Annotated in this window: 64 protein-coding genes, 3 rRNA genes and 3 pseudogenes (2 of these 70 only partly in view); 25 read left to right on the top strand and 45 right to left on the bottom strand. The window is 50.1% G+C overall.

Annotated elements, in window-relative coordinates; translation table 11 throughout:
• The 10 genes from KWG61_RS05555 to KWG61_RS05515 form a co-directional block, all read left to right on the top strand.
• On the top strand, window positions 1–72 hold the final stretch of the coding sequence (locus KWG61_RS05555; protein WP_242745202.1) for a hypothetical protein. Its footprint begins 561 nt before the window's first position; only the last 72 of its 633 coding nucleotides appear in the window; its start codon lies off the left edge, out of view; its stop codon occupies window positions 70–72.
• The gene (locus tag KWG61_RS05550) at window positions 5–2,065 is read left to right on the top strand and encodes a hypothetical protein (protein ID WP_242745201.1); all 2,061 of its coding nucleotides are present in this window, start codon (window positions 5–7) and stop codon (window positions 2,063–2,065) included. Before KWG61_RS05555 ends, KWG61_RS05550 begins: the two co-directional genes overlap by 68 nt.
• Complete coding sequence (locus tag KWG61_RS05545) at window positions 2,005–2,460, top strand: hypothetical protein (RefSeq protein ID WP_242745200.1); 456 nt, start codon at window positions 2,005–2,007, stop codon at window positions 2,458–2,460. The genes KWG61_RS05550 and KWG61_RS05545 overlap by 61 nt, the downstream gene beginning before the upstream one ends.
• Complete coding sequence (locus tag KWG61_RS05540) at window positions 2,457–2,759, top strand: hypothetical protein (protein ID WP_242745199.1); 303 nt, start codon at window positions 2,457–2,459, stop codon at window positions 2,757–2,759. The genes KWG61_RS05545 and KWG61_RS05540 overlap by 4 nt, the downstream gene beginning before the upstream one ends.
• A gap of 62 nt (window positions 2,760–2,821) precedes the next feature.
• The gene (locus tag KWG61_RS05535; RefSeq protein ID WP_242745198.1) at window positions 2,822–3,082 is read left to right on the top strand and encodes a hypothetical protein; all 261 of its coding nucleotides are present in this window, start codon (window positions 2,822–2,824) and stop codon (window positions 3,080–3,082) included.
• Window positions 3,070–3,276 carry a hypothetical protein gene (locus KWG61_RS05530; RefSeq protein WP_242745197.1) on the top strand — a complete coding sequence of 69 codons (207 nt, stop codon included), beginning with the start codon at window positions 3,070–3,072 and terminating at the stop codon, window positions 3,274–3,276. The genes KWG61_RS05535 and KWG61_RS05530 overlap by 13 nt, the downstream gene beginning before the upstream one ends.
• A 247-nt stretch (window positions 3,277–3,523) precedes the next feature.
• Window positions 3,524–3,910 (top strand): IS66 family insertion sequence element accessory protein TnpB, encoded by a 387-nt coding sequence (tnpB, locus tag KWG61_RS05525; RefSeq protein ID WP_230268547.1) that lies wholly within the window; start codon window positions 3,524–3,526, stop codon window positions 3,908–3,910.
• 92 nt (window positions 3,911–4,002) lie between these two features.
• Window positions 4,003–4,446 (top strand): hypothetical protein, encoded by a 444-nt coding sequence (locus KWG61_RS05520; protein WP_242743428.1) that lies wholly within the window; start codon window positions 4,003–4,005, stop codon window positions 4,444–4,446.
• Window positions 4,447–4,484: 38 nt separating this feature from the next.
• A complete protein-coding gene (locus KWG61_RS16030) occupies window positions 4,485–4,814 on the top strand; it encodes a transposase (protein ID WP_256460690.1) in 330 nt (109 codons plus the stop codon).
• Window positions 4,815–4,831: 17 nt separating this feature from the next.
• Entirely contained in the window at window positions 4,832–5,842 is a 1,011-nt protein-coding gene (locus tag KWG61_RS05515; RefSeq protein ID WP_242743364.1) for a transposase, read from the top strand.
• A 228-nt stretch (window positions 5,843–6,070) separates the two neighbouring features.
• Here the strand turns inward: KWG61_RS05515 and KWG61_RS05510 are convergent, their stop codons facing one another.
• The 15 genes from KWG61_RS05510 to KWG61_RS17130 form a co-directional block, all read right to left on the bottom strand.
• On the bottom strand, window positions 6,071–6,874 hold the full coding sequence (locus tag KWG61_RS05510; protein ID WP_242745196.1) for an LPXTG cell wall anchor domain-containing protein: 804 nt from the start codon (window positions 6,872–6,874) through the stop codon (window positions 6,071–6,073).
• Window positions 6,875–6,882: 8 nt separating this feature from the next.
• Window positions 6,883–7,710, bottom strand: coding sequence for a hypothetical protein (locus KWG61_RS05505; RefSeq protein WP_242745195.1), 828 nt, complete (start codon window positions 7,708–7,710; stop codon window positions 6,883–6,885).
• 167 nt (window positions 7,711–7,877) lie between these two features.
• The gene (locus KWG61_RS05500; protein WP_242745194.1) at window positions 7,878–10,118 is read right to left on the bottom strand and encodes a hypothetical protein; all 2,241 of its coding nucleotides are present in this window, start codon (window positions 10,116–10,118) and stop codon (window positions 7,878–7,880) included.
• Window positions 10,115–10,561: a hypothetical protein gene (locus KWG61_RS05495; protein WP_242745193.1), complete on the bottom strand. Its 447-nt coding sequence runs from the start codon at window positions 10,559–10,561 to the stop codon at window positions 10,115–10,117. Before KWG61_RS05495 ends, KWG61_RS05500 begins: the two co-directional genes overlap by 4 nt.
• A 53-nt stretch (window positions 10,562–10,614) precedes the next feature.
• A complete protein-coding gene (locus KWG61_RS05490) occupies window positions 10,615–11,547 on the bottom strand; it encodes a hypothetical protein (protein ID WP_242745192.1) in 933 nt (310 codons plus the stop codon).
• 354 nt (window positions 11,548–11,901) lie between these two features.
• Window positions 11,902–12,585: a hypothetical protein gene (locus KWG61_RS05485; protein WP_242745191.1), complete on the bottom strand. Its 684-nt coding sequence runs from the start codon at window positions 12,583–12,585 to the stop codon at window positions 11,902–11,904.
• Between the two features lie 18 nt (window positions 12,586–12,603).
• Window positions 12,604–13,452 (bottom strand): class C sortase, encoded by an 849-nt coding sequence (locus KWG61_RS05480; RefSeq protein WP_230267677.1) that lies wholly within the window; start codon window positions 13,450–13,452, stop codon window positions 12,604–12,606.
• Window positions 13,453–13,551: 99 nt separating this feature from the next.
• Window positions 13,552–14,460, bottom strand: coding sequence for a SpaA isopeptide-forming pilin-related protein (locus KWG61_RS05475; RefSeq protein ID WP_242745571.1), 909 nt, complete (start codon window positions 14,458–14,460; stop codon window positions 13,552–13,554).
• Window positions 14,457–15,119, bottom strand: a complete 663-nt coding sequence (locus KWG61_RS05470; RefSeq protein WP_242745190.1) for a hypothetical protein — start codon at window positions 15,117–15,119, stop codon at window positions 14,457–14,459. The genes KWG61_RS05475 and KWG61_RS05470 overlap by 4 nt, the downstream gene beginning before the upstream one ends.
• Before the next feature lie 324 nt (window positions 15,120–15,443).
• Window positions 15,444–16,046: a signal peptidase I gene (lepB, locus tag KWG61_RS05465; RefSeq protein ID WP_230267675.1), complete on the bottom strand. Its 603-nt coding sequence runs from the start codon at window positions 16,044–16,046 to the stop codon at window positions 15,444–15,446.
• A complete protein-coding gene (locus tag KWG61_RS05460) occupies window positions 16,012–16,296 on the bottom strand; it encodes a hypothetical protein (RefSeq protein WP_230267674.1) in 285 nt (94 codons plus the stop codon). The genes lepB and KWG61_RS05460 overlap by 35 nt, the downstream gene beginning before the upstream one ends.
• Window positions 16,297–17,090: 794 nt before the next feature.
• A complete protein-coding gene (locus KWG61_RS05455) occupies window positions 17,091–17,735 on the bottom strand; it encodes a class I SAM-dependent RNA methyltransferase (protein WP_242745569.1) in 645 nt (214 codons plus the stop codon).
• An 11-nt stretch (window positions 17,736–17,746) separates the two neighbouring features.
• Entirely contained in the window at window positions 17,747–18,499 is a 753-nt protein-coding gene (locus tag KWG61_RS05450) for a hypothetical protein (protein ID WP_242745189.1), read from the bottom strand.
• Window positions 18,500–18,838: 339 nt separating this feature from the next.
• Complete coding sequence (locus tag KWG61_RS05445) at window positions 18,839–19,132, bottom strand: methyltransferase domain-containing protein (protein WP_242745188.1); 294 nt, start codon at window positions 19,130–19,132, stop codon at window positions 18,839–18,841.
• Window positions 19,048–19,365 (bottom strand): putative RNA methyltransferase, encoded by a 318-nt coding sequence (locus tag KWG61_RS17130; protein WP_367614265.1) that lies wholly within the window; start codon window positions 19,363–19,365, stop codon window positions 19,048–19,050. Before KWG61_RS17130 ends, KWG61_RS05445 begins: the two co-directional genes overlap by 85 nt.
• Here KWG61_RS17130 and KWG61_RS05440 point away from each other — a divergent pair.
• Window positions 19,333–19,656, top strand: a complete 324-nt coding sequence (locus KWG61_RS05440) for a hypothetical protein (protein WP_242745187.1) — start codon at window positions 19,333–19,335, stop codon at window positions 19,654–19,656. The two genes, KWG61_RS17130 and KWG61_RS05440, sit on opposite strands and share 33 nt — an antisense overlap.
• Here KWG61_RS05440 and thiI read toward each other — a convergent pair.
• From thiI to KWG61_RS05420, 5 genes and pseudogenes are all read right to left on the bottom strand, one after another.
• A complete protein-coding gene (thiI, locus tag KWG61_RS05435) occupies window positions 19,653–20,681 on the bottom strand; it encodes a tRNA uracil 4-sulfurtransferase ThiI (RefSeq protein WP_242745186.1) in 1,029 nt (342 codons plus the stop codon). The genes KWG61_RS05440 and thiI overlap by 4 nt on opposite strands.
• A complete protein-coding gene (locus KWG61_RS05430; protein ID WP_242745185.1) occupies window positions 20,608–20,850 on the bottom strand; it encodes a hypothetical protein in 243 nt (80 codons plus the stop codon). The genes thiI and KWG61_RS05430 overlap by 74 nt, the downstream gene beginning before the upstream one ends.
• The gene (locus KWG61_RS16025; RefSeq protein ID WP_256460837.1) at window positions 20,834–21,142 is read right to left on the bottom strand and encodes an aminotransferase class V-fold PLP-dependent enzyme; all 309 of its coding nucleotides are present in this window, start codon (window positions 21,140–21,142) and stop codon (window positions 20,834–20,836) included. The genes KWG61_RS05430 and KWG61_RS16025 overlap by 17 nt, the downstream gene beginning before the upstream one ends.
• Entirely contained in the window at window positions 21,070–21,894 is an 825-nt protein-coding gene (locus KWG61_RS05425) for a cysteine desulfurase family protein (protein WP_256460836.1), read from the bottom strand. The genes KWG61_RS16025 and KWG61_RS05425 overlap by 73 nt, the downstream gene beginning before the upstream one ends.
• Before the next feature lie 61 nt (window positions 21,895–21,955).
• Window positions 21,956–23,598 (bottom strand): annotated as a pseudogene (locus tag KWG61_RS05420) (septation ring formation regulator EzrA).
• A gap of 607 nt (window positions 23,599–24,205) precedes the next feature.
• Between KWG61_RS05420 and rpsD the strand changes: the two are divergent.
• Window positions 24,206–24,819 (top strand): annotated as a pseudogene (rpsD, locus tag KWG61_RS05415) (30S ribosomal protein S4).
• A 365-nt stretch (window positions 24,820–25,184) separates the two neighbouring features.
• On the opposite strand, the gene KWG61_RS05410 reads toward rpsD, so the two are convergent.
• From KWG61_RS05410 to KWG61_RS05335, 16 genes and pseudogenes are all read right to left on the bottom strand, one after another.
• Window positions 25,185–25,937 (bottom strand): hypothetical protein, encoded by a 753-nt coding sequence (locus KWG61_RS05410; RefSeq protein WP_230267667.1) that lies wholly within the window; start codon window positions 25,935–25,937, stop codon window positions 25,185–25,187.
• Window positions 25,938–25,964: 27 nt separating this feature from the next.
• Window positions 25,965–26,492: a hypothetical protein gene (locus KWG61_RS05405; protein ID WP_242745184.1), complete on the bottom strand. Its 528-nt coding sequence runs from the start codon at window positions 26,490–26,492 to the stop codon at window positions 25,965–25,967.
• 319 nt (window positions 26,493–26,811) lie between these two features.
• The gene (locus KWG61_RS05400; RefSeq protein WP_242745183.1) at window positions 26,812–27,090 is read right to left on the bottom strand and encodes a single-stranded DNA-binding protein; all 279 of its coding nucleotides are present in this window, start codon (window positions 27,088–27,090) and stop codon (window positions 26,812–26,814) included.
• A gap of 267 nt (window positions 27,091–27,357) precedes the next feature.
• Window positions 27,358–28,614 (bottom strand): pitrilysin family protein, encoded by a 1,257-nt coding sequence (locus KWG61_RS05395; protein ID WP_242745182.1) that lies wholly within the window; start codon window positions 28,612–28,614, stop codon window positions 27,358–27,360.
• Window positions 28,615–28,647: 33 nt separating this feature from the next.
• On the bottom strand, window positions 28,648–29,250 hold the full coding sequence (locus KWG61_RS05390) for a M16 family metallopeptidase (protein WP_367614264.1): 603 nt from the start codon (window positions 29,248–29,250) through the stop codon (window positions 28,648–28,650).
• Between the two features lie 337 nt (window positions 29,251–29,587).
• On the bottom strand, window positions 29,588–29,875 hold the full coding sequence (locus tag KWG61_RS05380; RefSeq protein WP_242745179.1) for a hypothetical protein: 288 nt from the start codon (window positions 29,873–29,875) through the stop codon (window positions 29,588–29,590).
• Between the two features lie 704 nt (window positions 29,876–30,579).
• Window positions 30,580–31,881 carry an NlpC/P60 family protein gene (locus tag KWG61_RS05375; RefSeq protein ID WP_230267662.1) on the bottom strand — a complete coding sequence of 434 codons (1,302 nt, stop codon included), beginning with the start codon at window positions 31,879–31,881 and terminating at the stop codon, window positions 30,580–30,582.
• Window positions 31,882–33,105: 1,224 nt separating this feature from the next.
• Window positions 33,106–33,636 (bottom strand): tRNA (cytidine(34)-2'-O)-methyltransferase, encoded by a 531-nt coding sequence (locus KWG61_RS05370; protein WP_230267661.1) that lies wholly within the window; start codon window positions 33,634–33,636, stop codon window positions 33,106–33,108.
• The gene (locus KWG61_RS17125) at window positions 33,629–33,862 is read right to left on the bottom strand and encodes a non-canonical purine NTP pyrophosphatase (protein WP_367614337.1); all 234 of its coding nucleotides are present in this window, start codon (window positions 33,860–33,862) and stop codon (window positions 33,629–33,631) included. Before KWG61_RS17125 ends, KWG61_RS05370 begins: the two co-directional genes overlap by 8 nt.
• Entirely contained in the window at window positions 33,823–34,233 is a 411-nt protein-coding gene (locus tag KWG61_RS05365; RefSeq protein WP_367614263.1) for a non-canonical purine NTP pyrophosphatase, read from the bottom strand. The genes KWG61_RS17125 and KWG61_RS05365 overlap by 40 nt, the downstream gene beginning before the upstream one ends.
• Before the next feature lie 504 nt (window positions 34,234–34,737).
• Window positions 34,738–34,917, bottom strand: a complete 180-nt coding sequence (locus tag KWG61_RS05360; protein WP_242745178.1) for a hypothetical protein — start codon at window positions 34,915–34,917, stop codon at window positions 34,738–34,740.
• Between the two features lie 87 nt (window positions 34,918–35,004).
• Complete coding sequence (locus KWG61_RS05355; protein WP_230267658.1) at window positions 35,005–35,967, bottom strand: hypothetical protein; 963 nt, start codon at window positions 35,965–35,967, stop codon at window positions 35,005–35,007.
• A pseudogene (gene thrS, locus KWG61_RS05350) lies at window positions 35,946–37,694 on the bottom strand (threonine--tRNA ligase). Before thrS ends, KWG61_RS05355 begins: the two are co-directional and overlap by 22 nt.
• A gap of 539 nt (window positions 37,695–38,233) precedes the next feature.
• Complete coding sequence (locus tag KWG61_RS05345; protein ID WP_230267656.1) at window positions 38,234–38,509, bottom strand: hypothetical protein; 276 nt, start codon at window positions 38,507–38,509, stop codon at window positions 38,234–38,236.
• 147 nt (window positions 38,510–38,656) lie between these two features.
• Window positions 38,657–39,205 (bottom strand): hypothetical protein, encoded by a 549-nt coding sequence (locus KWG61_RS05340; protein WP_242745177.1) that lies wholly within the window; start codon window positions 39,203–39,205, stop codon window positions 38,657–38,659.
• A 5-nt stretch (window positions 39,206–39,210) separates the two neighbouring features.
• Window positions 39,211–39,465 (bottom strand): hypothetical protein, encoded by a 255-nt coding sequence (locus KWG61_RS05335; RefSeq protein ID WP_242745176.1) that lies wholly within the window; start codon window positions 39,463–39,465, stop codon window positions 39,211–39,213.
• A 256-nt stretch (window positions 39,466–39,721) separates the two neighbouring features.
• Between KWG61_RS05335 and KWG61_RS16020 the strand changes: the two genes are divergently transcribed.
• From KWG61_RS16020 to KWG61_RS05300, 8 genes are read left to right on the top strand one after another with little or no spacing between them, the layout of a single operon-like run.
• Window positions 39,722–39,961, top strand: coding sequence for a Tex-like N-terminal domain-containing protein (locus tag KWG61_RS16020; protein ID WP_256460795.1), 240 nt, complete (start codon window positions 39,722–39,724; stop codon window positions 39,959–39,961).
• Window positions 39,879–40,238: a Tex-like N-terminal domain-containing protein gene (locus tag KWG61_RS05330; protein WP_256460794.1), complete on the top strand. Its 360-nt coding sequence runs from the start codon at window positions 39,879–39,881 to the stop codon at window positions 40,236–40,238. Before KWG61_RS16020 ends, KWG61_RS05330 begins: the two co-directional genes overlap by 83 nt.
• Window positions 40,222–40,458, top strand: a complete 237-nt coding sequence (locus KWG61_RS05325) for a hypothetical protein (RefSeq protein ID WP_242745175.1) — start codon at window positions 40,222–40,224, stop codon at window positions 40,456–40,458. Before KWG61_RS05330 ends, KWG61_RS05325 begins: the two co-directional genes overlap by 17 nt.
• Window positions 40,455–40,604 carry a hypothetical protein gene (locus KWG61_RS05320; RefSeq protein WP_242745174.1) on the top strand — a complete coding sequence of 50 codons (150 nt, stop codon included), beginning with the start codon at window positions 40,455–40,457 and terminating at the stop codon, window positions 40,602–40,604. The genes KWG61_RS05325 and KWG61_RS05320 overlap by 4 nt, the downstream gene beginning before the upstream one ends.
• A complete protein-coding gene (locus KWG61_RS05315) occupies window positions 40,589–41,368 on the top strand; it encodes a helix-hairpin-helix domain-containing protein (RefSeq protein ID WP_242745173.1) in 780 nt (259 codons plus the stop codon). Before KWG61_RS05320 ends, KWG61_RS05315 begins: the two co-directional genes overlap by 16 nt.
• Window positions 41,344–41,403, top strand: coding sequence for a hypothetical protein (locus tag KWG61_RS05310; protein ID WP_242745567.1), 60 nt, complete (start codon window positions 41,344–41,346; stop codon window positions 41,401–41,403). Before KWG61_RS05315 ends, KWG61_RS05310 begins: the two co-directional genes overlap by 25 nt.
• A gap of 5 nt (window positions 41,404–41,408) precedes the next feature.
• Entirely contained in the window at window positions 41,409–41,564 is a 156-nt protein-coding gene (locus tag KWG61_RS05305) for a hypothetical protein (RefSeq protein ID WP_242745172.1), read from the top strand.
• Between the two features lie 11 nt (window positions 41,565–41,575).
• Entirely contained in the window at window positions 41,576–41,881 is a 306-nt protein-coding gene (locus KWG61_RS05300) for a S1 RNA-binding domain-containing protein (protein WP_242745171.1), read from the top strand.
• A gap of 150 nt (window positions 41,882–42,031) precedes the next feature.
• On the opposite strand, the gene KWG61_RS05295 is transcribed toward KWG61_RS05300, so the two are convergent.
• The 5 genes from KWG61_RS05295 to KWG61_RS05275 form a co-directional block, all read right to left on the bottom strand.
• Window positions 42,032–42,217, bottom strand: coding sequence for a hypothetical protein (locus KWG61_RS05295; protein WP_242745170.1), 186 nt, complete (start codon window positions 42,215–42,217; stop codon window positions 42,032–42,034).
• Window positions 42,205–43,272 carry a hypothetical protein gene (locus KWG61_RS05290; RefSeq protein ID WP_242745169.1) on the bottom strand — a complete coding sequence of 356 codons (1,068 nt, stop codon included), beginning with the start codon at window positions 43,270–43,272 and terminating at the stop codon, window positions 42,205–42,207. The genes KWG61_RS05295 and KWG61_RS05290 overlap by 13 nt, the downstream gene beginning before the upstream one ends.
• 126 nt (window positions 43,273–43,398) lie before the next feature.
• Window positions 43,399–43,821, bottom strand: coding sequence for a nuclear transport factor 2 family protein (locus KWG61_RS05285; RefSeq protein WP_230267652.1), 423 nt, complete (start codon window positions 43,819–43,821; stop codon window positions 43,399–43,401).
• A gap of 94 nt (window positions 43,822–43,915) precedes the next feature.
• A complete protein-coding gene (locus KWG61_RS05280) occupies window positions 43,916–45,805 on the bottom strand; it encodes a heavy metal translocating P-type ATPase (protein ID WP_230267651.1) in 1,890 nt (629 codons plus the stop codon).
• Window positions 45,806–45,807: 2 nt separating this feature from the next.
• On the bottom strand, window positions 45,808–46,023 hold the full coding sequence (locus tag KWG61_RS05275; protein ID WP_230267650.1) for a cation transporter: 216 nt from the start codon (window positions 46,021–46,023) through the stop codon (window positions 45,808–45,810).
• A gap of 219 nt (window positions 46,024–46,242) precedes the next feature.
• Here KWG61_RS05275 and KWG61_RS05270 point away from each other — a divergent pair, with 219 nt between their 5' ends.
• Window positions 46,243–46,617: a helix-turn-helix transcriptional regulator gene (locus tag KWG61_RS05270; protein ID WP_230267649.1), complete on the top strand. Its 375-nt coding sequence runs from the start codon at window positions 46,243–46,245 to the stop codon at window positions 46,615–46,617.
• A gap of 109 nt (window positions 46,618–46,726) precedes the next feature.
• On the opposite strand, the gene rrf is transcribed toward KWG61_RS05270, so the two are convergent.
• The 3 genes from rrf to KWG61_RS05255 all read right to left on the bottom strand — a co-directional run bounded on the left by rrf (window position 46,727) and on the right by KWG61_RS05255 (window position 51,607).
• Window positions 46,727–46,834: ribosomal RNA gene (gene rrf / locus KWG61_RS05265) — 5S ribosomal RNA — on the bottom strand.
• A gap of 110 nt (window positions 46,835–46,944) precedes the next feature.
• Window positions 46,945–49,812 (bottom strand): 23S ribosomal RNA (locus tag KWG61_RS05260).
• A gap of 269 nt (window positions 49,813–50,081) precedes the next feature.
• Window positions 50,082–51,607 (bottom strand): 16S ribosomal RNA (locus KWG61_RS05255).
• The 16S, 23S and 5S rRNA genes sit together here, the layout of an rRNA operon.
• Window positions 51,608–52,705: 1,098 nt before the next feature.
• Between KWG61_RS05255 and KWG61_RS05250 the strand changes: the two genes are divergently transcribed.
• From KWG61_RS05250 to KWG61_RS05235, 4 genes are read left to right on the top strand one after another with little or no spacing between them, the layout of a single operon-like run.
• Window positions 52,706–53,149, top strand: a complete 444-nt coding sequence (locus KWG61_RS05250) for a hypothetical protein (RefSeq protein WP_242745168.1) — start codon at window positions 52,706–52,708, stop codon at window positions 53,147–53,149.
• Window positions 53,098–54,108 carry a glycoside hydrolase family 2 protein gene (locus tag KWG61_RS05245; protein ID WP_242745167.1) on the top strand — a complete coding sequence of 337 codons (1,011 nt, stop codon included), beginning with the start codon at window positions 53,098–53,100 and terminating at the stop codon, window positions 54,106–54,108. The genes KWG61_RS05250 and KWG61_RS05245 overlap by 52 nt, the downstream gene beginning before the upstream one ends.
• Entirely contained in the window at window positions 54,054–54,734 is a 681-nt protein-coding gene (locus KWG61_RS05240; protein ID WP_242745166.1) for a hypothetical protein, read from the top strand. Before KWG61_RS05245 ends, KWG61_RS05240 begins: the two co-directional genes overlap by 55 nt.
• Complete coding sequence (locus tag KWG61_RS05235) at window positions 54,731–54,973, top strand: hypothetical protein (RefSeq protein ID WP_230268466.1); 243 nt, start codon at window positions 54,731–54,733, stop codon at window positions 54,971–54,973. The genes KWG61_RS05240 and KWG61_RS05235 overlap by 4 nt, the downstream gene beginning before the upstream one ends.
• A gap of 262 nt (window positions 54,974–55,235) precedes the next feature.
• On the opposite strand, the gene KWG61_RS05230 is transcribed toward KWG61_RS05235, so the two are convergent.
• Window positions 55,236–55,872, bottom strand: partial view of an MATE family efflux transporter gene (locus KWG61_RS05230; RefSeq protein ID WP_242745165.1) — the 3' portion only. The gene runs 530 nt beyond the window's last position; 637 of the gene's 1,167 nt are visible here — the last part of the coding sequence; its start codon lies off the right edge, out of view; it ends in the stop codon at window positions 55,236–55,238.

Below are 55,872 nucleotides of genomic sequence, written 5' to 3'. Positions count from 1 at the left end.
AGCAGTGTGCTGGAAGGGTACAACGCGCTTATCGATACGGCTGCCTATCGTCAGGTGGAACAGGTTTTTTGATCTTGGCAAGCAGACGACAGAGCCGGGACAAGGCGCCGAAAACAGAGAAACCATTCTGGCAGATGCCGGCGAAGCCCTGCTGGATCTGCTCGTTTTCGCTCTTCAAAAAGCACTGAACGATGACGAAGACTTTCTGCCTCTTTTCGAAGCGTTCGTGGATGGCGATCCAGACCGGATTCCGGCCCTGCTTCGAGAGAACGCGGAACACTATGAGGAACTGATGGCCAATCCGTTCCGCCATCTGGAATGGAGCTATGTAGAATGGCTCTACAATCAGATTCTTACGGCCCTTTCTCCCGGCTACGTACAGAATTACGCTGAATCCGCCGGTTCGCTGGATCTTTCCTTCGATCCGGACCATCCCGAGACGGAAGCGCTTCGCCTGCGCTGCGTACAGAACGTTCTCCATTTTATGATCCGCTATAATCCGCCGCTCACGGAGGAAATCAGCGCTCTGGTCATGCAGCCGGTGTTTCAGCTGTATCCGGAAGAAGTCGTCTATTCCCTCGAAAATCTGCTGCTGATTTTTGCACCGCTTGGAGAAACGGCTCTGCTCTCCGATGAAGATACGCAATACCTTGACCAGCTGAAAAATGAACCTGGCTATTCCGACTTTCTGACGAATCTCTGTGCGCGCCTGATTTCATCCCTTGAGGACTGCGCTTCGTACGACAGACTGGACCTGCCGGTTCTGTACTATGCCGTCTGTGCCCTGTATAAAGTCTGTCCACCGGATCAGCGTGAGCGGGTCATGGAGCTGTGCAAGGATATTTTCCGTAAAACCTCTTCGGTTCTCGTTCCAGAGCGTCACCCGAATCAGACGCTGCTTCATGCCTTTTACAACTTTGCTCTGATGATCGGATACGCTCTGGAAATGGCAGATGACCTGCAGGAGTTCGCCGATCTGCGCACGGGCATTTCCAAAATTATGCTTTCCTTAGCGGAGAACGAACAGATTCTGTCGCTGGAAGGCATGGACTGCCTGTGCCTGTTTCTCGTGAACAATTCGTGGAAGCCTTCGCAAATTCCCCATGTGGTCTTCACCATTTTTCACACGCTCAATCTGTATCCGACGCTCCATACGGCACTGGCTTTGCATACGGTGGAAACCCTTCTCGATGAGTACACTCTGAATACGCGGGATACGGATTTCGATCCCGTCTTCCGTCTGTATCTCGCGCTTCGTGAATCGTTTACTTATATGGATAACGAAAGTATCTTCGCTTACTTTGACTCCTATTTACACGATGCGCAGCGAGCGACGGAAGAAGGCGCACCGCTTGTGGCCAGCGAACTTTACGATCTGCTGATCGCCTTTATTGACGACTACAACAAGGAGCTCTTTGAACAGCAGCATCCCGACAAAGCCAGTGAATACAATCCAGCCATCGGTCTGGAAATGAAGCGAATCGAGCTTCTCAGCTCCGCTGCCTTCAATTTCCAGCAGGTTTCGCCAGTCGAAGTACCGCGGCTGATTTTGAATATCCTCGCGATTTTAAACCAGTGGAACCCGCAGACTGAACAGGAACTCGGTTTTGCCACGGAAGCCTGCTGCTCTGTATCCCGACTGCTGGGCAGCTGCGCTGCCTATCCGGCATGTTTATACATGGCAAAGCAGGCGTGTGAGCGGGCCAAAGACCATATCCAAAAATTTGGTCTGTCGAGCACGATGCAGAAAATCCGGGAAGAAGCCTGGTATCTCCGTCTCACCGATGCCATTCTCTGCAAAGACAAAACCGCCGCAAAGCAGGCCAGTGAAACGCTGATGGAGCTTCTGGAGGAGGAATCGTCCACCCGACTGGATCCGGATTCCGTGATTTTCCAGCTCCCGGAAGTCCAGAGAGGGCTGCTGTTTAACGCATCCCCTCCTCGATGTACGCCGAGTACCTGTCGATCATTTCCCTTCTGGATCATGCGTATCATGGGGACAATATGTATCCCGATAATGCGGCTTCCCTCGCAAAAGCCTTTATTACAACGCTCAACGGCTTAATCGAGGCCGAAGATTATGACGGGATTGAAGATATTTGTGATGCAACGACAAGTATGAACACATTCTCTGACAGTGACGCGTATATGAGCATGGTGACACTCGCTGCTCGATCCGCTTTTGCGGCCGCACTTAAGGAGGACAGTCCGCTTCGAATGTCCGAAATGATCGGCCGGGAACTCAGCCGTCTCGCGGCTTTTGAAGAGAATTCGGATGTGGTTTCCGAGAATCCGGGTCTGTTTCGCGAAGCCCTGTTTTCTATCGCGGCGCTCCGGTATACCACAGCAAAGGGTTCGTATGCTGCCCCTGTTCCTGAGGCTTATGCGGCCTGCAATAACGAATTGATGATTGCCCAGCTGCTGTGGGGCTCCGCTACAGAAGTTCTCGCAATTTTTTGAGAATCTGGACGGTATCGGATCCAGACTGGACGAACCTGCAGGAAAAGGTGCTGCTCGATGAGGAACTCGCCCCGTATGCGGAAGATATTCTTGAACTTTCCTATCGAATCGGCAGCCTGCTCCCGGGACTGTCCGTCATAACCCGATCCGATTCGGATTCGATAAGACAGGCTCTGCAGCTTGCCGCTCTGGTCGAACAGAGATGTTCCGTTTCGCTTCTCCGCATGCGTGTCTGTCTTCAGCTGAGTATTGCTCTCCAGGAAGCGGCGGCAAAAGGGACAAAACGGCTGAATACTTAAATGTCGAATACTTAAATAAGGTACTCCGTACCCTGGCTTCCACAGTCGGCGAATGGCCGGAAATGAAAAAGGATCCGGAGCTCGAGACGATGGTCAGCACGGTTCTGATCTATATTCAGGCAGGCTATCTGGCAAATCGAATCAGCAAACCGCTTCCTGCTTTGCTTGAGGAAATTAAACCGTACATGAACTCTTCTTATCCAGAGGCTGCCCGACTGGCAAAGAAAACAGGCCTGCTTCTCCGTATTCTGATGATCAGTTCCAGTGATTCCCGTCTTTCCCTGAACCAGATTCAACAGCATCTGAAAAAGTGGATAAACTGATCAAGGATCTGAAAACGCTCGACCCTTATGAGGACCAGATTCTGTTTCTGGATCTGTTTGTCTACGCGTGTCTGTTTACCACAAAACGGCTCCGGATTTCTTATGGAAAGCTCAAAAATCCAGCCGACAGCATCATCCGACAGATGGAAGAGGATCTTCTCACCCTGCGTCCTATCGAAACGCCTGGCATCTGACACCGGTTTCGGTCTGGATTCTGCGCATTCCAGACCCAGAAGAACCATAACCTTGAAAGCTAAGGCTTTACGGCCTTCACCGGCACTTGAGCCTCCCATCGAAAATCCGTCTGCTTTGTCTGCTCTTCTGCTGGCAAAGCAGACTTTTCTGTTGGGCCGCTCGAAACAAACGTAAGCGTCAAATAAAAGACGGGTATTTTCTCGACCGCCTCCTTGGGATAATTCCTTTATTCAAGGAGGCTTTTTCATGGAATCAATCATCCCTGCAATCGATCTCGGTATCGATTTCTCCAAAGTTAAAAACATCTATCTGGCTCAGATGCCTGCTGACCTTCGCAAAGGAATTGACGGTTACGTCTCCCTGGTTCAAGGACCTCTCGCTCTGGATCCGCTGGATGGATCCCTCTTTCTCTTCGTTAATCGACAGAAGAACAAGATCAAAGGTATCCTTCGTGACGGAAATGGATTCTGGCTTGTTTATAAGCGACTCTCCAGATCTTCCCTTCAGTGGCCTGTCAGCACTGACCAGTCCGACTTCATGCGAATTGACTGTTCGCAGCTGGCTTCTCTGCTTTCCGGTCTGTCGATTGTTCCCCAGCCGGCATTTCTGCCACGAACTTATAAGTATGTTTAAACCAATTTAAAAGGATGATTTTCTTGAAGGAATATCAAGATAAATCATCCCATTTACTTTATCTATCGCTCTAAATATGTTAAAATTAATACATGAATGTGCCGAACCCTTACCAGACAATCCGCAACGAGCTCCTCGAAGATCTTCATCATCAGATCAGCACCATGACGGAAGAAGAGAAAGACAAATTTATTGAGGATATGTACCTGGATCTCTATTTCGCTAAAGAAATCAATAAAGCCGTGAAAAGCGGCCGCTTTGGTCCTTCTACGGAAAAGATGGTTCCCTTGAAACTGGATTACTCTGAAAACGAGGACGGCGGCCCAGATATCAATATTCTGAATAAACAGCTGGCTCAGCTTGATCTGAAAGCCGATGTTTGTTTTAACCGGGCTGCGAAATATCAGGAAGAGGGAGACCGCTATCGTAAAGAAGCTGAAGATTTAAAGCTCAGTTCTGTTGAAGGAAGCAAGAAAAACCTTCCACCAAGTGCAGAAAGCAGGAAGCGGTCAAAGAAACCACTACCTTCAGTGTAGAAGGGGAAAAGCGCATTTGCCCAGTTTGCGGCTGTGAGATGAAAACTGTTGGAATGAAACGTCACTATAGGATTCATCGGATTCCCGCTCGCTATAGGCTGGAAGAAGTGCTGCGTGAGACAGTCGCGTGCCCAAACAAGTGTACGGATGAAAACGGGAAAGCCATCATCCGCACCGCCGAACCTGACGAGCCTGCACTGATCGACAAGAGTGTCGCAACTTCCTCTATGGTCGCGGGAATTGCCTACGATAAGTTCGTAATGGGAACCCCGGCCTATCGTCAGGAAAAGCACCTGAGTCTCACGGGACTGCCGATCAGCCGTCAGACCATGGGCAACATCCTGGAAAAACTTACGATCTTTATCTGAAGCCCCTCGTAAAACAAATGATTGAGGATCTCCCAAACTGTAACGTCGTCCATATGGATGAGACGGTTTTAAAGTGCACGGAGGTTAAAGATCGAAAACAGTCTTCTATGGTTGTCGCCGTCAGCGGAATCTATGAAGAGAACCAGATGGCTGTCTATAAGTTTTTCCCTTACAAGAAACAGGAGTTCGTAATCGCCCTCCTTGGCGGTTCTTTTCGTCATGCCCTTATGACAGACGGGCTTTATGCATATGCCAACTACTATGGCCCCTGCAGAAAGCTCAACTGTATGGCCCATGCGAGAAGAAAGATCTTCGAAGCCATCAAAGTCCGGTCAGACTTCGCGCAGTATCAGGCAGACGTCCTGAAGTGGGAAAAGACCACACTGGAGAACGACGAAGAGGCCGCAGAAGCGGCAGCCCAGCTGGACGAAACAGAGAGACCCGAACCAAGTCCGGGTCTCCAGATTCTGCTCACAGCCCTGTCTCTGTTCGGGAAGCTCTACCACATCGAATCCCACGTTGCTTCTTACTCGCACGAGGCGAGAACCGAAGTTCGGCAGGAACTTTCAAAGCCCTGCTTTGAAAGACTCACAAGAGTCATGATGGAGATTCAGAGTGGATTCGAGGAAAGAAGCACCGCCTACAGAGCAGCCAAGTACTTCATGGATCGAGCGAACTCGTTGGGAAGGTACCTGGAAGACGGTGATTATCCGATCGACAATAATGTGGCAGAAAGAGCCGTAAAGCCATTCGTGATCAATCGCAAAAACTTCCAGACTACGAAGAGTATCAAAGGTGCGGAAGTCGTCGCAGCGTTTATGACTTTGTTTCGATCGGCTGAAATGAACGACTTAAATCCAGAGCGCTACATGGAGTACGTTCTGGATGAACTCAAATGGTTCAAAGACGATGAAATCGCGGTAGATGTATTGAAGTCACTTCTGCCGTATTCAAAGGATTTACCTGAATATCTTCGAATTGGATACCGTGGACCGGATCCGAAGTATGAAGAAAACGATGAAGAATAAAAAATACGCCAAGCGGGATCTCGAAAGGGATCCCGTTTAGCGTATCTAATATTCAGTCTCGCGTATACCCGTCGATTGTTTGACACTTACAAACAAACGGAGAATTTTCAAACTGTTCACCGACTCCGTATAAAAATCGCCCCGGATCGAAGGATATTGCCGATCCGGGGCGATTGATTTTGAATACGGTGTTTCTTAAGTCTGCTTTTGGATTTGTGATTTGGAATTTTAATCCTTGCGGCGAAGAAGCAGCACAAGACAGGCTGCACTCAGAACCAGTGCACTTCCGCCTGCATAGAAGATAGACGTACCAACACCGCCAGTCTCTGGAAGTTCGTAAATCGGATGGTTCTGCACTTCAAAGATCACATTGCGATCCGTCTCGGACGCATTGGAATACGTGACCCCATTGCCGTTTGCCGGATAGATGACTTCGAAAAGCTGGTCGTTTGCCGAAGAAGTCCAGTATTTAGGGCAGGGCTTGCCATCTTCGCCGAGCTCATACACGTAATACGGATCGTTCCGGATTTCCAGATTGTCGATCACCGCATCCGCTGTCTTTTCCGTCGAGTCGGAAGCATCCTGCGGTGTGACCGTAATGGTCACTTTCTTAAGCGGCTGCTGTGATGCATCGTTCGGATCGGATTCTCGGTCATAAACGCCAAAGGTATAGTTTCCTGGCAGAAGACCGGCTTCAGAGAACGATTTGCGAATCGTGATTGAGAAGACAGGTTTCTTGTTTGTGAAAGTCAGATAAAGAATCTTATCCGGACTCAGTTCGGAAATGTTCACCCTCCCTTCTCTCGGGCGCTCGTTTTCCGCCGGGAAATGCTGTAAATCCTTATAAATATAGAAGTATTGAGGATCTTCGATCGAATTCGGATCGTATCCGGCCGGTACGCTCGTTTCTTCCACTTTGTACCAGATATTCGGCTCCAGTTTATTTCCATGCGCTTCGTTTGCGATAATCTGCCCGTTCGAATCCGTAGTGGCAGTGAAAGAATAACTGTTATTTTCATTCGCTTTAAACACCCCATTCGTCACCGTTCCCGCAGTGAATGAAAACGTTGCTCCGGCAAGGCCCTGCGTGGCATTGTTGGCGTCGACTTTTTCAGGGTTACTTTCGGGGTGATGTTCACGCTCGATGAAGTACCGCCAATCGTATTGGTGGCCCACTTGGTAAACGTAGAAGATGGTGCGTCTTTTCCATAGCCCAGCCACGTGCAGCTGTTACTGATGGAGAATGAATTTTCTCCAGGCGGAACCTGAAGAGAAGCGGAATACGTAATGTGAATTCGTTTCTGATCCGGAAGGTTACGAATGATGACAGTTCCTTCTTCTTTACGGAATTCAACCGTAAAGTCGGTATACGCTGCTCCATCTGCTGTGACCTGAATCGTATCTGGAATGATTTCAATGACATCCGGATCATACGTATCCTGCAGATCGATGGTATCTGCACTCTCAATCAGATCCAGTCGATTTTCATTGAGATCAATCGAGTATTCAATCGTCGATTTCCCGGAAAGTGCAGTTGTATCGTCGACCAGCGTTGCGGAATCTTTCGAAATTGGATTGGACAGTTTCGTATTTTTCGTCTCTTCGTCGACTCCAATTCGGTTCTGGTCATGATACAGGTCAACATGGTTCACCACGGAAATTCGAGAATCCGATGCGATCGCTTCATCCCAGTCCACATTCAGCTTGGAAATCAAATGGATGGTGAAAGCCTGGCGAGGACTAACGTTGCTGACAATAATCGTTACCTTCTGCCCTTCAACGGTAATGCTGTCGATGGTCGGCTGATTTTCGCCAGTATTCGCCAGGAAGGCTCCTACGAAACTTGCATTATCAGAAATCGTATCCACAATTTTGAACGTTCCAGAGTAAGGGGTATTCGAATTTGTATCACCGCCCTGTCTGTTTACAAGAAGGGTCCAGTCATCGTAAATTTCATGATTCGACAGTTCGCCGTCCGCAATCTTTTCATCCAGAATCGGCTTGAGATTTGTATTGAATAGAGAAAGAACACTGTTCAGATTTGAATCATCCAGCTTTTAAACTCGCCGTTCTGATACGCGAACCGGCTTCCGGCACTTTTATGGATGCTGTAGTACGAACGGAAACCATATTGCGCATCCGCCAGCTTTTTCGTTTCATTTCCCTGAATGGCTGAAAAACCATTTCCAGTGGATATATTGGCCTGATTGCGTTTCCAGATCAGATCCTGCTCCCCTCCGTTGAACGAATTTTCATCAGGCGTGGACTGGAGCAGAATATACAGCTTCTGCTTATCTCCATTTTCATCGATTAAAGAATAGTTCTCTTTAAACCGGATGTTTACGGTTCGATTATCGGAAGCATACGTCACTGTATACAGATCTTCATCAATCCGGCTTGTCTGGCTGTTAAAGGCAGTTAAAAAATCCTGATACGTATAAGAAGGCAAGCTGCCTGCTGGATAGCTCGTCGAGGTATGACTGACATCTCCCTCGATATTCTGGGTGCCGTCAAACGCGAATTCAAGGGTTCCTCTGTACAGACCAATCACGGATTCTCCTGGTACGTAATGGGTGAAGTACTCGCCCGACAAATTCGTCTGATTGGTAAGGGTATCCGAAAGGGTTGATTCTTTGCTGATCGTCGATCCGCTGACCTCAACCAGCCAGATTTGTCGACCGGCTTTCCATGTACCATTGGCCTCATGATCTTCCTGCGTGCTGAGATAAGAGACGCCGCGTTTTACCGCGCTCAGTTCTTCACTTGTAACGATCAGATGGGAAACGTGAATGTGCTGCTCCACAGGGACTACACTGTCTCCAATGCCTACGCCGACGGAACCATTCAGTTCGTTTGTAAGCATCAGGTTATCCGCACCGTCTTTCGCGCGAACATAGTAAATCAGTTCGTAGCTGAGTGCGTGTTCCGGTGTGTGTGCCCCTTTTATCTCATCCACTGAAGCCTTGTATTTGGAAAGATCAAACTGAAAACTCTGCTGGTCGTCCGGCAGTTTGAACCAGATCGTCCCCATCGCTTCTTTTCCAGGATCCTGTCGGCCGTCATAAACTTTCAGAGCTGCATAGCCTGTAAAGCTGAACTGATCGGAAATGGTTCCGCTGACGGAAAGCTCGTCGGTCAGAGCAGCCGATCCTACATTTGCCTTTCCATCTTCGTTGATTTTGATGGAGTACTGTACGGAGTGGATGGGAACTGTGAATTCAGTGACATTCGTCTTCTGACCCGCTGCATCGTAAACATCGCCGGTCATGGTCATCGGCGTGTTTTCTGTCAGCATTTCGCCCTTGGCTTTGGTTACAATCTCAGATTTCTGAATGTTCTGAGAAACGGTTCCCGAATGCGGTCCTGAGCTGCTGTACGTGTCGCCTGTATACGCCAGGTTGGTATACGTCATCTGTTCCTTATTCTCTGTGGCCATTTTCACCATCAGTTCCCGGTCAATCCGGATTTGGCATTTAATGTAGTAACGCTGGCCCCTCGACATGGTTTCAGGTGCTGGGATCCGGTATTCGCGAATTGTTCCATTATCCTGGTCTGTAAAAGTTACTTCATTTATAGGAATAGAGGTGTAATTCTGGTCATCGGATGAAGACTGGCAGTCCACCATGGAGACATAGGACAAGTAGCCAGGCTGCACCACATGGTCCACCTGAAAGTTCATGTAGTCGGTGACAACGCCGACAGGCCAGTCATCCATGTTGTATTCGCCGGCAATGACGCTGAGTTTGTAGGTCAGGTAGAGGTTCCCGTCGTCATCCGTCCTTGTTTCCTGTCCAAGATTGGATTTCCCAACGGTAAGCGTGCTTTGAAGCCGGTCATCTTCCCAGTCATAGCCTCTGCCATCGCTCGTACCAAATCGAATGCGTGAATCGTTTCGAATGTCCTGTACACCATGATTTAGCGCGTTTTTCGAATATTTGGCGGTATAAGTCAGTCTGTACTGCGTATTGGGCTGCAGCGTTCCTAGATAAAACCCTGCACGCGGCGCCGGTGCGCCTTCTACCGTATGCGTTACAGTTTCTTTTGGATTCGTTACGGGGTGATACGTAAGTTCAAGCGGGTCACTGGAGCCATTCCGGCTCAGAACGCAGCTGTACTGATCCTGTGGAATCTCCGTCGCGGTTCCATCCCTTGCAACGGAGAAAAACTGAATATTTTCATAAGGGGTAAAACCTTCTTTAAATTTCTGGCTCCATGAGCTGTAGTTGGGCCACCAGTCATCGACGATTGCATCGGGAGCAATCTGATCATCCGTCACAAAGCTGATCTGATAATGAATGATTGTGTTGCCCTCTTCGTCATAGGAATAGTTCTCGTGATTGCCGCCTTCTGGATTTTTGCTTTTTTGAAATCGTGGACGGTCACATCGTTGTAGCTGGACAAGGTATCAAACTTAAAGGTGTAGTTTTTATCTCCAATCTGGTATTCCTGATTCGGGTTTTCCCAGATTTCTTCTCGATTGGCTAAAAGCGAATATTCGAATTGACCTGTTTTAATATCATTTTCTTCCAGTTCCAGATAGTTGCTGTAATCGATATGGAGATGATCTTCTGTTGGACAGGCATGAAGTCTTCCCAGTTCGATTGTCTTCGTTGATCCATCTTCTCTTTCGAAGGTGTGCATGAGAGGCGTTCCCTCTGCTGCCATATTGGAATGGAGGAAAGCAGGAATCGAATAATAGAATGAATGATTGTTGTCCACGATGGTTGTGTATTTCAGATTTTCATAATTCACGACCATTTTGAACTCGACGTTCATCTTGTACGTAATGTCATTTTCCGTGTTATCGTCATCCGGCTCAATTTCTGTCCATTCGGTCGGGGTGTTTCCTGAATTCTGAGGATAGCGATAATAAATCTTCGCTGCAGTCGGATGTTCGTTATATCCCTCGTCGCCGAGATTTCCTTCCGGATTCGATTCTGGAAATTTGGCTGCAGGACAGGACTCTGCTGTTTCGTCAGCCTGCGGTGAAATTTGAGCAGGTGTGTAAGAGAGGACCTGATTTGCGGCAGCCGGATTTGCGTTCTCCGCTTTTTTGACGCTGCGCTTTCTTCCGTGGAAGCATCTGTTGAAGCTGCTTCAGCGGGATCGGCATCTAAAAGAACACGAACCGTTCCATAGACATGTTCATTGGCTACCGATTTGGAAACGATCTCTCCCTCATCGGCTTCCACAACATCCAGCGCTTCTTCATTTCCTTTAATGACAACCGCGCCTTTCAGTTTTCCCTCATCTTCGACAAAGGCGAGATCGCCTTCCGATGCCTGGTCAGCCGAACGCAGCAGGCCGCCCTCAAGAAGAGGATCCATCCAATCCTTGACGGACTGACTGGCAAAGCTGCTCATATCTGCTCCGGCATAGCTGTAGACAAAACGAAGGAAGCTTTCCTGAAGGTTTGTCGTATACGGATTTCCTTCCCAGGCTCCATATCGGGAATATGGTGCTTCACTGCCGTCTTCAAGAACCTGAAAGTTAGATGAACTTACATGTGAGCCAACTTGCGAAAGAGCGATTGCTGCCGCTTTGCCAGAAGAAGACGGCTCAGCCATTACATCCGCAAAAGCCGCTGTCCAGACGGATTCATCTTCCACATCCGCCTCGAGGTTGGCTTCGCATTGTCGTGTATGTTCGTGTTCAATCCGGGTGCAGTTCTCCTCGCAGGTATCGCTGTGTACATGTTTTTCCATACCGCAGTAGTACTGAGGTCTTGCCAGGGCTGTTGCAGGCAGAATCAGCGTATAGGCAGTCGCAAAAAGAGTCAGTATGGAAAGGACTCGGATTAAAATCGGATGTTTTTTCTGAAAGAATCTTTTCATTCCAGACATACGCTTCCTCCATTTCTTAATTGCTTCAAAACCGTGAATCGGATTTCCCTGCAGAAAGCCTGACGGCGTGGAAAACCCGCTCGTCGGCTGAAGGATCTCCGGTTCATTTTTATGCGTAGTTCTTATTTCGCGTTTATTTCGATGTTTCTTTTCGCTTCAGGAAATACAGACCGATCAGCAGAAGACCGGAAAGAATAAACAGGCTTTCAAAAAGCGTCATTCCGGTCTGCGCTCCTGTTGGCGGCGTTTTTTCGGTCTGGGTGCGCTGTTTGAGCTGCTGATGGAATTGCTGGTCGATTTACTGGATGAATGCGATGAATCGTCTGAGTTTGAAGAGCTCATGCTCGATGAAGTTGAACTCGAAGAAGATTCGGAAGAAGACGAATCCGAGGACGATGTAGAACTGTCAATCTCAATATCCGTATTCATTTTCGGCAGGGCGATTACATCGTAGGTATAGGTCTGTTCTTCTTCATCGAAATTTGGAACCGAAATTAAAAACGAACGGATGGGCTTGTAGCCAGGAGACGCTTCGTTCTGCATTACGAGATACAGACCTAACGGACACTCGCCAAAGCTGGCGATGCCGTTACGATCCACAGTCTGTGTGGTTCCCTCGATCTTGTGTTTCTTTACGAAATCTTCCAGATATTCAATGACCGCTTCTCTTTGCGGGTTGGAAAGATCCGCATTCGTTTCGGCAAACGTTTCATTCAGTTGAAATTTTGGATTGGTTTCTTCGTCGAGAACGATATCCGCCACCGGAATGATCGTCATGGAACCGCCGGAGATTGGCGTTCCATCGGCTTTGTGAATCGTCATCTGCAGAGAACCTGTTCGACTCAGATCAATTTCTTCTGCGGCTCGAACTGTCATCGGCACCATCAGCATGAGAGTCAAAACAATTCCAAACAGTTTTTAAATCGAGTCATCGGCTTCTCCTTTCTTCGACTTTGGCTTTCTTGTCTTTATAAGCATCACGATGAGCAGGACCCCGAGAATAATGGCGCCGATCCAGAGGGCGACGATTTTCTCGTCGATCATTCCCGCTTCCTGATCCAGTGACCACTCCTCAACGTTTTCCGTACGCAGACCCGTGATTAAAATGCGGTGCGTGTTGATTCCATACGGAGTGCAGGTAACCAGAGTGACCTGGTCTTTCGTCGGATCGATCGTCAGCTGATCGAGTTCAGCCGGCAAAACGATTCGAATCGAGTCCACCGCGTACGTCAGTTTTTCGCCTAGAACGTTTAAAACGAAAAGGTCTCCTTCTTCCAGCTGATCCAGATCTGTGAACAGCTTTGCGGAAGGAAGGCCTCTATGCCCTGTAATGACCGCATGCGTTCCCGTTCCGCCAACCGGAAGAGACGAACCTTCCAGATGACCGGCTCCTGCAGCCAGGACGTCTTCGGAAGTTCCGTGGTAAATCGGAAGATTCACCTTGATTCGCGGGATCGAAATCGAACCCATGACCGTTGAATCCCCGATTTTTAACAGTTCGCCGTACTGCGCATGCTGTTCTGGGGTTGGATGATAGCGGTCTGCTCTTGTTAAAAGATCCGTATTATAGGCATTGGCCTGTTCGCGCATGGCTTTCAAATCTTCTTCATCTGTTTCCACAACCGCCTGCTCATAATGGGCAATGGAATGCGATCCAAGCGTGGTGTTCCACCAGTTTGAAAAACTTGGATAGGCCAGAAGACCAAGCCCGGCGATGAGAATGACAAGAATCAGAATTGTTCTTAGATGTTTCCTTAAAAACTTCAAACCCGTCTCCTCCTCTTTTCTGGAGAGTCTGGAAAACCTGGAAAATCACTCTTCCAGGCTTTCCAGACTCAGGAAGTCAGACTCCCTGAATCCTGTGGGTTATTGAAGATTAGTCTTCTTCTTTTTTGCTTTCTTGCCTGCAGCCAGTGCGATTACTGCGCCAGCAGCAAGAATTCCGCCAGCTGCATAGAACAGAGTCGTACCCATGCCGCCGGTTTCAGGCAGGTTGGAGATTTTGGAGTCAACTACCGTAGCACCTTCGTGGTTCTCGCCTGATAAAGTTACTGTCGCTGCAGCTCCGCCGTCATCTTCTTTATGGCTGGCTGTGATTGTAATCGTCGTATCAGCAGCCAGCTTATAACCTTCCGGAGCTTTCGTTTCGACAAGGGTGTATGTTCCTGCATCCAGACCAGTCAGTACGAACGTTCCATCTTCACCAGATGTGAGCTTCGTTGTGTCGTCCTGCGCTGTCGACCAGCCGCTAAAAATGCCGTTAGTGAATGCAGCAAACCGATCGCCTTTCTTAAGAACGAACTCGGCTCCCTGAAGGGTGTTTCCCATGTTATCTGTCTTCGTGTTGGTCAGTTTATACGTGAAGACATATACATAGTCCTCTTTGGTCTGTCCTGTTCCTTCCCCATTCGGATTGTTGGAGTACTCCAGATAAACCTTGTTGTTGTTATAGAGCCCAGAAACGCCACTTTCAGCAACCATAGCGTGCGCATTCAGTTTGGCATTGTAGGTAACAACAACGCTGATTGCGTCATTCTCCTGAATTTCCGCAGGCAAATGAGCTTTCAGGTTATCGATAGTTACTGTCAGATTCTGGCCATCCTTTGCAGTAGTTGTTGGTACTTCAATTGCAGTAGTATTGTCGCCAACGAACATCTCTGCAGTCAGATTGCCTTCACTGACATAGTCAATTCCAGCACTCAGCGTGTCATGGAATACCAGCTTATAAGAATCGTAGTTTTTGATGTCCGCATACTGTGCAACTGTAGCAGTCAGTCTGAACTGGAAGGTGTCGCCAATTTCATGGTCAGCCGTTTCCCCCAGCCTGCTGTATTGCTCTCATCATGATTGTCGTTGTCGCTAACTTCTTTATCGACGGTTGGTTTCGCGTTTTTCGGTGTAATTACTACATCAGTATTGGCGACCTGGAGAATGCTCAAACCAATAACGTCATCGGCAGATGAATCAACCGCTGTTGTATCTTTGATCAGATAGTAGCCAGGTGTGAGGTCAGTTGTGTTGGATGTAATTGCTTTTCCATTCTCGGTCAGAATTGGATGCAGTAATTTAGCAAGTGCCAGGCTTTGTTCTGCATTAAGACCATCAATTGCGTTAGCCACAGCCGCAGCATTCGGGTTGTCTCCGAGTGCTGTAATTTTGTCTGCCGAAAGCGGGCTATCGTCTCCTTTTAATGCAGCAATAATTGCAGCTTGCTCTGTTGTATCAGCGCTGGTTCCCCACTCGATGTCCACAAGTTTGTCGCCTTCCAGCTTACCGGTAAAAATCTGATAAGCCGTAAAAGCATGTCCCTCTGCAAAATTGGAGACAGTTACTGTCGTTGCTGAGATCGGCATCGCATTCATCATCGGCGCTGCAGTTCCGAGCATTGTCGAAAGGGCAATCGCGGATGAAATTAAAAATTTTCTGGATTTCATTGTTTTTCCTTTCTGTTGTCTTTTTCTCTTTTGGGCTGTTCGAATTCAACTCCTGACGATTCAGATCTCCTGCAGTAAAGGAAGGTAAACGTCCGGGATAAATCAAGGAATGATGTTGGATCGAATTGATTCAGCCTTTCCTGTTTTGATACGGGTAAAACCTTCTTTTGTCTGCGTATCCCTTCTTTCTGGCTTGCTTAAGCCATTTTGTATGAATAAGGCGACTCTGCCTTCCCTGGCAAGAGACCTTTACTGCCTATACGAATTGATGTGAATCGGATCCATATTCGGAAGGACAATGAATCCGGATTATGGAAGAAACAGTTAACTGTCGCCGGCTGGTCCTGGGTTGGGCCAGAGGCGGAAGACGAGCCGTCCAACAATATCTTCAGAAGCGATAGGGCCGATTTCTGCGTTTCGGGAGTCCTTGGAAATGCTTCGATGATCGCCGAGAACGAACCAGCGTCCTTCGGGAACTTGATAAGGAAATTCGATATCGGGATCTCCGTACGCTTTGTCTGTCAGATAGGGTTCATCGATTTCTTCTCCATTCACAAAAACGGTTCCGTCTTCGTGAATGTCGATCCAGTCGCCTGGACCGGCCATGACGCGTTTTACGAGAATTTTGTTGTTGTAGTAGAAGGCGATGACATCGCCCGTTTCGAATTTGCTGTTTTTGATGGCGGCAACGATATCGCCTTCTTCCAGAGAAGGCGCCATGCTTGGTCCGTAAATTTCCAGAACGGGCATCCATAACATGGAAATCAGAACGGCCACCGCTGCCGCGACCAGGATGGTCTGAAGAATGCCGCGAACCGATTTCCAGTAGCGTTTTCGATAGCGGACGCGATCGATTTCGCTTCGGATCTCGGATACGGAAGGCATGTCTGGATCAGAGGGCTTCTTCGGTGCATTCTTCTGATTCATGATCGGAATAATTCTCCTTCAGACTTTCGAGATAGAGAGCAGCTGCCTGATCGGCTGCTTCAAATACGCCGGCCAGTTTCAAGGCCGCATGTGCCAGCGATTCGCTGTTTTCCAGATGGATCTGTCGCTGCGCAAGCTGAGCTTTCAGTTCTTCGTTTTCCTTGCGAAGCTTCTGATTTTCTTCCCGGGAGGCGAGCAGCAGTTCGAGAAGTTCAATGCGGGATTTGCGGCGCAGAGAGTTTTTATTCATAAACGCCTGTCCTTTCCACGAGATGAATCGGGCATCATCGATTTGAATTTTTCTTAAGGATTGTAAAATCTCTTATCTTCGTTCTTTTTCAAGTTCGTAAAGTTATACGAAAGCGGGGCGCTCGGGCTGCCGTACAAAACCCGGACTCTCTTCCTGAGGATTAGATGGTTTATGATGATCTTCGTGCGTTCCTGGTTTTACCCGAGACGGGAAAGCAAGGAATTCGATGTGCTGGGAAAGAAAGAGATGAGCGGGTCATTCGAAAAACGAAATACTAATGAAATTGAGGTGCAGGATTTTTGAGCGAGAGCAGGCTTCTTTGCTCAGCAGACCAGTTGGCGTTTCTGGTCATATGGCTTGCCTGGGCAAGCGAGTCAGCCCCTCAATGTATTTAGAATAGTGTCAGCTTTCGTGGCTTGCGATGTACTTTTTCTTAACGGTTTTGTCTAAATTAATCAGTATTCAATTTATGATGCTTTTATTCTGACAGTTTATATATATTTGAATTATTTCAATCGTTTGCACTTTTTACTTTCTGGTATTAATTTATCCAATTTGAATTTATTTATATTTCAACTACGGTAATTATTTTTAGCGAGAGCCTTGGTGAAATCCGACGGATTTATTTGCGTTTCTATACCTTATTTTTATTTATTTCTATCCTTTGATCTTTCGCCGAAAATGGCCTGTCCGCTCCTTTGGGCAGCTTTTTTCCTGCGCGGATTTGCGCTGTCCTCTGTCTTCAGGCCCCTCGGATCGGGTGCCTTTCGTGCCGTTAAGAAAGCCGATCTGCGCTAAAGAAAATCCTCATGCATCTGGAAATCATCCAGAGGCATGAGGATTTTGTTCTGTGAATCTATCCCTCCTGTTCGGATCTTCAGCGTCTCCATCGTCTGACAGGCCACGGATCGAAGAGATAAAACGAACAGAAGGAGCAGAAGGGTTTGAAGGGAATGGAAAGAAGATCGATCGATTCCGTTTGGAATTTTATTTTTGAGAGAAAGCTTTACGGCTGTCTCTACGTGCGGAGTCTGCGAGAAGAAATCAAAAGGCTGTACGCATTCGATCGCGTATTTCTTCTGCAAAACGTCCAGATCTTTTCCTAGCGTGGACGGATTGCACGAAACGTAGATCAGATTTTGCGGCTGTGCTTTCAGGATGGCGTCTTTCATGGTACGGTCCAGACCGCTTCTCGGCGGATCGACGACCAGCGTATCGACATGACGTTTCTGCGAAATCCGCTTCAGTTCCGTTGCCGCATCCTGACAGACGAAGGAAAGGTTTTCCTTGCCGTTGAGCAGTGCGTTTTCACTCGCGTTGGCCACTGCGTCTTCTACGGATTCGATACCGATAATTTCTTTAGCTTTATCCGCCGCAAAAAGCGAGATGGCTCCGATGCCGCAATAGGCTTCGACCATCAGATCGGTATGATCCGGCAGCCAGGATTCGATCAGCGTATATAAAGCGAGCGCCTGTTTCGTGTTGAGCTGAAAAACGATTTGGGCAGAAGATTCAGCGTGAACTCGCCCAGCGTAAGCGTCATTTTCATATCGCCGCCCAGATGCAGCATCTGACGGCCAAACAGTTCGTGTTCCGGATCGTCCGGTTCCTTAATGGACTGCCAGACGGAAGCGGCATGATCTGACTTTTCCAGAATCTGCTCAACCAGACGTTCCGGGATGTCCATCTTTCCGGTAACCAGAACGATATGGATTTTGCCGTCAAATTCTTTCAGAACCAGATTTTTCAGGCCTTCCGGATGTTCTTTATCGGCAACGGGAAGTCCGGACTGGTCGATCAGCGTATTGAGTTCCATGCGGGCCCGTTCCAGACCTTTGGCATGAATCAGACAGCGTTCAACAGGAACGAAATCATTGGTTTCCCGCGCATACATGCCCGTGGTGACTTTGCCGTCTTTTAAGCCGAAGGGAAGCTTGCAGGCGTTGCGGTACTGCAGAGGATCCGGATTTTTGATGACAGGAAAAATCGGTCCTTCATAGTGCGCATAGCGGCGCAGCGCTTCCTTAAGGATCTGCTCTTTCATGCGGATCTGGCCTTTGTAGTCGACATGCATCAGCGCACAGCCGCCGCATTCTTTCGAAATCGGACAGGGCGATTTGCGCCGGCGCGGGGCTTCCTGGACGATCTTTTCCACATGACCCTGCGCATAGCTGCCGAAGTCGTGATCAATATCGATATCCACGATTTCATCGGGAATCGCACCGGGTGTACGAAGACCGCCTTCTTATTGACGTAGGCGATGCCTTCGCCGTTGATTCCCCATTTTTTTATTTTTGTTCTCATTTTGCTTTTCTCCAGGTGCTGATCACAAAGTCAAAGGTGACATCCAGACCGTTTTTCAGGTTTTTGACGCGCTCAAGGCCCTCAGCAGGTGACTTGTAGCGATACGGTGTCATTTCCAGCAGGCTCCAGACGTCATCGACATGAACGAGCTCGCTCAGCTCCGTACGATCGACAAGTTCAAAGCCTTCCGGCTGTTTTGGCTCATCGTTGAGACGGACGTTTTCATACAGGACTTCCTTCAGTTCCTTATGATGGTTTTTCCGGGTCCGACTGTGATCAGTAAACCGTCCTCTTTTAAAACCCGTCTGGCTTCCTTTGCGGGGATCGGCGTAAAGATCGATGTCAGCAGATCCGCGCTCAGATCGGCAAACGGCAGTTCAAAAATGCTTCCGACAATGTATTGCGTCTGCTTGTCCTGACCGGCGGCATGTGCAATGGAAGGACGGCTTAAATCGATGCCGTATCCTTCTTCGACTTCCTTGGCAAAGCGTCGGGTGTAATAGCCTTCTCCGCAGCCAAGATCGATGTACATTCTGGGATGGAGGTCGTGGATCTTTTTCGCGATGGCTTCGCGTAAAAATCATAGGCGCCGCTTTCGAGAAAGCGGGTACGGGCAGCCGACATGGCTTCGTTATCGCCGGTGACTTTCTGCTTGCGGCAGAGATTGACATACCCCTGTCTGGCCTGATCGAACGCGTGATTGTTCGGGCATTTCCAGGTGCGGTTTTCCTTATGCAGGGGCTGATGACAGATTGGACAGTTCATGCCCTCATTATAAAGCGCCCCTCGCTATTCTCCGGTTTTAGGCGCGTCTGGATTTTGGCGTCCGTCTTCTTTGCTTGCGGAAGGGTTGGGAAGCTGGAGCCCAAAGATGTCAGAACGGGTGACAAAACGGGAACAGAGGCTCTGTGTGCGCCTCGCATCTGGATCGAGAAGGAGACGGCGAATGCAGCAGGCAAGGAGCAGAACGCAAAACGCAAAGTTCAAAGAAAAGCAGGGAGAATTTCGAACTGGAAATTCTTCCCTGCCTGTAGTTTTGAATACATTCTGGCTTAGAACAGATCGTCTTCCGCTTTATTTGGTTCTTCGAAATGAAGGCGGATGGTTTCCGCGTATTCAATGCAGTCGGAAACCATTTCCTGCCAGTCCCAGCGTTTTTCGTACTCGATGCATTTTTCGAGTTTCGGACGGGTTACTGGATTTTTCGGCGTGAAAATCGTGCAGCAGTCTTCGTAAGGCAAAATGGACGTTTCGTACGTACCGATCTTTCGGGCGATATCGATGATTTCGGTCTTATCCATGCATACGAGCGGACGGATGAGCGGCATGTTCGTCACGTTGTTGATGACGTACATGCTCTCCAGCGTCTGGCTGGCTACCTGGCCAACGCTTTCTCCCGTACCGATTGCGAGACAATGGCGTTTTTCCGCAAGTCCTGCTGCAATGCGCATCATCATACGGCGCATGAGCGTAATCGCATAGCTTTCCGGCGCGTTCTGATAAATGGCCAGCTGCAGCGTGGTAAACGGAACGACATGAACGACAACATCGCCCTGATACGGAGCGAGCAGCCGGGCGAGCGCATACACTTTTTCACGCGCTTCGGCGGAAGTGTACGGCGGGGCGGCAAAGTGCACGCATTCGATATGCACGCCGCGCTTCATCATGAGATAGCTGGCAACCGGAGAGTCAATACCGCCGGACAGCAGCATCATCGCCCGTCCGCCGACACCGACCGGGAATCCGCCGGCGCCTGGAATTTTCTCGGACATGATGTAGACCGCATCTTTGCGGACTTCGATCAGGATCGTCACTTCCGGATTGTGGACATCGACTTTCCAGTCGCTGCTTTTGAGAATGACGGTCGCCGCTGCGCGGTTGATGTAATCCGAATCGTGCTCGAACATTTTGTCGTGGCGTCTTGCACGGATTTTAAACGTGTGCGGAGTGCTTAAGTCCACACTGGCTTTAACGCCTTCGAGAATGGCGTCCATCGTCGGCTCCGTTTTAATCGCCGGAGAAAACGAGGAAATGCCAAAGACTTTGGAGACGATGTCGCACACTTTTTTGATCTTCGTCATGAAGATAAAGATACATGCGGTCGTACTGGGTTTCGAGTTCGAGCGTCGGAAATCCCTTGAGCGCTTTTTTCAGATTGTCTTTGAGCTTTTGAATGAAGTTCTGCCGGTTCTTGCCTTTCAGAGAAAGTTCGCCGTACCGGATCAGAATATGGTCATAACGGTAATCCATAAGCCTGGATGATCTCCTTTACACTGTCGATAAATGCGTCGGCCTCTTCGATGGTGTTTTCGCCCGAAAAGGACAGGCGGATATTGTGGGTCGCTTCCTTTAAGGAACAGCCCATGTTCAGAAGAACCGGGTTGGCCTGATGGGAACGGGACTCGCAGGTGCTGATGGCGGAAACGCAGATTCCCCGCTCATCGAGCGCGTTCTGCATGACCTGGCTGGTCATGGCATCAAAGCAGAGGCAAAGAATGGAGGAAGCCGCATTTTCCGGGGAGAGAACGTGCGCGCCGGGAATTTCATCGAGCCGTTCGATGATGTGATCCCGGACTTTTTCATCTGTGCCTGGGTCTGCTTCTGGCCTTCGAGTGCCAGACGGATCGTCTTGGCCAGCGCGATGTGGACGGGCGCGTTTTCGGTGCCGCCGCGCATGCCCTGTTCCTGCTGGCCGCCAAAGATCAGCGGCTGAAGGACAAGGTTCTTTTTCTTCTTGAGAAGTGCGGATCCTTTCATGCCGTGGATCTTATGCGCAGACATCGTCATCAGATCGAGCTTTTCAAAAGGAATATCCACTTTGCCAAAGCTTTGCGTGCAGTCCGCATGGAAGACGCAGGTGGGATGGGTATGGACAACATCCGCAATCTCGCCGATCGGCGTAATAGCGCCGGTCTCATTGGAGACGTGAATGAGCGAGACGAGCAGGGTGTCCTTCGTCAGCGCGTCCTGTACGTCTTTGGCGTGAATGGTTCCGTCTTCGTGAATGGGCAGACGGACCACTTCAAAGCCGATCGATTCGAGAAAGTTCATCGCGGCCGTCGTGGAGGAATGTTCCGAGTTGGATGTGATAATGCGGTTTCCCCGATTCCTGTTGGCTAAAGCATAGCCGACGATCGCCATCGAATTGGATTCCGATGCACAGGAGGTAAAGAGGATTTCTTCCGGGGAGCATTTGAGCATGGAAGCGATGCGCGAGCGGCTCTGTTCGAGAAGCTTTGCTGCTTTTCTTCCCTGCTGATGAAGGGAATCCGGGTTTCCGTATTCATCGAGCAGTTTTACAAAAGAGCAGCAACTTCCCTGCTCACAGGGGTGGTTGCTGCATGATCGAAATAAATCATACCTGGTTCATGACCGCCGGATCCTTGCGGGCAATCAGCTTCTCATAAATTCCCGGATGAAGCGTTTCGATAGCCTGCATGGCGATTTTGAGTGCTCGGGTATATTCCCCGTTCTGGAAGCACATTTCCGCTTTGGTCAGATCCGAATCAAGGGCCGGATAGGAAGAGCGGAAACGGTTGCCAAAGACGATGGCGTTTTCTACCATGACCGCTACGCCGGTGAGGTTGCTGGCGTTGGAATACAGCTTGTAAATGAAATCGATGGCATCCTGCAGCGTGCCGTTCAGCTTGTCGATGTCGAGCGTCTGGCTTTCGAGTACGTTCTGTACATCCGTAATTTTCTGTTCGCCGCGTTCGAGGTCCTGGTTGAAGGATTCGGATATGGCGGGCAGATTGCGAATGCTGGTGTTCAGACGCACTTCGTTGAGAATCAGCTCGAGCTTGATGAGCTGTTTGCGGGCGCGGCTTTCATCGGAAGAGGCACCGAGAAGCAGCTGCTTCATGTTGGCGACTTCCTTGCCGAACGCATCCGTACGGCTGATGAAGGAGCGGAATCCGCTGATGACTTCGACCTGGTAAACTTCGCTTTCTTCGAGCTGTTTCTGAATCTGGTCGCGCTGCGTCTTCAGCTCGTCGAGCTGTTCACGCGCCTTGGCAAAACGGGCGGTCCAGTCTTCGAGACCGAAGCGGTCCTTGATGGACGCGTACAGACGGATAATTTCCGCCAGTTCGGCTTCGCTCTGATCGACGGTGGCGAAGTTGTTTTCCAGGCTGGCCTGGATTTCGCTGAAGGCTACATGCTCCTGTGCGATGTCTTCGTTGAGGGCGAGCACCTGATCCGTGATGGCATCGAGCGCCGGCGCGGCTTTTTCAGGTCGCCTTCATCGAGGCTGGCCACGGCATCTTCGAGCGCATTGGAAATGGCGTCGAGCTTGTCGTCTACGCCAAGGTAGGACGCGTCAATGCGTTCTTCTTCCATCCTGGCCACAGCCGTCTTGACTTCTTCAATCGCCTGCGGCAGTTCGGTTTTGGCCCGGCTGTACAGGGACGGATACACTTTTGCGATTTCTTCAAACTCATCGCATTCGTTCTGAATTTTGTCGCAGTCTTCACGGACTTCGGCAAAGCGCGCCTGGCCGAGATCTTCTTCAAGCTTCTGCAAAGACGTCTCCATGGAACTGATCATCTTATCCATGTAGGCGGTGCCGCTGAAGAAGCTGTCGCGTTTTTCGGCATAGTCCTTTTTCAGCTTGTCGGCGCGTTCAATAATGCGGGAGGCATTTTTGCGGACTTCGTCTTCGCGGGAAATGACGCGGTCCAGCGATTCTTCCACGATGCGGATTCTTTCTTCCGTATCGTCGAGAACGGTTTCGACTTCGTCCATCGCGCGGGCGGCTTTCTTATATTTATGACGGGTAAAGTATTCCGTCGCGCGGTTGTACAGATCTTCCGTGGCTTCGATCGACTGCAGACAGATCTTGTATTTCGGCTTGATCGACTTGAACCGGTCCGCAAGATCTTCGTTGTTTTCGGCAAACTGTCTGGCCTTGCGGTATTTGAATTCGAGATTGTTGTCGAGCATGTCGTTGACATCCGCTTCCAGGTCGTGCAGACGGCGGGAAACGCGTCTTTTCTTCATGGAGCGGGAAATGATGCCAACGATGATCAGAATAACAATCGCAATTCCTATATAAATCATGACCTCAATCGGAACGTGTCTGGTCACATACGTGTACATATTCAGGCACCAGTCCCGGACTTGGGTCCAGAGATTTTCCATATATAATCCTCCTGACATTCGGCTTTATAGTATAACAGACAACGCACACAAAACCACGCGGGCTTGGCCTGCCTGGACTATGGACGTTCTTCAACAGTTTCTATTGTGTCACAAAAAGCCGCGTTCCGTCTTCGGGATCTCTTCAATTTTGAGCAGGATTTTTCTGCGGCTTTTCCCTCTACAATATTATTGCCCGCTGCGTACTGGATCTGGACAGTCCTGAAGCGTCACTTCCGGCTTAGGTTTGCGAAAAAGGCGATGTCCGATCGGTTGTCATCTGGAAGGTTTGCTGATATAGTGGTTTGGCATGATTCAAACAGCATACAAATGCGTGAGTCAGGCGCCTGAGCTTAAGAGATGCGAGTAACAGCCAGCTGTTCTGAAGAAAACATCGTCCCAGGCACCCCTTACGAAGATTTGTATCCTGGTATTGTTTTTTTGCGAAGACAATAGGAGGAAAAACTAAATGTCCAGAATGACAGGTTCTACCTGGAAAGTTTCCCGCCGCCTGAGCTTCTCCATTTCGGAAACAGGCAAGGAACTCGCCAGACGTCCTTATGCTCCCGGCCAGCATGGAAAAACGCGCCGAATCAAACTCACTAACTACGGTATCCAGAAACAGGAAAAACAGAGAATCCGTAACGTTTATCAGCTCTCTGAAAAACAGTTCGCCAACCTCTACTTCAAGGCAAGCCGCATGGGCGGTTCTGCCGGTGAAAACTTCCTGGTTCTCCTCGAAAGCCGTCTCGACAACCTCGTATACCGCATGGGCTTCGCTCGCACACGCCGCGCTGCCCGTCAGCTCGTCAACCACGGTCACATCCTGGTAGACGGAAAGAAAGTGGATATCCCATCCTTCTCCGTTCGCCCGGGTTCCGTAATCGAAGTTGCTGAAAAAGACAAAAACAAACCGTTCATTGTTGATGCTCTTGCAGCTGCTCCAGCTGCCGTTGACTTCGTTGAAGTGGACAAAGATCAGAAAAAGGCAAATACCTCCGCACTCCGGAACGTGCCGAACTGTTCAAAGACCAGCCAATCAACGAACTGCTCGTTGTTGAGTACTACAACCGCAAATCCTAATAGATTTCAAAGTAAGTCTCATGAGTTTAAAAAGCCGAAGATTCGTCTTCGGCTTTTTCTTTGGGTGCATTTTCAAAAATAAGGTCCGCTCTGCCGGCACAATTGTGTCGCAAAGCGGACCATTTTCTGTCGATCCACCTGTTGAACGGACGAAACCCGACTGAACGGACTCGGTGATCCGGCATGCCCTGCAGCGGTGTATCTCTGCGGCCATGCAGCCATGCAGGCGTACATCCGTACAGTCCGGCAGGCCGCCATTCTTTTCTTTCAGCTGCCCCTGCCCAGCTCAGACAAATCTGAAATCCGCTGGACATATTCGTCTAGAGGTATTTGCCGGACATATTTACTGGATGTATGTCCCTGGCTTATTTACTTCCCTTTCGTGTGCGCTTTCTCTTTCTGGCTTTGGCCGCTGCGACATTTTCCAGACGCTCAACGACCCGATCGACCTGCGCTCTGGCTTCTGTGATCCACAACTCCGCCGACTGGTTCTGCAGCTGAGCCAGTTGATCGCTTTGCGTTTTCCAAAGTTCGAGCGCGTCATCATACGCGCCTTCTTCTATACAGGCAATCAGATATACCGTAAGGGCAAAATACAGGGAATCAAAACGTTCTTTCGTCCAGCCCCAGACGGCATAGCCCTGTTCCAGCAAGGCGATCCATCGTTTACAAAGCGGCTTTCTCTGCGCGGGCAGTTCGTTCCAGTGTTCGAGCAGCATTGCTTCGGCCAGACTGGCGAAGGCTTCGCAAAGCCGCCAGTTCGCTGCGGCTTCGGACTCGAGAAAGCTCTCGGCCATACAGTCGATCGCAATGGCGCCCTGCCAGTACAGCCGGTCGGCTTCGCTTCGCGCTGCCAGCTCCTCCACGTTATGAAACCGTCGTCTCCAGATGTCGGACTGGACCGCTTCCTCGGGCGGAAGCCACATCTTTTCATAATCTGCCCGCCGGGGATGCACCGCAAAGAACCGGCGGATATAGCGGTCTTCTACCGTTTTCTTTTTCCAGCCGATCGTCAGGCGGTATTCCGTATTCTTACCGGATGCGGCCGCCTCCAGAATCTGCAGTGGCACCTTCTCTTCCAGTACCGGGTTTTCTTCCTGTTCAAAACGAATGTCCATAGCTGCTCCCTGAGCGATTTCCCATTTCTAAACCGTTCGCAAAACCGTTTTCTTTTCGCTCAGTCGTTTATACGGTTCTCCTGGACGCTTAAGCTTCTCGATCCGGATTTTTTCGTATTCTTCGCCTTCTGCCGGCAAGTCGGGAAGAGTGACTTCCCTTTCGGTTTCCGATTTTGCGGATACGCCCTCGAGCAGATCGCCATAGCGCATTTCCGTCATCCCGCTTTTAAAGGGAATCGGACTGTCTTCATCCGCAATGAGCTGTACGCAAAGCTTGCCGTCGTGGATGCACAGATTGATTTCTTCGAGATCCTCAATCTGCTCTTCATCAAGCGGACAGTAAATCAAGCCGATCTCTTCGTCTTCGTATTCCACAATGGCCTGGTTATGACCCAGAGGGGTGATTTCGAGATCTTCCAGCAAAATTCGATCAAATGACTTCAGGGGAAAATAAAGCGAACGCGCTTCGAGTTCCTGTTCTTCCTGCCGCAGCTCCTCCTGCTCTTTTTCCTGCTGGCGAGCGCGCGCTTCGCCAAGTTTATCCAGTAATCCCATACTCTTTTCCTTTCCTAAAATTCTCAGATCCCCTTTGTTTTACTGGAAACAAGCTTGTTGCCTGTCGATCGATGTTTCGCCCGTTCGATCGGCTGACTCTGCCGGCTGTTTCCGTTTTTCTTGCGAATAAACGATCTTTCGTTTTCCGCACGCCCCTTAAACGAGCAGATCCGTTTTCTGGCTCCGCCCTGTTTTTCCTATTGTACCTGTCCAGTGTAGACTCGGCCAGCACGGCAAAACGATCCGTCCTGGAAGAGGGGCGGATCGTTTTGGACTGTGTATGGGCGGTATCAGTGTATGTATTCAATCTTTTCGGCGATCAGGGTGACGTTCGAAACGGTTCGTCCGTCTTTTGAAGCGGTCTGGACTGAATGCGGCCCTTCGCGGTAATCCAGGCGTTCAGGCGGGCACAGCTGGCTAGCGTTTCGGCTGCCCCGCGCCACACTTCCAGACTCATCAGATCGCTTTCAAACTCGCCTTTGGAATTGGCGAACGGGCGTTCGACCTCGATCAGAACGCTGCACGTTTTCCAGCCTTGCGGATTGGTTTTCAATTCTGGAATCGAAGCGATTTTGCCTGCCAGACAGAACTGATTCATGTCTTTCCTCCTTTCCTTCTCTCTTCTCTTTCGGATAAAGCTCTGCTGAAAACACGCTCAGTATAGAAAGAAAGGCAGAATCGCTCAAATCGCCTATTTCATGACAATCGAAGAAAAGTGGCCATTCTCATGCATTTGATTGATGAGAATGACCGCTTTTTAAATGAATATCATGTTTTCGGCGCATTTGATCCATTCCGGATCCAATCGTCAGTCTGTCGATTGGATCCGGTTCAAGGCTCGTCTCGAAATAGGGATCCCAGCCGTTTACGCCACTAAGCCTTCAGAGGGTTCTTCGTCCAGGAAGTCTTCCTCCTTGCTGATCGGCTGCACGAACGTTTCGCTCGTATGGCTGAAATCGAGCGAAGCGATGTAGGCGTTGAGATCGTCCAGAGTAATGGAGTTGAGGATGTCGAGGTCTTCAAACGGATCCCCCAGACCGAAGCCGTAGCGAACGGTTGCGGACGCCAGACCGTCAAAGTTGTCGTACATGCGAATGGCGCTTGCTTTGTCCCGGATCAGAACGGATTCGAAAATTTCCTGGGAGAGCGGCTGCTTCTTGTTGAGAATTTCACTCATCGTCCAGCAAAATTCTTCCGGTCGATCGCTCTGCGCGTAAATCAGAATGTAGGCGTGATCGTCATCAAGATCCGCTTCGGCACCGAAGATCGATCCGATGATTTTCTGATCGATCCAGTTCTGGCATTCCGGATTCAGCGTGGAAAAGCGTCCGTTCAGCCACAGGTTCAGCATGTAGTCCTTGCGAATCTGATCGCGGGTATCGCCCGTGAGCGGCTTCATCTTGACGCCCAGGCAGACGTAGGTCAGATCCACGTCCATCGGGATGATGGCCTTGCGCCGGCACACGTCTTCCGGCTCTTCAGGGAGCACTTTTCTGGAAGGAACCGCCAGCTTCGCCGGGTATTCCTTTTCCTTGTTTTCGATCCAGTCCATAAGCGGGTCGAGATCGTGACCGGTCACGCCGACCAGAACGAGATTGGACGGGTCGTACCAGGTCTCGTAAAACGCCTTCAGATCTTCCGGTTTCATGTTCTGAATGTCTTCCGGGCGGCCGAGAATTTCCTCGCGCATCGGATGATTGACGTACAGCGAGGAAAAGGTTTCCCGCAGCAGGCGCATTTCCGGCTCCTGCTCGTACTGCGAGTACTCGGAAAGGATAATTCCCTTTTCCTTATTGACGCTCGCTTCATCGATGTCGAGCGTCTGAACAAAATCGATCAGGATATCGAGGGGCGGAATCGGATCGTCGTTGGTCCAGATGTAGTAGCACGTTTCGTTATAGGACGTGTAGGCGTTGCTTTTGGCCTGTACGGCGGCGAGATCGTACGTCACGTCTTTTCCGTTCAGGCGGAACATCTGGTGTTCCAGAAAGTGGGCACAGCCCTGCGGATGATCGATCCGCTCGCCGTTGAGATCATCGCTCAGATTTGTACTTCCCGCGGGAATGCCGATCATGAAGAGCGAACGGGCGTAATCGGGTTTATGAATGAGAATGACTTTCATGCCGTTGGCAAGCGTCTTCTCTTTCGTTCCATGTTAAGCGGCATACTGCTCCTTTCCCTGCGGTCCTTTCGCTTCGGCCTGCATGACCGAAGACGTTACCGCGAGTTTCAGCTTGCCGGCTGCGCGGGCTACATCGTCAAGGGTAACGGCACGGACGCTTTCGATCACATCGCCGATATCGTCAGTGCGGTGCAGAATCTGGTTCAGGAATTCCTGTTCAATCATGCGCGCGGCACTATCCGACTGGCCCTTAAGGCTGTCGATCATTTCGGCTTTGACCATTTCAAAAGTCGCCGGATCCACTTCCTTGTTTTTCACCTGCTCCAGAATGTGACGGACGAGCTCTTCGACTTTAGGCAGCGCGCTGCGCGCCGCGCCGGTCGTGATGAGCAGCAGGCCGGAAAAGCGAACGAGCGATGTGCTGATCGAATAGCACAGGCTGTTTTTCTCGCGCACTTCTTCAAACAGAAGCGATACGGAGCTTCCGCCTAAAAGCGAGTCGAGAACAAGAAGCGCATAGTAGTCGTCATCGTCGGGAAGAATGTCCGTCGTGTACACCTGACAGAGGGCGCTCTGCGCGATTTCCCGCTCTTCGCTGACGCGAACAGGCGTTGGAAACGCTTCAACTTTTCCCACGTTGTGTAAATGTCCTGCGAGTCGATGGATCTGTCGATATGGCGGCTGAATTCTTCCGAGAACGTACCGCAGCTGATCATTTCGCAGGGCGTCTTCATCAGTCTGGAGTACAGGCTGCGAATGTCTTCGAGGGTGACGCGGTCAATGTCTTCGATGGCGCCGCGGATCGGGATCGATACGGATTCGTAGTCCGTAAACGCCTGAAACGCCATTTCCAGCGAGCGCAGATCCGGCTGCTGGGCCATGGAGCTCAGGTTGAGACGCAGCAGATACTTGGCCTCGTCTAATACCGGCTGGGTAAGCAGCGGATGAAACAGGTGCTGGTCGAACAGATCGATCAGTAAAGCGGTATAGCTTTTTCGCCGATCAGATTTTCCCGCAAAAAGCGCATGCCATATTCGATGCGCAAATAGTTGCCGTAGGCGCAGAGGCTGTATGCACAGCGGGTGCCGTACGCCATCGCACTGGCTTTGCCGGCGGCTTCGCGGCTGCTGTATTTCTCAGTACTTCGACTGAGCATGGCATTGAGCAGATTCCAGGATGTGATGTCTTTTCGCTCAAGAGGAACAAACCAGCGAACGCTCAGTGAAGTTTCAGTAAATTTTTCGGTTTTGATTTGTTTCATAAATGTTCTTTCGTTTCTCTAGTTTACCGTTCGAGAACCGGCTTTCTGGATTCAAAGACGGGATTCTTTTCCAGAAGAACCGCTCTCAAAACGAGCGCGTGAGTATCGAGTTTGCCTAAAAGATAAGGGGCAGTACCATTTTTGAAATCTTTAAAAACGGCTTTTCTTTCAATAGATCACCGCTAACACATTACCAAAGTTTGGAAATCCCGGGGAAATGAGCTCCTGATTCGGAAAGTCCAAAGATAGCAAAGGATAGACATTATACAATTAAGATTGTTTTAGTGCCATAAATATAGTTCGCCTATATTTTTGCGTTTCAAGTGAATACGGTGTTTACGCAGTCTGATCGTCTGGCGATGTTGTCTGACCGAAGCTTTTTCTTTTTGCGCTTCCTTATTCCTGTGCGATTCATATGCGCTGATAAATCTGCAGGGTATCCTGTTCCCTCCTCGTTTTGCGCACCCGTTCTGAAAATCCTCCTCCTTCGACCTGGCCCTTTCTGCAAGCGGTTTCACTCAAAAAGACGATACAAAAGCCGGAATGAGCCTTTTTCAAAACGCAGAAGGTTCATATCCGGCTAAGAATCGCTCTGTACGGGGATTTTCTATCCCGGCAGAACCAGGAATGGGATTTTATGCTTTTGCGGCTTAGAAGCCATGAAAAAAGCCGCCAGCGAATTGCTGACAGCTTGAAGTTCATTTCTAGCGTACGTGAATGTAGCCAATCAGTACGGAAGTGCAGTTTACAGAGAAGAGAACGGTTGTGTTGCCGTTGAATCCGCCGTGTACTGCCATGCCGTTACCGGCATAAATTGCAACGTGTCCGCTGTAGATGATGATATCACCTGGAACAGGGTTGCTTGTCCAGTCACCGAGTACTGCGTAATCCTGAGGCCATCCGTGGAAGTTAATGCCGGCTGCCGCAAGAGAGTTGGTAACGAGCATCGTGCAGTCCTGGAATACGCCAAGCTGGCTCATGGCTGCCTGATAGATGGTGTTGGCCTTATCATAGGAAGGCGCTGGATCTGGTGTGGGTTCTACTGGAGCTGGATCCGGCTGCGGAGTCGGAGTTGGATCCGGGGTAACGATTGGATCGGAATAATCCGGCTGAGTATCAACAGGGGTCACAACGCCAGGTTCTTCGACAACGTCGTTAGGATCTGGTGCAGGTACTGTCGGCTCTGTTGTATCCAGAATTTCCGTATTGTCGGTTACAGGCGTATCTACCGGTGCTTCTGGTTCTACAGGAATCAGAGTTGCGACACCGTTTTCGTCTACGTTGTAGCCGTCGATTGTGGTGCTGGTCATCAGGGAACCGTCTGCGTTGAACGCGTAAGTGGTTCCGTCAACATCCTTCAGTGTATCGGTGTTAAGAACGCCGTTTTCGTTATAGTAGTAACGTCCGCCGTTTTCATCGCGCCAGCCAGTCTTTACAAGACCCTGGTCGTCGGAATAATAAACCGCTCCGTCAGCCTGAATCTCACCGATTACGGTACGTCCATTTTCGTCAAAATAGTAACGTCCGCCATCGAGATCCTTCCAGGAATTTTTTACAGCCTGTCCGTTTTCATCCAGGTAAAATTTTCCAGTTGCGTCGTTAACCCAAGTGGAAGCTACCGGGAATCCTTTTTCGTTGCTGTAGGTACCGTCTTCGTTCCAGCCGGCTGCAAGAGCACCACTCTGCTGGAAGTTATAGGTCATACCCTGGATTTCTGATTTGCCGGTTACGGCCTGACCGTTATTATCAAAGTAATAAGTTTCGTTATTGATATTCTGCCAGCCGCGCTGCATTTCTCCGTTCTGATCGAAATAGTATGTTGCGCCGTCGATTACCGTGAGACCTTTCGCTCTCTGGTGATCGTCAAATACATAATAACTTACTTCTCCATTGGAATGCCAGCCAGGCTGGACTTCGTAAGCATGAACGGTAGAAAGAATGGGGCCGGAAGCACAAAGACATAAGGCAACTGCCAAAAGTTTACTGTGTTTTTCAACAAAATTCATTTCTATCTCACCTCTTTTCGAACATCCATACCTTAGCACGACTTATTTTGAGACGCAAAATTCCCCAAAAATATCTTCGGAATTTCTTAAGAATTTCTAACGTGGTTTTTCCTGAGGCCCTTTAAGTAAAGGACCTCAAAATAGTTTGTGGGAATTCGTGTGATAATTCATGAAATTTTGAAAGCAATTCGCACACTTCTCTATTCCATTTAGAACAACATAAATGATGTTTTTTTCAGAAGAAAATCGGATATCCAATATGTATGATTTCGTCAACCATAACGATTCATAAACGGCTTTTTCCCCGATTTTGACCCAATTGGGCCGTTTAAGGGACGTTCAAGGACAGACAAATACCCGAGTATGTCGGTTTTTGGACGATAAATTGGCTGGCCGCTATGAGCCAGAATCGCAAAATGGATGATTTTCCTCTTCTTTTCGGGGAGTTTGGCACCCTCATCCGGTCCGGTAAATTCTTAACGGCTGTTAACTTTTAAAGCCGGCCCTGTTTCCTTTCTTTTCGGCCTGCATACGGCAAGAGCTGCCTTTGTTCAGCCTTCAACCGATCCGTCAGACCATGGATCGAAAAGCCGTCCGCTCTTTCTATCGCTCTTTCTATATAGAAACGAAAGAGAAAGCCTCTCCATGCGCCTCACGCATTCCTAGCCCAGGATGTCCGGATGCCTGCAGACTCATCCCTGTACGCTTACTTCCTGCTCAGGCCCACACGTCTTTATTCTCTTCTTGGCAAACTCGTCTTCGTCAGGTGCTCAGTCGAGCGGCTGGATCCGGATCTTTCTGTATTTCTGTCTTCTCCTCCTGTATTCCCTACTTCCTGTATTTCCTATATAAGGAAAGGACCGGTTCGAAATGCGCCAGGCAGCGGGCTGTTTTCGGGTTTATTTGCGTCCAGAAAGGTATCGGATTGAACACGCCTCAGGATTAAGAAAGCCTATAGATTTTTATCCCTTTATATATTTTTATCCCTTTATATATAGAAAGGCATTGGAAAAAAGCGTCTCGTTTTATAAGCGAATAGCAACGGAATAACATAAAGACTTTGAGCGGAGGTCCATCAAAAAAGCCGTCTGAACCAGGACAGGAAGGTTTCGCTTCATGTCTATTGTTCAGACAGCCATATGTGTTTTCTGTGAGCGGGTCGCAAAGGGTCATACAAGGTTTCTGCCGGGCGTGCAGTTCTGCCAGCAAACAGGAGAGGATGTTCTAGTCCTGTACAGGCGGCTGATAGTTTTCCAGAAAATCTTCGCCTTTGAGCTGCTCCGAAAAGGAGAGATTTGGATAATTTTGCTGGCGAAGCGCCTCATACACCATGATCGCCGTGCAGTTGCCCAGGTTGAGACTGCGCGCGTTGGGCACCATCGGCAGGCGCATGCACCTCTCGATATTGCGCTTGAGAATGGCTTTATCCACTCCCGTGCTTTCCTTGCCTAAAACAAAATAGACATCTTCATCCGGGTTGGAGAAGTCAAAGGAAGAAGGCGGCTGCTTGCCGTAACGGGTCAGAAAGAAGCAGCGCTCCTCGGGGTTTTTCGAAGCAAAATCGTCCCAGTTTTTATAAATGCGGATGTCCGCATCCTTTATATAATCCATACCTGCCCGCCGCAGATACTTGTCTTCAAACGTGAAGCCAAGCGGTTCGATCAGGTGCAGAACCGATCCCGTGGCCATACAGGTTCTTATTATGTTGCCAGTATTTGCCGGTATTTCGGGCTCATAAAGTACAACGTTAATCATTATTTGCACCTGACTTTTTCTTCCAGTCTTTCATCATCTGCTCCAGAGCATTGTGCCGATGACTGGCCGCGTTTTTCTTTTCCGGAGCAACGTTGGCGCTCGTCGTGCCAAATGGCGGATAGTAGAAAATCGGATCGTAGCCAAAGCCGTGTTCGCCTTCGATGCGATCATGAATCCGTCCTTCCATTACGCCGCGGTAGACGTGTTCGGTACCGTCCTCTTCGATCCAGGCGATGGCGCAGACGAAGCGGGCGGATCTTTCGTCGCCTTTTTATCGGCAATCTCATCCAGAATCGCCTGATTCTTAATGTCGTAGCTGGTGTCTTCTCCCATGAAGCGGGCGGAATAAATGCCGGGGGCTCCGTTCAGGGCATCCACTTCCAGACCGGAGTCGTCCGAAAAGACGGAAGCCTTGACCAGCTTATGCAGAGCACGGGCTTTAATGAGCGCGTTTTCTTCAAAGGTTTTTCCGTCTTCTACAATTTCCGGTTCCTTCTCAAGATCTTTCAGGGTGCGAATCTGCACGTCCTTTCCGAGCATCTGCCCAAATTCTTCGGCTTTATGCGCGTTGCCGGTCGCAATCCAGACCGTTTTCATTGAGATTCCTTCTTTCCATATCGGTTTACCAAAGATTCAGTCGGCTTAATCTGAACCACGCATTTTGAGCTCGTATTCAGGATTCGCTGGCGGCTCTGCAAAAGCCGATGTTTCTCGTTTTCCGGGGTATATTGCCGTTTTTGGATAGGCATCGGTCATTTTCGACACACTAACGGCGTTTTACGGCAAAATCAAGCTTCTACTTTCAGTGTACTGAGCGTTGTAAGCCCTTTTTCTTTCGGAAAGCAGCTGTCGATCGGCTTCGATTTTTTCTCTGGTAAAGCGGGACTGTCGTCCTGTTTTCGCTTTTACGTTTGCGGATTTCAAAAGAGTCTATCAAAACGGCGGACATCTTCCTATTTAGAGTACTGCACATCCGGAAGAATCCAGAATTCGGACCGGAAGACGAACGCTTTTGATTTTGAAAACAGCGCCGCGAAAAAAGAAGACAGCTTTTGCGGCTGTCTTCTTCTCATTTTACTGGATCTTGAATCCGTCGCCGGTTCAGTTTTGCCACAGTTCCTTTTGCAAAACGGGTGCGGGCGTATTGAAATACGGCGAATGTTCAATGTTTTCGAAAATGAGAAATAACATGTACTGCTCAAACGTAAGGCCTAAAGACTGGGCTTTATCTTTCAGAAACTGTACATGTGCCTGTTCTTCGTTCATGACATGGCCCTCCACAAGCTCAGTGTAGGCAAAGCCTGAGGAAGGAAAAAGTCCAATGCCTGAACAAAGAAAGGACTGGCATTTTTATTTCTCAATCGTGTCTTACTTTACAAGCAGACCTTCCGGCAGTTTCATGCCAAAGACGTCGAGGAATTTGGTGATGTCTTCTTCTACATCAGCGGCTTTTTCAAAGTGGATGTTCTGCTGTGCCCAGGTCTTGGCTGCGAGTTTCGCATTTGGAACACCGAGTTTATCCGGTGTGAGCAGATCGACATCTTCTTCGATCTTGGCTTCGTCTGCCGTTTTCAGATAGTCAGCCATTTTGTCGATGGCATTCTGGTAATCTTTGGCGTGATCTTTCTTCACGAACAGAGCGGCCTGCGGATAGCCTTTCTGGCTGGTTTCGTGTTTTTCCTGCCAGAGCTGCTGCAGATCGGCCTGTACTTTCAGTTCGGTACCGTTTTCCTTGGCTTTGGCTACAGCACCAGCGGCTGCAGGCTGTGCAAGCAGAGCGGCATCCACTTTTCCGGAAACCAGAGCGGTAGACGCTTCGGCTACCGACGGATAGTATTCGCTGGTCGCCTGCAGATCCGGATAGACTTCATCAAAGACAAGTCCAGGAACAGCGCCTTCGCCAAACAGAGCGATTTTCATATCCGGCGCATTCCAGGTTTCATCGGCGCTGACTACATACAGGTTGCCCCAGGTCAGAACGCCTTCAAGCTGATAGGCTTCAGCTTCTTTCCAGGTTTTTACACCCAGGTTGATTGGAGCGACGATCATATCGTAGTCGCCCTCTTTCTTGGACAGTTCGCTGACCAGCAGATCCTGGCCTTCAACATATTCCACATCCGCGTCATCGACTTCGAGGCCAAGTGTAGCTAGAGCCGGTGCACCCTGCGGGCAGAGTACTTTCAAAGGTTCAGCAAGAGCCGTTTCCGATCCTTTGGACGATGTGGAAGATGCTTCGCTGCTGGATGCAGCAGGAGCTGGTGAGCTGCAGGCAGCCAGGCCGAGTGCGAGCAGTCCGCACAGGGCGGGTTTTAATCGATGGTAAAGAGACATTTGTCGTCAACCTCCTTCTTAAAGCGATCAAGAGCCTCATTGAGCGTCAGAGTTACCGCGTCCTTGCTTCCGGATTTACGGATGGTTACCGTTCCGGCTTCCATATCGCGGTCGCCGACAACAAGCTGATACGGAATTTTCTTCATCTGGGCTTCACGAATGCGGTAGCCGAGTTTCTCATTGCGATCATCGACGCTGACACGCATGCCGAGTTTTTCGAGGGCATCTGCCACTTCTCTGGCGTACGCCGCATGTTTTCCTGATGAACCGGAATGACAACGAACTGTTTCGGGGCCAGCCACAGCGGGAAGTGACCGCCGAAGTGCTCAATCAGAATACCGATAAAGCGTTCGATGGATCCATAAATTACACGGTGCAGCATGAGCGGTGTTTTTCTCGAGCCGTCCGCATCTACGTAAGTGCATTCAAAACGTTCTGGCAGGTTCATGTCGAGCTGGATCGTTCCGCACTGCCAGTCACGGCCGAGGGAATCCTTGATATGGATATCCAGTTTCGGTCCGTAGAAGGCGCCGTCGCCCGGGTTTACGGTGTAGTCCTTGCCGGCTTTGACGCAGGCATCCGCGAGGGCTTTTTCGGATTTATCCCAGATTTCGATGGTTCCGATGTAGTCCTTTTCCGGACGAGTGGACAGTTCGATCGTGTACGGCAGACCGAATACGCCGTAAATCTGGTCGATCAGATCCAGAACGCCCTTAACTTCGGATTCGATCTGATCCGGAGTTACGAAAATATGCGCATCATCCTGGGTAAACGTACGAACGCGGAACAGACCGTTCAGCGCGCCGGACGCTTCGTGGCGGTGAACCTGACCCAGTTCGCCGATTCGCAGCGGCAGATCCTTGTAGGAGTGCAGGTCGTTGTTATAGACGAGCAGCGCACCCGGGCAATTCATAGGCTTGATGGCAAAATCGCGGTCGTCCACTTTGGATGTGTACATGTTGTTCTTGTAGTGATCCCAGTGGCCGGAGCGTTCCCAAAGTTCACGGGACATCATGATTGGTGTCTTGATGAACTTGTAACCGTTTTGGCATGAATGTCGTACCAGTAGTTTTCAAGCAGATTCCGCAGAATCATACCATCCGGCAGGAAAATCGGCATACCTGGTGCATATTCCGAAACCGTAAACAGGTTCATTTCACGGCCAAGTTTCTTGTGGTCGCGTTTTTCGCTTCTTCGAGCGCTGCCAGATAGTCGTCGAGCTGTTCCTTGGTATCAAAGGCAATACCGTAAACACGCTGAAGCATTTTGTTGTTCTTGTCGCCTTTCCAGTAGGCGCCGGAGTGCTTGAGCAGTTTTACGTTTTTCAGTTCTTTCACGGAATCCACGTGCGGTCCGCGGCAGAGGTCGGTAAATTCACCCTGCGAATAGACGGTGATGTTTCCGTCTTCGAGTCCGTCGATCAGATCTTCCTTGTACAGATCGTCCGCGAACATTTCACGGGCTTCTTCCTTGGACACTTCGCGGCGAACAATGCGCTTGCCGTCCTTGGCGATCTTCTTCATTTCCTTTTCGATTTTGACGAGGTCTTCATCGGTCAGACTGACATCGCCAAGATCCATATCGTAGTAGAAGCCATCGCTGATGACCGGTCCAACCCAGAACTTTGCCTGAGGATACAGACGTTTCACTGCCTGCGCCATCAGATGGGCTGCAGAATGGTTCAGCGTAGAAAGATGTTCATCTTCAAGAATGTTGATGAGTTCCATAACAGTTTCTGTCCTTTCTTGCGAGTGTGATTTCATGCCTGTCGAATCTGTTCCGCTCTCCGACAGACGCTTTGCCTTTTGGGCATAAAAAACGGCAGGAATCCATAAGGACGCCTGCCGTGCGCGGTACCACCTTAGTTCAGACTGCTTCTTTCTTCCAGCAATGAAATGCGTTCGATCTTCATGTCGAACAAGAATCCGATCGTTTGAATTCGATATCCAGCGGATCGGGTGGAACAGGAAGAACCATTGACGAAACAGCCAGCTCTTGACGCCTTAACGCGGACGAACGGCACACCTTTTCAGGGGCGATTCCAAGGAGTAATCTTCCGGTTCTTCAAAGAGCTCGCATCGACCGCTCTTCTTTCTGGATCCAAATCTCGGAAAACCATGTCCTTTTCAGCATCGTTGCCCTGATTATAAGGCGCTCTGTGAACTTCTGTCAAAACGATGCCCGCACCATGCAGACTTTCCCAGAGCTTTTGTGCGAACCGGCAAAAGATAGAAAGCGGCTTCTACTTTGCCGGTCTGAATGCACCTTATCGGCGGCGAAAGCGGCGGGTCAGAACAGGAACCGCACAGAGGACTGCCGCCAGCGTTGCCGCTGCCGCAAACAGCCATTCCGCCGGAAAACCTGGCATCGTCAAGCCGTCTGGAAAGAGCAGGATTTCGATCGCCGACTGCACATGGGCGATCAGAACCAGGATCGAAAAGCCGAAGACTACAGCCAGCGCAGCGATGCCGGCTTCGAGCAGAGCGATTTTCTTTCCGGATTTTTCGATGGTACCCGTAAGCAAAGAAGATTTGTTTTTCATAGTTGTACACCTCATCCTTCTCTTTTCGAAAAGAAACCGGCTTTCGATCGACCTTTGAGGAAGGATCGAACCGCTTTCTTTCTTTACCTGCATTTTACCGGCCGTAAACGAGGCCCTTTGGGATGGGGTGAATTTGGCAGAAATCGTTTAGCGCTTTGCTTCTTTCAGTTTCTTTCGCAGGGCACGAAGCTTCTCCTTGTCGTCATTGGAAATGCGCAGGCTTTCCACGCACTTGGCGATCGCCCGCAAACGAACATCCCGAGAAATCGCTGGATCCTCCAGAATGGACCAGGCCAGATCCGGCTTGTAAATCATCACTTCACAAAGCATCCAGCCCTTTATGTCGATCAGCTGTTTCGTGTCGTTTTGCCCTTTCGCCTGCAAAGCCAGATCGACCCATTGTCTGGCATCCGGCCGTTTTGGGGCCCGCTTTAAAATCCAGAGGAGACCAAGGCGCACAGCGTATTCGTTTTCGTTTTGGAGAAAATCGCTGGCCATGCTCAGCAGATCTTCATCGCTTAAATACCGAAAGCTCAGTCCGTCCGTAATCGCCCAGGATGTGCAGGCACACAGAAAATCTTCTGCGGCGCTTCTGGCTTCCTGTGGATCTCGAAGTTCATTGAGAAGACGAACGTGCAAAAGATCTTCTTCGTAATAGAGATGCGGCTTTTCCTGAAGAAATGCTGTCTTTTGCACCGGGGTCATTTTCTTTTAATCGCATCCAGGTCCCCGACCCGAACGCCAAGAACGCGGGACGAATCGATCGTCGGCGTCAGCGAAGCGGAAAAGGCGGCCCGTCTGGGATTGGCGTACGCTTCGATCTGCGTACGAATGGGCAGCCTTTCTCTCGTTTCATCCAGCTCTTGTACGGGATCGTGTGCCTGTTCGTATACTTGCTCGTATACATGACCGCACATTGGCTCGTGTCCTTGTTCTTTTTCTGCATGAGCTTTCATGGCCTTTCTTCCTTTCTTTTTCGCCAATTCGTAATTGGAAATCCTCATTCTCTACAATATATATATTCGTCCAGATCCGTTGGCTTTTTCGTCGGCTCTATGCGGCGCATCCAGACGCTTTTGGAACGCTTTTATCCGCTTCGAGTTTCTTGTGAACTGCCCTTTGACTGGGCTTCAATTCAGCTTCGATTCGGCCTCGATCCTGCATCTGTCATCGATCCGATTGCATTCTCTCTTCTGGATGATATCCTGAAAAATGGATATCTTAAAACGTACCGCCGAACTTCTCGGCCTGCCTGAGCGTCAGGTTCAGGCTGCACACGATCTGCTCGAAGAAGGAGCCACCATTCCTTTTATCGCCCGCTATCGCAAGGAGCAGACCGGTTCTCTCGATGAGGACCAGCTGCGAAACATTGAACAGACCTGGAAATACCAGACCGCTCTGCAGGAGCGAAAGGAAACCGTTCTGGCCGCGCTTCAGGAAAAAGCGTTCTGAACGACGATTTGAAAAAGCCGTTCTCGATGCTGCAACTCAGGCGGAGCTGGAAGAAATTTATCGTCCCTACAAGGAAAAGCGCAAAACCAAAGCATCCGCCGCGATCGAAGCCGGGTTTGGTCCGATTGCGGATTCTCTGTTCGAACTCAAAACCCGTCCGGATACGCTTGATGACGATACCCTCGAACAGGCCGGCTACATTCTCGCCGAACGCATTGCCAACACCCCTGCCGTCCGTCAGGCCGTTCGCAAGGAGCTTCTTGAAAAGAATCCCTGACGAGCACGCTGAAAAAGATGCCGAAGATCCGCAGGGCATTTATGAAATGTTCTACGACTTCACCAATCCGATCAAAACCATTCCGCACCATCGCGTCCTCGCTATGGACCGGGCGGAAAAGGAAAAAGTCATCACCGTATCCATTACCAGCGACAACGAAGACATCGAACGCCGGATCCGGCAGATCCTTTTGGCCGCAAGCCGGTCAGCGACTGGATGATGGCCGTCATTCATGACGCGCTCATCCGTCTCATTCTGCCTTCCGTCAAACGCGAAATCCGCAGTGAGCTGCGCGAAAACGCACACAAAAAGCCATTCAGGGCTTTGCATCCAATCTCGAACACCTGCTCATGGCTAGACCGTTAAAAGGACAGGTCATTCTCTCATGGGATCCAGGCTACCTGAACGGATGCAAGCTGGCCGTTCTTTCCAAAGAAGGCAGCCTGCTCCATACGTGCGTCGTCTATCCGTTCAAGCACGGATCCAAAGTGGCTCCGGAAGCCCGCTTTTATCAGGAAGCCGTCGCAAAAACGAAGGAACTGCTGCGCCGCTTCCATCCCACGCTGATCGTCATCGGCAACGGTACTGCCAGTCAGGAATCGATCGAACTGATTTCTTCGATTCTTCCCGAATTCCCGGAAGTTTCCTATGTGATCGGAAACGAAGCCGGCGCTTCGGTTTACTCCGCTTCCCCGCTGGCCAAGGAAGAATTCCCGGATCTGCCCGTCGAAGAGCGTTCCGCCATTTCCATCGGGCGTCGCATACAGGATCCGCTTTCCGAACTCGTGAAAATCGATCCCCAGTCTCTGGGCATTGGCGAATACCAGCACGATGTGTCCCAGAAGCAGCTGCGCGAAACGCTCGACTTTGTAACCGATAAAGTCGTTAACCGCGTCGGTGTCAACGTCAACACGGCTTCCGTCAGCCTGCTTCGCCATATCGCCGGTCTGAAAAAGCCGCAGATCAGCAAAATCCTGAAAGCCAGAGAAACCGTCCGTTTACAGACCGTACGGAACTGGCGAGTCTGCTTTCCGATACGATTTATGAGCAGAGCATCGGCTTTTTGCGCATTCACTCCGGATCGAACCCGCTTGATAACACCGGCATTCATCCCGAAAGCTATCCGTTAGCCGCCCGGATTCTGGAAAAACGAATCTGTCTTTAAACGACATGCACAGCGATGGGTTTTCCAGAACGCTCAAATCCCTGAATGCGCAGCGTCTGTCTCAGGAACTGGGCAGCGATCCGTATACGGTAAGCGACATTTTAAGCGAACTCGCCTCCCCGGACTCGACCCGCGTGACGCGCTCGATGGCCCGATTCTGAAGAAAGGCATTTTGCATCTGGAAGATTTGCAGCCGGGAATGGAAATGGAAGGCACCGTCCGCAACGTCACAAGCTTCGGCGCGTTCGTCGACATTGGAGTTCATGAAGACGGTCTGGTCCATATTTCCCAGCTGGCAGACCGCTTTGTCAAAGATCCCAATGAGATCGTTCATGTCGGTCAGGTCGTACGCACCCGCATTCTTGAAGTCGATCCCAAGCGCAAACGGATTGCACTGACCATGCGCAGTCAAACGGCACCGGAAGCTTCGAATCGTTCCGCCGATCGCAAAAATCGCAGACTGCCAAAACGTCGATAGACGAAACAAAGGCAGGCAAAACGAAAATAAGCCAAAATAACATCAAAAAAACAGTCCTCGATTGCAGGAAGCGTTTGATCGCGTACCCGCAAAGAGGACTGTTTTTGTATGTTCAACTATCTGAATGCTCCGATATCTGGATGCTTCGAGTCACGACTCAGGCTTTTTCTTTTTAAGCAGCTGATCGATGGTCGGACCCTGACGAAGACTGGGAAGCAGAGCCGACATGCCTGCATAAATATTGAGCAGGCAGAAGACGAGGAAGAAGAGGCCGCTGGCTTTGTTCATGTACGGAATTTTTGTCAGCAAGTCGATTCCGCCTGTTACAAAGCCCATGCCCGAGCAGAACATGGCCAGCGAACGATACGCCGGTGCCTTTCGCGTGGCCGGAATGATCGCGACCAGATACAGACCCGCAAACAGCTGAACCACCCCGAAAAACGTCGGCTGAATCGAAAGGAAATCACGTCATGCAAAGACTGGAGCGAGAGCGTAGATCCTGCAAACAGACCAAAGCAGACCGCGAAAATCAGATTAAGCGAACCGTAAGGCGAACCTTTAAACATATTGATCAGGGCACTGCAGTAAAAGATAATGCCAAGAACGATACGAATAATACCGGCAGACATCACCGAATCATCGCCCAGACCGAAAAACGGAATGGCAAAGCTCAGGCTGCCAAACGTCGCGCAAATAAAGGCGACAATCATATCCGGGCTGCTCAGGCGTTCCTGACGCGGATGAAGCGGTTCTTTACTCGTCTTATCCGCTTTGGATTTCGGATAGGACGGCAGACCGGCTGTCTTCTCGCTTTCCTTAAAGAAGGATTTGCCTTCCGGCAGCGGAAAGCCAAACTCTTCGTACAGTCTGGACAGACCATAGTAAAAACTGAGCATCGCAAAGACAAACATCAGCCAGCCGCCAAGGACGAGAACGCCATGGAGTTCGAACGTATCACCGATGCCCAGGCAGAGCAGACCGAGGCCGACAATCAGTGTCCGCAGAAAAATATAGCCAGGCTGCATTCTTCTCCGCCAGGCAGCGCTGATCGTTAAGATAGCACCAATCATATACATGACCCCATAGAGGACCGGATGATACGGGGCGCCGATTACGCGCATGCCTAAGGCAACCAGCGTATCCACACCGGGAATAAATCCGAGAAGAATGGTTGCGAGAAGGTTGGTATTGCCGCGCGAAAAACCGCGGACCATGTTAATTAAAGAAGCAATCAGCGTACCCGCCGAAAGCAGCAGCCAGACCATGCTCAAGGAAAAGAGCGTCAGGTTGTCAATCGACGGAAATACCGAGACGTACCAGATCAGCAAGGCGAAAATCGCAAAGAAAAAGGCCAGGGCGCCATCTGGCGAAGCAATAGTAGAGCGTTTCATATGGATCTCCTATCCAGTCTCAAAACTGGATCGTTTAATTTTGTCCTGCCAAATGACGCCCTGTTCGCCCTCAGGCCTGATCCGGCAGAAAATGAAAAATCCGGGAAAGTCCCGGATTCTGCATGCTTAGCGTACCGATTTGGATTCGATCTGAATCGTACGTTTTACGATGTACCAGAAACCGTTGACTTTTACCAGCGAGTCAAGATAGTACACATATTCATCGGTGGTGACGATTGGATCGTTCGTGCGGGTTTTCACGATGCAGCTGGTAGCCGCTGTCGCACTCTGATCGAGATGAATCAGATCCACAACTGTGGAGCCGCTGTTATGGAAAATCAGATCATACTTTTCCATATGGCTGGCAATGTGTTCGCGGATAGCTTCTCTTCCGGTTAAATCGACCGCAGCCTTTCCATCTTCTTCAATCGTGAATTCTGCGTCGGCAGAAAAGGCTTCAAGGACTTTATTCAGATCCTTTTTGTCCAGATTTCTGGAAACCTCACCGATCAGTTCGGCGATCTCCAGCTTGTTTTCATGTTCTTTCATATGGATCCCTCCTTCTTCTATGATAGGAAAAACCACGCGATTGCGATCGAATGGTGCCCGCGTCCGCTCTTTCCTTCAAAAAAGCCGGGGCTGATTATTTCAGCTCCGGCGTATTGAGACGGTATTTGCGCGTACGCAGGGCACGCATGGAATTGAGAATGCAGAGAACGGAAACACCGACATCGGCGAATACAGCGCCCCACATGTTGACGATACCCAGTGCGCCAAGCACGAGCATCAGAATTTTAACGAAGATCGCGAAAATGATGTTCTCGCGGGCAATCTTCAGGGTGTTGCGGGAAATACGAATGGCGGTAATCAGCGAATCGAGCTGATCGTCCATCAGAACAACGTCCGCGGCTTCAATGGCCGCATCGCTGCCCAGGCCGCCCATTGCAATACCGACATCGGCCATGCCCAGTACCGGCGCGTCGTTAATGCCGTCGCCGACATAGGCGGTAATGCCTTCCTTGTTCTGAAGAATCTTTTCCAGCCATTCGACTTTCTGCTCCGGCAGAAGCTGGGCGTGTACTTCGTCAATGCCAGCCTGTGTGGCTACCGCTTCGGCGACACCTTTGGCATCACCGGTAAGCATGACGAATCGTTTTACGCCATATTTGCGAAGCAGATCGGTAACGGTTCTGGCTTCTTCTTTGGGCTCGTCAGCAACTTCAATCACTCCGGCAAGTTTCTGATCGCAGGCGGTGTAAACCACAGTTCCAAAGCCAGATCCTTTCGGCAGGTCATCGGCCGGAATGCCTAATGAAAGCATCAGCTTTTCATTGCCGACGGCAACCGATTTTCCATCGATCTGAGCAATGATGCCTTTACCGGCGACTTCTTCGACATTGGAAACGCCCTCTTTCGGGTTTTCCAGTCTGGCCGCACGCTCAATGCTTAAGGCAATCGGGTGCGTCGAATACGATTCCGCTTTCGCGCAGAGTTGTAAAAGCTCTTCGCGCGGTATGGATACCGGGGTAATCGATGTGACTTCAAACGTACCTTTAGTCAGCGTTCCGGTCTTATCGAAAACAATGGTTTTGACATCGGCCAGATCCTGCAGATATGTACTTCCCTTAACGAGAATGCCGCAGCGGGAAGCGCCGCCAATTCCGCCAAAGAAAGCCAGAGGTACGGAAATAACCAGAGCACACGGGCACGAAATAACGAGGAATTCCAGTGCGCGGTAAACCCAGGTTGCCCATTGTCCTGTGATCAGCGAAGGGATAATCGCCAGAGCGATGGCACTGCATACAACAATTGGCGTGTAGACACGGGCAAATTTGGTGATGAACTGTTCGGAACGGCTCTTCTTGTCGGTCGCGTTTTCAACCAGATCGAGAATGCGGGAAACCGTCGAGTTCGAGAATTCCCGGCTGACTTTGACATGGAGCAGTCCGTTCTGGTTGATGCATCCGGAAATGACTTCGTCGCCAGGACGAACCGTTTTCGGAACGCTCTCGCCGGTCAGCGCGGACGTATCGATTGAACCGGTACCGGTAAGAACCGTACCGTCCAGAGGAATGCGTTCACCCGGTTTAATGACAATCGTCTGACCGACTTTGACTTCATCCGGATCGACTTCCTTCACGGAGCCGTCTTCTTCGACCAGGTTGGCATATTCCGGACGGATATCCATCAGTGCGGAAATGTTCTTGCGCGAGCGCTCCAGCGCGTAGGACTGGAACCATTCGCCGACCTGATAAAACAGCATAACCGCTACGGCTTCAGAGTATTCGCCAAGAGCGAAGGCACCCAGGCTGGCTAAGGTCATCAGGAAGTTTTCATCCATGAAGTCCTTGTTTTTAATGTTCTTGAGTGTTTTCTTGAGAACACCCCAGGAAATGTAAAGATAGATGGCCAGATAGAGAAGCGCCTGAAGAAGGGCTGGCCATTGAATCCAGATTGAAGAAAGCGCAAGCGCTGCATAGGCCGCCGCGCTGATCAGGATTTTCCTGAGATTTTTCTTTTGTTTCTTTGTCATAGCTATCTGTAGATCACAACGTCATCATCGATATACGCCATGCGCTTCGCGATGGATTCAATGATGGCTTTCTGTGATTCGGCCGGGGCTTCAATGACGAGTTTCTGCGTCATCAGATTGACCGAGCACTTTTCAACTCCTTCCGTCTGTTCTGCACAGCTCTGCAGTTTCGAAGCACAAGTGGGACAGTCCACTTCGATTTTGTATGTTTTCTTCATAACGTTCTCCTTTTATGACTATGTTTTTTTATGACTATGTTTTCTTCCTGTTTCTGGGATACATTGAATCACTTATTAGTTGAACGATTGTTCAACTATTTACGTTTCTATTATATCGACTCTGCATGGGTTTGCAACAGAAACATCCCCATTTTCTGAACGGATTTGAATGGCCTTCTGGGGCGGGCTCTAGAGAATGATTTCGCGTAAAAACGGATCATGCGGTATGATACAGGCATGAATACGCATGAACCTCTGTACGAAAGCCTGGATCAGGCAGCCGTAGAAAACGCCATTGAATCGCTTCCCTGTCCGGAAATTCTGGAACGGCTGGCGGATTTTTATAAAGTCATGGGCGATCAGACCCGGCTGAAAATTCTGATTGCGCTGGAAAAGAAAGAACTGTGCGTGTCGGATCTGTGCAATGTGATCGGCATGTCCCGTTCCGCGGTTTCCCATCAGCTCAAGGCGCTTAAAGCCGCCAAACTGATCCGCAGCCGGAAAGACGGAAAAGCTGTGTACTACTTCCTGGATGACGAACATATCCATTCCGTTGTGAAAGTGGCCCTCACCCACATTCTTGAAGAAGATTAGTTTCTTTTTCAAAGCCGCTTTGGTCCGCCGATTCCATTCGGTTTCCAACGCACAGAAAAATCCCCGAAAGATATCGGATTTCTCCTTTATCCTTCGGGGATTTCATTTTGTCTGGCAGCTTCCTATCTTTGCCTTGCGGCTATTGTCGGCGTTCTGCAGCTTAACTGACCGGGTTCGATATGTTTCCGGGTGTATCCTGCAGGCTATCGCCACCATACTTAGATTTTTGAATGGATCTTCCAAAAACAAACATCAGTCTTCCAACATAACGATCTAACGCGATCGTTGGTTTCGTAGTGGCTTCTTGCGTATAGCTTTCTCGAATCTTAGATTAAGCTTTCGACCGATTAGTACTGGCCAACTCCGCGAATCACTTCGCTTCCATCTCCAGCCTATCGCCTTGTCGTCTTCAAGGGGTCTTATATACCGCAGATCTTATCTTGGGCTCGGCTTCGCGCTTAGATGCTTTCAGCGCTTATCCGATCCCTGCTTGGCTGCCCGGCTATGCTACTGGCGTAACAACCGGTGCACCATTGGCAGGTCCATCCCGGTCCTCTCGTACTAAGGACAGCTTCCCTCAGATCTCCTGCGCCCACAACAGATAGGGACCGAACTGTCTCACGACGTTCTGAACCCAGCTCGCGTACCGCTTTAATGGGCGGACAGCCCAACCCTTGGAACCGAATCCAGCTCCAGGATGCGATGAGCCGACATCGAGGTGCCAAACCCCGCCGTCGATGTGAACTCTTGGGCGGGATCAGCCTGTTATCCCCAGGGTAGCTTTTATCCGTTGAGCGACGGCCCTTCCATTCGGCACCGCCGGATCACTAATCCCGACTTTCGTCCCTGCTCGGCTTGTCGGCCTCGCAGTCAGGCGCGCTTATGCATTTACACTCTATATCTGGTTTCCATCCAGACTGAACGCACCTTTGGGCGCCTCCGTTACTCTTTGGGAGGCGACCGCCCCAGTCAAACTGCCCGCCTGGCACTGTCTATGAGTTTCCTCTATGTTAGGGCTTCAAATCATCAGGGCGGTATCCCAACGTCGGCTCCAAGAATACTGGCGTACTCTTTTCTTCGCCTCCCGCCTATCCTGTACATGATCATCCAAAACCCAATACCAGGCTGCAGTAAAGCTCCATGGGGTCTTTCCGTCTAGTTGCGGGTAACCTGCATTTTCACAGGTACTAAGATTTCACCGAGTCTGCTGCCGAGACAGCGCCCAAATCGTTTCACCTTTCGTGCGGGTCAGAACTTACCTGACAAGGAATTTCGCTACCTTAGGACCGTTATAGTTACGGCCGCCGTTCACTGGGGCTTCGGATCACTGCTTCCTCCTTGCGGACTCACAGATCCCCTTAACCTTCCAGCACCGGGCAGGTGTCACCCCATATACTTCGCCTTACGGCTTTGCATAGAGCTGTGTTTTAGTTAAACAGTCGCTTGGGCCTTTTCACTGCGGCTCTCTCGAGCGCCCCTTCTTGCGAACGTACGGGGCCATTTTGCCGAGTTCCTTGGCAACAGTTCTCTCGCTCACCTTACAATTCTCTTGCCGCCCACCTGTGTCGGTTTTGGTACGGGCCAAGATAAAGTATCGCTAGAAGCTTTTCTTGAAAGCCGCTCCATGTGCTTCGCTACTTTCCAAGGATTTCGCTTACCTCTAACGCTCTGTACCTCCTGGTCCGGATTTGCCTGGACCGGTACTGCCGCGCTTCGCCCTCAATCCATTAAGAGGGTCACACTTCCCGTCTTTGTCACTCCATCGCCTTTATCTCAGGTGCAGGAATCTTCGCCTGCTTTCCATCTGCTTCGCCTGTCGGCTGCGCATTAGGTCCCGACTGACCCGGGGCGGACGAACCTTCCCCGGAATCCTTGGGCTTTCGGTGTGCAGGATTCTCACCTGCATCTCGCTACTCACACCGGCATTCTCACTTCCATGTCCTCCACATCCCCTTACGGTAATGCTTCAATGAACATGCAACGCTCCCCTACCACTAAATACTCTAGTACTTAATCCGCGCTTTCGGCAGACAGCTTAGCCCCGGTACATTTTCGGCGCAGGGCCACTCGACTAGTGAGCTGTTACGCACTCTTTCAAGGATGGCTGCTTCTGAGCCAACCTCCTAGTTGTCCGTGCGTCCCCACATCCTTTTCCACTGAGCTGTCATTTTGGGGCCTTAAACGGCGGTCTGGGCTGTTTCCTCTTGAGCACGGACCTTATCACCCGCACTCTGACTGCCAACGACTTCCCGCTGCGGCATTCGTAAGTTTGATTCCATTCAGTACCCCGGATGGGGCCATCATGAATTCAGCGCTCTACCTCCGCAGCCATAACATTGACGCTAGCCCTAAAGCTATTTCGGGGAGAACCAGCTATCTCCGGGTTCGATTGGAATTTCTCCGCCAGCCACAGGTCATCCGCCAGCTTTTCAACGATGGTCGGTTCGGTCCTCCACAAAGTTTCACCTCTGCTTCAACCTGCCCATGGCTAGATCACCCGGTTTCGGGTCTGCTCCTGACTACTTGCCGCCCTCTTAAGACTCGCTTTCGCTTCGGCTTCGCGTTTTCCCGCTTAACCTTGCATTCAAAAGCAACTCGCCGGTTCATTCTACAAAGGCACGCCATCACCCTTGGTCGGGCTCTGACTTCTTGCAGGCATACGGTTTCAGGTTCTCTTTCACTCCGCTTGCGCGGTTCTTTTCACCTTTCCCTCACGGTACTCTTCTCTATCGCTCACTCTTACTTATTTAGCCTTGGCGGATGGTCCCGCCTGCTTCCAACAGGATTTCACGTGTCCCGTTGTACTCAGGATTCCGCTCCTTACTTGACTCGCTTGCCGGTACAGGGATTTCACCTTCTCTGTCCGCGCTTTCCATCGCGTTCCCGTTCGCTCGTCTTTCATTTCCAGCGGTCCTACAACCCCATATCGCTATGGTTTGGGCTCTTTCCCTTTCGCTCGCCGCTACTCGGAAAATCACTTTTGTTTTCTTTTCCTCCGGCTACTTAGATGTTTCAGTTCACCGGGTTTCTCTCCATTTGCATGGATGACTGGCTATAAAACCAGCCGGGTTCCCCATTCGGATATCCGTGTGTCGTCGCTTCCCTGACAGCTCGGCACGGCTTTTCGCAGCCTGGCGCGTCCTTCATCATTCAAGAGTGGCAAGGCATCCTCCGTACGCCCTTCCTTGCTTGATCTAGTTCTCTAACTTTGGTTCTAGTTATGCTTGTTTCGAGATTTTTCTATTTCGTAAGAACTGTTCCACTAACTGTTTCCAACTTTCGGTTAAATCTTTATTACTCTTCAACTTTTCGTTAGACCTTCTGTTATGTCTTCTTACTGATGCTCGTTTTTCAAAGATCCATTCTCTGGAAGATCGCTCTTCCAAAACCTCACAGACAAATCCTCACTCATTACTCTTTGCCATCGGCTTTCACCAATGGACTTCCTTGTACTTTCTCCTTAGAAAGGAGGTGATCCATCCCCACGTTCCCGTAGGGATACCTTGTTACGACTTAACCCCAGTCGTCGGCCCCGCCTTAGACGACTCACTCCCTTTAAGGGTTATGCCGTCGGCTTCGGGCGTTGCCGGCTTCCATGGTTTGACGGGCGGTGTGTACAAGGCCCGGGAACGTATTCACCGCGGCATGCTGATCCGCGATTACTAGCGATTCCAACTTCATGAAGTCGGGTTGCAGACTTCAATCCGAACTGGGACGTCTTTTATGGGGTTCGCTTCCCTTCACAGGTTCGCTTCCCTTTGTAGACGCCATTGTAGTACGTGTGTAGCCCAGGCCATAAGGGGCATGATGATTTGACGTCATCCCCGCCTTCCTCCGGTTTGTCACCGGCAGTCTGATATGAGTTCTCAACTCAATGGTAGCAACATATCACGAGGGTTGCGCTCGTTGCCAGACTTAACTGAACATCTCACGACACGAGCTGACGACAACCATGCACCACCTGTATGGACGGTAACCTCCAACTTATCTCTAAGTCTTCGCGTCCTATGTCAAGGCCTGGTAAGGTTCTTCGCGTTGCTTCGAATTAAACCACATACTCCACCGCTTGTGCGGGCCCCCGTCAATTCCTTTGAGTTTCACACTTGCGTGCATACTCCCCAGGCGGAGGAGTCACTGCGTTAGCTTCGGCACCGGGGTCCTCCCTCCGACACCTGCTCCTCATCGTTTAGGGCGTGGACTACTAGGGTATCTAATCCTATTTGCTCCCCACGCTTTCGTGCCTGAGCGTCAGCAACAGTCCAGGCGGTCGCCTTCGCAACTGGTGTTCTTCCATATATCTACGCATTTTACCGCTACACATGGAGTTCCACCGCCCTCTCCTGTCCTCTAGCGTGCCAGTTTCCAAAGCCTGTACCGGTTAAGCCCGTACCTTTCACTTCAGACTTGACGCGCAGCCTGCGCACCCTTTACGCCCAATCATTCCGGATAACGCTTGCCACCTACGTATTACCGCGGCTGCTGGCACGTAGTTAGCCGTGACTTTCTGGCGGGGTACCATCAAAAGAAAAGCATTTCCTCTTCCCTTCCTTTTTCCCCGCAACAGAGTTTTACGATCCGAAGACCTTCTTCGCTCACGCGGCATTGCTCGTTCAGGCTTGCGCCCATTGACGAAAATTCCCTACTGCTGCCTCCCGCAGGAGTCTGGGCCGTGTCTCAGTCCCAGTGTGGCCGATCGCCCTCTCAGGCCGGCTATGCATCATCGTCTTGGTGAGCTGTTACCTCGCCAACTAACTAATGCACCGCAGATCCATCCGTCCCCCAGGCAAACGCCTGTTTCAAAAGAAGAAGATGCCTTCTTCTTTCCTATGGGGTTTTAGACTTCGTTTCCAAAGCGTATCCCCGGGTATGGGCAGGTTATCTACGTGTTACTCACCCGTTCGCCACTGATATCCGAAGATATCCGTTCGACTTGCATGTATTAGGCATGCCGCCAGCGTTCATCCTGAGCCAGGATCAAACTCTCCATTTGATATTGACTCAAACGCTTATGCGTTTAATGTTTCGTGAATAAATGATTGTTCGAGTACTTATTGTGATTTTAAGAATCGACGTTGTGTATTTCGAATTTCTTGATCTGTCTGTAAAGTTTTCAAAGAGCCATCTGTTTGTGAGAAACTCGATATCTCTCACAAGGCTTGCTTATCATATCATCATCAGAAATCTCTGTCAACAGCTATTTGTGAATTTCTTCATGATTTTCACTTAAGCTGTTTTCTTCGATATCTAAAGGTGATTTGACGACTGAGAGAAGCAATTCACCTCAGCGCTCAACTATAATAACACGGGCATCGAAGCGATGCAAGCATTATTTGTGAATTTTTAAAATATTTTCACGAGTTGATTTCAAGTGCTGTTTCCTTGCGCAAACAGCTTCCTTATTTAATCAGAGATCCCCAAACAAGGTCAAGTAAATGCATCGGATCCTCGGTGACTTTTTGCTCAAATGAGCCGTATGCTTCTTATTTTTCAAAAGGATGTCTTTCTGAATGCCTCGAATGGTTCCATCTCTTATAAAGCCAAATCTGGTTTCCGCTATCAGCCGGAAAAAGCCGAAAAGGCTTTGTATACTGTTCGTTTATCTTCGGGCTGCTTTCTGCCTGTCGATCGAAGCAGAGCAAACGGACGCCACTGCAATATGCTTAGCGAAAGTTTACGCTCACGAAGAAATCCGATCATTCCTCTCAGGAGCGAACGAATAAAGACTGCCTTCTACTGAACGTTTCTATCCTATTTATTTTATATGGGAGCCTCTGTATGGCTTAAGTGCCCGATATGGATTCATGGATGCCAGAACGTCATTTTTTCTGGCGTCTTCTCCTTCCTCGTTTGCTTTCTCATCCCACCTTTCCATTTGTTCGGCTGCATTTTTCTTTTACGTCCGTGCACAAATCAACGGGAAATCGATAAATGTTTACTAAATCATGTTTTCAATTTCAGGTAAAAGCTAAAACGAGGCTTGGAAAGGCTTACAATAGCAGCTTTTCGGATGGACGCTCCCTCGAACGCGTCACGTCAGACAAAATCCCCTGTGTTCGTCTGAGACATTCGAAGAGAGGAAAGGAGAAATATGAAAACACTCAGACAATGGAGTCTGCCCGTGCTGATGGTCCTGCTTTCCATCAGCATGCTGCTGCCAGGACAGATCCAGACAGTCGCTGCGAACGAAACCGATTCGCCGCAGACGGTTGAACAGATTACTGCCGCCGACGGGCGGGAGAAGCTGAACTTCAACCAGGGCTGGAAATTTGTCCGCGCAAATATTCCAGAAGCTGTTCAAGTCGACTACCCCCAGTCCGAACTGGAACGCTGGGAAAATGTCGATCTGCCGCATCCCGTTCGTTTGGAAGAATACAATGCGAGCGGCGGCAAAAACTATCAGGGAGAAGCGATGTACCGCAAGCACTTCTACCTGGATGAATCCTATGCCGGAAAAAACTTTACTTCGAGTTTGAAGGCGCCATGGGCGTTACCGATGTATGGGTCAACGGGACCCATCTTCAGTGCCCGTTAGCCAAGCTGACCGGAAGCAAAGATGGAAACCATACCCAGTACGGAGGCTATCTTCCCTTCGTCCTCGATATTACGGATGCCGTTCACTGCGATGGCGAGAAAAACGTCATCACAGTCCTGACCGACAACCGGGACAATGGACTGGTTCCTCCCGGAAAGCCGCAGGGCAGTCTGGACTTCTCGTACTTCGGAGGTATTTACCGCAACGTCTATCTGCATTCCGTGGAATCGGTTCATATCACCGATGCGACGTATGAAAACATCGAAGCCGGAGGCGGAATTCTGATCGATTATCCGTCGGTCAGTGAACAAGAAGCGACCGCCGTTGTCAAAACGCACGTGCGCAACGAAACCGATGCAGACAAGCAAGTCACCCTCAAGTCGACATACGTTGATCCGCAGGGCAAAGAAGCGCTCACCAAAAGCTCAACCGTAACGATTTCAGCCAGTGATGCGCAGACGATCGCGCAGAATTTCAAATTCGAAAACCCGCAGCTGTGGGATCTTGATCACCCCAATCTGTATACGCTCGTTTCCACCGTTACCGTCGACGGCGAGGAAGTGGATCGAACAGAAACCACAACCGGTATTCGTACCGTCATCTTCAGCGCCACGGAAGGCGTAAAAATTAACGGGAAGCATCTGGGATTCCTTTCCGGTGTCAACCGTCATCAGGAATATCCGTACATCGGCTATGCGGCATCGGACAACCTGCAGCGCAAGGATGCCATCCTGTATAAGAACGCGGGCTTCCAGATCGTTCGCACCGCCCACCACGCCCAGTCGCCGGCATTCCTCGACGAATGCGACCGGCTTGGCATTCTCGTTGTAGAAGCCATTCAGGGCTGGCAGTACTGGAATGACAACCCCGTATTCGCAGAACGCGTAAAAACGATACGCGCCAGATGTTGCGCCGCGACCGCAATCACCCCTGCATTTTCGCGTTTGAAACATCGCTGAATGAATCCACCGGCGTTCCGGCTGGATTTACCAACTCGCTGGAAGAAATCGCAAAATCCGAAGGACCTTCCGTTCGCACAGCCGTTGAAGCCTATGATGATTCAACGAAAGGCGATATCGTCTGGGGACGCCCGGAAGAACTTAAGAACGATACATCGCAGTCCTTCATTCGTGAATACGGCGACTTCTGGCTTGAACAGTACGGCTACTTTACCGATACGTGCCGTGTCACCCGCGGCCCGGGTACTTACTACCCCGGCGGAGAAGAGCGAATGGTAGAACAGGCCAACAATCGCCTGTACAACGGCTTCCATTTCGAGGGAACAGGAGTAATCTCTTTAGCCGAGGGTAAAAAGCTGTATACCGACAGCAATAAACGCATGGCCGGTATGACCATGTGGATTGGTATCGACCATAACCGCGGATACGATCCGACGATTTCCGCCTGCGGTATCTGGGATCTGTTCCGCCTTCCGAAATATTCCTACTATGCGTTTGCTTCCCGGCGTCCTGTGGAACACGACACGGACATGGAAGCCAAAGGCATTGAAACCGGCGAAACGATCTTTATCGCCAGCACCTGGTCCAAAACCGCACGCTTGAAGCGGTATTCGAAGCCGATGTGATCTATACGCCAGACTGGACACTCCTCGATCAGGTGATCACCAAATCAAATTCGGTTTTCAAACAGAAAGACAGCTACCAGGAAGCAAACTGGACCGCCTTTGAGAACGAGCTCAACCGCGCAAAAGACCTGCGCAAAAACAGTAAAGCCGAACAGGATGCGATCAACGCCCAGTCCGCTTCGCTGAACCAGGCGCTCCTCAAACTGAGAAAAACACCTTCCGCAAGTCTGATCCGCTAAAAGCAATTCGCAGTACAAACTGAATTCCATAATTAAAACTGCGGCAGATCCCATCCATAAAGGATCTGCAGCTTTTACGTCTTACTTCTAATGTCTCTGGATTCGTTGCTGTTTCTTTTCTGATTCCTATTCGAGCCGGAAATACGAAAAGCCGAAGAATACGGGATTTCTCCTTTATTCTTCGGCTGTTTTGTTTTTGCGATTGAGTATAAAACAAATTGAAGTCCCAATCGGACGTACGTCCGATCTGGCATGTGAATGGCTAAGCTGTGGCTGCACTTAAATGCTTTACCGTCTTTCTTTTAATTCTCTGCCATTCCAGAACGGAGATTCCAGCGCAGAGAATTTCCGTAATCACAAACGAATACCAGGAAAGATCAAGACCGAAGAGACGGGCAAGAACCCAGGTAAGCGGAACAGGAAGAACGAGCTGACGAAGCAGGGTGATCACAAGACTGATTCCTGCATACCCAAGGGCTTGAAACGCAGAGCAGAGAATCATCGATACGCCAGCGAATACAAAGCTCCAGGAAAGGACGCGCAGGCAGGGAATGCCGATCGCATACATGGACTGATCCGCATTGAACATCGAGAGAAGCTGAGACGGGATCAGCTGGAACAGCACCGTTCCAAACACCATGATGGCACAAGCCAGAAGCAGTGAAAAACGAACCGCCGGGACGATCCGATCCATTCTTCTCGCACCATAGTTGAACGCGACAATCGGGATGAGCGCGTTGCTCAGGCCCATAACCGCCATGAAAACAAATTGCTGAAGACGGGTATAGACATTGAATACCGAAACGGCCATAGACGAAAACGGCATCAGAATCCAGTTCATGAACACAGACATAAAACTCATAACTGCCTGCATGACCATTGCCGGAATGCCGATTTTC

The organism is Allobaculum sp. Allo2 (assembly GCF_022701175.1).
Lineage (GTDB): Bacteria > Bacillota_I > Bacilli_A > Erysipelotrichales > Erysipelotrichaceae > Allobaculum > Allobaculum fili.
This window is presented reverse-complemented; position numbering and strand designations above follow the sequence as displayed.

Bases quoted from the DNA above. Each gene is read 5' to 3' on its own strand.
- KWG61_RS05285 (WP_230267652.1), bottom strand. From the start codon at position 43,821: ATGAAAGAACATGAAAACAAGCTGGAGATCGCCGAACTGATCGGTGAG.
- KWG61_RS05515 (WP_242743364.1), top strand. From the start codon at position 4,832: ATGATTGAGGATCTCCCAAACTGTAACGTCGTCCATATGGATGAGACG.
- KWG61_RS05405 (WP_242745184.1), bottom strand. From the start codon at position 26,492: ATGGGATTACTGGATAAACTTGGCGAAGCGCGCGCTCGCCAGCAGGAA.
- KWG61_RS16030 (WP_256460690.1), top strand. From the start codon at position 4,485: ATGAAAACTGTTGGAATGAAACGTCACTATAGGATTCATCGGATTCCC.
- KWG61_RS05240 (WP_242745166.1), top strand. From the start codon at position 54,054: ATGTTGCGCCGCGACCGCAATCACCCCTGCATTTTCGCGTTTGAAACA.
- KWG61_RS05535 (WP_242745198.1), top strand. From the start codon at position 2,822: ATGAAAAAGGATCCGGAGCTCGAGACGATGGTCAGCACGGTTCTGATC.
- KWG61_RS05395 (WP_242745182.1), bottom strand. From the start codon at position 28,614: ATGAAAGTCATTCTCATTCATAAACCCGATTACGCCCGTTCGCTCTTC.
- KWG61_RS05375 (WP_230267662.1), bottom strand. From the start codon at position 31,881: ATGAATTTTGTTGAAAAACACAGTAAACTTTTGGCAGTTGCCTTATGT.
- KWG61_RS16020 (WP_256460795.1), top strand. From the start codon at position 39,722: ATGGATATCTTAAAACGTACCGCCGAACTTCTCGGCCTGCCTGAGCGT.
- KWG61_RS05320 (WP_242745174.1), top strand. From the start codon at position 40,455: ATGATGGCCGTCATTCATGACGCGCTCATCCGTCTCATTCTGCCTTCC.
- KWG61_RS05335 (WP_242745176.1), bottom strand. From the start codon at position 39,465: ATGAAAGCTCATGCAGAAAAAGAACAAGGACACGAGCCAATGTGCGGT.
- KWG61_RS05370 (WP_230267661.1), bottom strand. From the start codon at position 33,636: ATGATTAACGTTGTACTTTATGAGCCCGAAATACCGGCAAATACTGGC.
- KWG61_RS05410 (WP_230267667.1), bottom strand. From the start codon at position 25,937: ATGGACATTCGTTTTGAACAGGAAGAAAACCCGGTACTGGAAGAGAAG.
- KWG61_RS05520 (WP_242743428.1), top strand. From the start codon at position 4,003: ATGAATGTGCCGAACCCTTACCAGACAATCCGCAACGAGCTCCTCGAA.
- KWG61_RS05355 (WP_230267658.1), bottom strand. From the start codon at position 35,967: ATGTCTCTTTACCATCGATTAAAACCCGCCCTGTGCGGACTGCTCGCA.
- KWG61_RS05305 (WP_242745172.1), top strand. From the start codon at position 41,409: ATGCACAGCGATGGGTTTTCCAGAACGCTCAAATCCCTGAATGCGCAG.
- KWG61_RS05270 (WP_230267649.1), top strand. From the start codon at position 46,243: ATGCGGTATGATACAGGCATGAATACGCATGAACCTCTGTACGAAAGC.
- KWG61_RS05545 (WP_242745200.1), top strand. From the start codon at position 2,005: ATGTATCCCGATAATGCGGCTTCCCTCGCAAAAGCCTTTATTACAACG.
- KWG61_RS05470 (WP_242745190.1), bottom strand. From the start codon at position 15,119: ATGAAATCCAGAAAATTTTTAATTTCATCCGCGATTGCCCTTTCGACA.
- lepB (WP_230267675.1), bottom strand. From the start codon at position 16,046: ATGAATCAGAAGAATGCACCGAAGAAGCCCTCTGATCCAGACATGCCT.
- KWG61_RS05460 (WP_230267674.1), bottom strand. From the start codon at position 16,296: ATGAATAAAAACTCTCTGCGCCGCAAATCCCGCATTGAACTTCTCGAA.
- tnpB (WP_230268547.1), top strand. From the start codon at position 3,524: ATGGAATCAATCATCCCTGCAATCGATCTCGGTATCGATTTCTCCAAA.
- KWG61_RS05490 (WP_242745192.1), bottom strand. From the start codon at position 11,547: ATGGAAAAACATGTACACAGCGATACCTGCGAGGAGAACTGCACCCGG.
- KWG61_RS05430 (WP_242745185.1), bottom strand. From the start codon at position 20,850: ATGGATTACCGTTATGACCATATTCTGATCCGGTACGGCGAACTTTCT.
- KWG61_RS05440 (WP_242745187.1), top strand. From the start codon at position 19,333: ATGCAGGGGCTGATGACAGATTGGACAGTTCATGCCCTCATTATAAAG.
- KWG61_RS05295 (WP_242745170.1), bottom strand. From the start codon at position 42,217: ATGGGCTTTGTAACAGGCGGAATCGACTTGCTGACAAAAATTCCGTAC.
- KWG61_RS05315 (WP_242745173.1), top strand. From the start codon at position 40,589: ATGGCTAGACCGTTAAAAGGACAGGTCATTCTCTCATGGGATCCAGGC.
- KWG61_RS05380 (WP_242745179.1), bottom strand. From the start codon at position 29,875: ATGAAACAAATCAAAACCGAAAAATTTACTGAAACTTCACTGAGCGTT.
- KWG61_RS05275 (WP_230267650.1), bottom strand. From the start codon at position 46,023: ATGAAGAAAACATACAAAATCGAAGTGGACTGTCCCACTTGTGCTTCG.
- thiI (WP_242745186.1), bottom strand. From the start codon at position 20,681: ATGACGAAGATCAAAAAAGTGTGCGACATCGTCTCCAAAGTCTTTGGC.
- KWG61_RS17130 (WP_367614265.1), bottom strand. From the start codon at position 19,365: ATGAACTGTCCAATCTGTCATCAGCCCCTGCATAAGGAAAACCGCACC.
- KWG61_RS05280 (WP_230267651.1), bottom strand. From the start codon at position 45,805: ATGACAAAGAAACAAAAGAAAAATCTCAGGAAAATCCTGATCAGCGCG.
- KWG61_RS05345 (WP_230267656.1), bottom strand. From the start codon at position 38,509: ATGAAAAACAAATCTTCTTTGCTTACGGGTACCATCGAAAAATCCGGA.
- KWG61_RS05400 (WP_242745183.1), bottom strand. From the start codon at position 27,090: ATGAATCAGTTCTGTCTGGCAGGCAAAATCGCTTCGATTCCAGAATTG.
- KWG61_RS05250 (WP_242745168.1), top strand. From the start codon at position 52,706: ATGAAAACACTCAGACAATGGAGTCTGCCCGTGCTGATGGTCCTGCTT.
- KWG61_RS05445 (WP_242745188.1), bottom strand. From the start codon at position 19,132: ATGTACATCGATCTTGGCTGCGGAGAAGGCTATTACACCCGACGCTTT.
- KWG61_RS05365 (WP_367614263.1), bottom strand. From the start codon at position 34,233: ATGAAAACGGTCTGGATTGCGACCGGCAACGCGCATAAAGCCGAAGAA.
- KWG61_RS05290 (WP_242745169.1), bottom strand. From the start codon at position 43,272: ATGAAACGCTCTACTATTGCTTCGCCAGATGGCGCCCTGGCCTTTTTC.
- KWG61_RS05245 (WP_242745167.1), top strand. From the start codon at position 53,098: ATGGGCGTTACCGATGTATGGGTCAACGGGACCCATCTTCAGTGCCCG.